The sequence below is a fragment of the Brachybacterium sp. genome (genome assembly GCF_052095815.1).
Lineage (GTDB): Bacteria > Actinomycetota > Actinomycetes > Actinomycetales > Dermabacteraceae > Brachybacterium.
In genome coordinates this window covers 1-57,671 of sequence record NZ_JBQDLF010000005.1, presented here as the reverse complement: position 1 = coordinate 57,671, position 57,671 = coordinate 1, and the positions used below count along the sequence as shown (strand labels likewise).

The following is a 57,671-nucleotide window of genomic DNA, read 5'->3' as shown; positions in this document are numbered from 1 at the left end:
CGGGCGCCTTGGGTCGACGTCGTCTTCGGCACCCACAACATCGGCTCGCTGCCGGTGCTGCTGGACCGCTCCCGACACAACGCCGAGGCGCAGGTGGAGATCCTCGAGTCGCTCGAGGTGTTCCCCTCCACCCTTCCCACCCGACGCGAATCCGCCTACGCCGCCTGGGTCTCGATCTCCGTGGGCTGCAACAACACCTGCACCTTCTGCATCGTGCCCTCGCTGCGGGGCAAGGAGAAGGACCGCCGCCCAGGGGAGATCCTCGCGGAGGTGCGCGATGTGGTCGACTCCGGTGCCATCGAGGTCACCCTGCTGGGGCAGAACGTGAACTCCTATGGCGTCGAGTTCGGTGACCGCGGCGCCTTCGCGAAGCTGCTGCGCGCGTGCGGTGAGATCGACGGGCTGGAGCGGGTGCGCTTCACCTCCCCGCACCCGGCGATGTTCACCGACGACGTGATCGACGCGATGGCAGAGACCCCGAACGTGATGCCGCAGCTGCACATGCCGCTGCAGTCCGGCAGCGATGATGTGCTGCGCCGGATGAAGCGGTCCTACCGCAGCAAGAAGTTCCTCGGCATCCTGGAGAAGGTCAGGGGACGTATCCCGGAGGCGGCGATCACCACCGACATCATCGTCGGCTTCCCGGGGGAGACCGAAGACGACTTCCAGCGCACCCTCGACGTCGTGGAGGCCTCCCGCTTCTCGAGCGCCTTCACCTTCCAGTACTCCATCCGCCCCGGCACCCCTGCGGCGACCATGGACGACCAGATCCCCAAGGAGATCGTCCAGGAGCGGTTCGAGCGCCTGACCGCGCTCCAGGACCGGCTCGCCCACGAGGAGAACCAGAAGCTCGGAGGGAGCACGGTCGAGATCCTGGTGGCCGAAGGGGAGGGCGGCCGCGATGCACAGACCCGGCGGCTCTCAGGCCGGGCCCGCGATCACCGGCTGGTCCACTTCTCGCTGCCCGAGGGGATCACGGACGCGGAGCGTCCCCGCCCCGGGGATCTGGTCACGGCGACCGTGACCCATGCCGCGCCCTTCTACCTCATCGCGGACAGCGCGCTGGTCGACGGCACGGCGGAGCAAGCTGCGCTCGGTCCGGAGCGGTTCTCCGTGCGACGCACCCGTTCGGGAGACGCCTGGGAGGCCGGCGTGCAGGGGCTCGATGCCGGAGGCTCCTGCGGGACCGGTGGCGGCACGACGGCGAATGGCCCGGTCACCCTCGGAATTCCGGGGCTGCGGCGCCCCTGAGCACTGCGGCCGGTGCGAGGGATCAGAGCGAGCACCGCGACCAGATCGAGCATCGCGACCGGATCGAGCACTGTGACCAGATGACGATGGCCGGCACCCCAGGGTGCCGGCCATCGTCATCTGGTCACAGTGAACCGGCGGCGCGTCAGCTGTCGAGCTCGTCGAGCTCGGGGCCGAGACGCTCCTCAAGGCTGTGGAAGAACGCGATCACGGTGCTCAGCCCGCACTTGATCGCGTTGTCGATCTGAGAATCCAGGGCACCGGCACGGAAATCCGCGGCGAGCTCGCCGTAGACGCCGAGCAGGCCCTCCGATTCGCGGCGGACGTAGACCTTGGGCCAGATCCGGTTCATGTTCCACTCGTTGCAGAGCTTGATCATCTCCACTTTGCGGGAGACATCCACGGAATGGCTCCACCGGCCTCGGGTCTGCAGCACGCCGTGCTCGTCCCCGGAGATCATGAACTGGAATCTGTAGTCGTCGAACCGGGCACGCACGATATCGGGATGCTCATCATCCTCGACGTAGGCGTAGCCATAGCGGGTGAGGCTGTCCTCGACCCGTGACAGGGACAGGGGCGCCAGACCTTCGGCAGAGTCCGTGTCCATGTGAACAGGGGACCCGTTCGGTGCAGTCACTTCCAACCTCAGGCGTTCGACGTAGGGATCAGAGCGATCCGAGGTCTCGGATCGCGGATCACCCTACTCCCTCCTCGTGGGAAGGTCCCGCCTCGCGGTGGTGATCCCGCTGACCATCGATGCAGGGCGCCGATAGGGTGCCTCCCATGGATGCCCACGCCGCTCAGCCCGGGACCGCTGCAGCGGCCTCCCGCAGCCCCTTGATCGCGGTGGTCGGCGCCACCGCCACCGGCAAGTCCGATCTCGCGATCGCGCTCGCAGAGCAGTTGGACGGCGAGGTCATCAACGCCGACGCGCTGCAGCTGTACCGGGGGATGGACATCGGCACGGCGAAGGTCACCGCGCAGGAGCGCCGCGGGGTCCGGCACCACCTGCTGGACGTCCTGGAGGTCACCCAGGAGGCGAGCGTGTCCGCCTACCAGCGCGATGCGCGCGCGGCTGCCGCAGAGATCCGCGACCGGGGGAGGGTGCCGATCCTGGTGGGCGGCTCCGGGCTGTACGTGCGCGCCGCCCTCGATGACATCGAGTTCCCGCCCACGGACCCAGCGGTCCGCTCCCGTCTCGAGGAGCGTGCGGCCCAGGAGGGGCCCGAGGCCCTGCACCGCGAGCTGGCCGGAACGGACCCGGAGGCGGCGCGCACGATCGGCCACCACGACACCCGGCGGATCGTCAGGGCGCTCGAGGTCGGGGAGCTGACCGGGCGTCCCTTCGCCGCGTTCCTCCCGCAGCCCCGCTACCTCGACCCCGGCACCATCCAGCTGGGCCTGCGCCTGGAGCGTCCGCTGCTGCATGCCCGGATCGCCGCCCGAGTGCAGCGGATGGTCGACCAGGGGCTCATGGAGGAGATCCGCGCGCTGTGCGACCGAGGGCTGGACCAGGGTCTCACCGCACGCCGGGCGATCGGCTATGAGCAGGGGCTCGCCGTGCTCGCCGGGACCATGAGCTGCCCCGACGCGATCGAAGGGACGATCACGGGCACCCGGCGTCTGGTGCGCAAGCAGGACACCTGGTTCCGTCGTGACCCGCGGGTGCATTGGCTCGATGCCGCGCTCGGGGCAGACCTGGTCGAGCATGCGCTGCGGCAGATCGAATCGTCCATCATCGCGCCGCAGCGCTCGCAGTCGTAGGGTCGGGGCGTCATCGGCACGGGCCATGGTCGTAGGCTCGGGGCATGGACGAGCGCATCGACTTCACCAAGGGGCACGCGACCGAGAACGACTTCGTGGTGCTGGATGATCCCGAGGGCGCGCTGGACCTGGACGCCGCCGCGGTCGCCGCGCTCGCCGATCGCCGCGCCGGCATCGGTGGCGACGGCGTGATCCGCGCCGTCCGCTCCCGCAGCGCCGGTCTCGAGATCCCGGCCGATGCCCCCGAGTGGTTCATGGACTACCGCAACGCCGACGGCTCGATCGCCGAAATGTGCGGCAACGGAGTCCGAGTGCTGGCCGCGCATCTGCAGCGCGCCGGGCATGTCCGCGAGGACAGCTTCGCGATCCTCACCCGCGCCGGGGTGCGTTCGGTGGAGATCCTCCACCGCCCCACCACCCCGGGCGCGCCCTGGAGCGTCCAGGTGGGCATGGGCACCTCGCGCATCAGCTCCGGGAACCGCGCCGTCGAGATCGCAGGCCGACGCCTCGAGGTGACCGACGTCGATATGGGAAACCCGCACGCGGTCGCCTTCCTCCCTGCCGACGTCGTGCTCGAGCAGCTCGACCTCGGCCACCGACCTGCCCTCGACCCCGAACCGGCCGGCGGCGCCAACATCGAGCTGGTCAGCGCGCGCGGTCCACGGCATATCGCGATGCGGGTCCACGAGCGCGGAGTGGGGGAGACCCGTTCCTGCGGGACCGGAGTCGCCGCGGCAGCAGTCGCTGCCGCCCACCGCGCCGGCGATGATTCCCGGGAGCCCTGGACCGTGGACGTCCCCGGCGGGCGCCTGCAGGTGGGCTGGACCGCGACCGGCGAGATCACGCTCACCGGCCCCGCCCAGCTGGTGGCCGACGGGAACACGCTGATCTGACCGGTCCGCGCCACACTCCGGAAGAACGGCGCGGCCGGGCTCAGGTGTTCGTCGGGCCGATCTCCAGGATCCGGAAGCCCTTCGCGCTTGCCACCTTCGCGACCGTCCGGTTCGGCAGCTGCTCGCCGAGCCAGCGCGCCAGCGGATCTGCTCCCAGGTTCTTGCCGACCACGAGCGCCGCCGTGCCCTGGGGACGCAGCCGGCCTGTCCACTCCAGCAGCAGGGTTCGCAGCGCCGGCTTGCCGATGCGGATCGGCGGATTCGACCAGATCGCATCCACAGCGAGATCCTCTGGAATCTCGTCCGGGGAGATCACCTGCACATTGCTCAGTCCCGCGCGGCGTGCGTTCTCGATGGTCAGCTCACGCGCTCGCTCGCTGACGTCGACCGCCCACACCTGCGCGTCCGGGTGTCGCATGGCGGCGGTCAAAGCGATCGGGCCCCAGCCGCAGCCGAGGTCGAGGATCGTCGCGGCAGGAGGCGGCTGGGTCACCTCGTCGAGTCGGCCCAGCAGCACTGCGGTGGCCTTGTCCAGGCCGTGCCCGCTGAAGACCGCGGTGCTCGAGACCAGGTCCAGCTCACGACCCGCCAGGCGCACCGGCAAGGGGAAGCGGCGATCTGCGGCCGCAGGGGAGGGGGTGAAGTAGTGCTCGTCCACCCCTGCAGGATACGGAGGCAGAGGAGGAGTGCCGAGCAGAAGCGTCATGGCCCACGCTCACGCCTGCTCCGCCCTGCGCAAAATCACTCGACCGGCGGGTGCGGACGTGGGACTCTGGGATCACTGCAGTTCCCCGACGCCAAGGAGTACCCCGACCGTGCCCATCGCCTTCCATCCCGAACCCGACTCCGACTCCGACGTCGACGGGACCAGCACGGGGAGGACCGGGGCCGCGGAGCACTCGAACAGCGCGGATGGCCCCGCAGAGTCCGCCCCGACGGCCTCGTCCCGTCCCCGTGACGCCCTCACCGAGCGGATCCTCTCGCGCGCGGACGCCTCGGTCTCCTCCGTCACCTTCAGCTCTGACGCCGACGGTGAGCAGTACGACCTCGCCGACCGGCAGGCTCTTCGACGCGTCGCGGGCCTGTCCACCGAGCTCGAGGACGTCACCGAGGTCGAGTACCGCCAGCTGCGCCTCGAGCGGGTGGTCCTCGCTGGCCTCTACACCTCGGGCAACGCTGAGGACGCGGAGGTCAGCCTGCAGGAACTGGCGGCGCTCGCCGAGACCGCCGGCTCCGAGGTGCTCGACGGCGTCCTGCAGCGCCGTGCACACCCCGACCCGGCGACCTTCCTGGGCAAGGGCAAGGCCGCAGAGCTCGCCGACCTGGTCGCCGCGAACGGAGCCGACACCGTGATCGCTGACGGTGAGCTCGGGCCGGGCCAGCGCCGCGCGCTCGAGGACATCGTCAAGGTGAAGGTCATCGACCGCACCGCCCTGATCCTGGACATCTTCGCCCAGCATGCCAAGTCCCGCGAGGGCAAGGCGCAGGTCGAGCTGGCGCAACTCGAGTACCTGCTGCCGCGACTGCGTGGCTGGGGCGAGTCGATGTCCCGGCAGGCCGGCGGCCAGGTGGGCGGTGCCGGAGCGGGCATGGGCTCGCGCGGTCCGGGTGAGACGAAGATCGAGCTGGACCGGCGACGCATCCGCGACCGCATGGCCAAGCTGCGCCGCGAGATCAAGGCGATGGCGCCGGGACGGGCTGCCCAGCGAGCGGATCGCGCGCGCCACCGAGTGCCGGCGGTCGCCATCGCCGGCTATACCAATGCAGGCAAGTCCTCCCTGCTGAACCGCCTCACCGGCGCAGGTGTGCTGGTCGAGAACGCGCTGTTCGCAACGCTGGACCCGACGGTGCGGCGAGCGACCACCCCGGACGGTCGCGAGTTCACCTACGCGGACACGGTCGGCTTCGTGCGGCATCTGCCCACGCAGCTGATCGAGGCCTTCCGCTCCACCCTCGAGGAGGTCGGAGGCTCGGACCTGCTGCTGCATGTGGTCGACGCCTCGCATCCGGACCCCGAGGGGCAGATCACCGCGGTGCGTGCTGTGCTCGGTGAGCTGGAGGGCTTCGACGTCCCCGAGATCGTGGTGCTGAACAAGGCCGATGTCGCGGAGCCGGAGACCATCGCGCGGCTGCGCAGCCAGGTCGGCACGAGCATCGTCGTCTCTGCCCGCACCGGGATGGGCATGGAGGAGCTGCGCGAGCTGATCGCTGAGCGCCTGCCCCGTCCTGCCGTGGAGATCGACCTGGTGGTGCCCTATTCCCGCGGAGATCTCATCTCCCGGGTCCACTCCACCGGCGAGGTTCTCGCCGAGGAGCACCTGATGGAGGGCACCAGGCTCCATGCCCGCGTGGAGGAGGCACTCGCCGCCGAGCTCCGGGGTGTGGCCTGAGCCGCAGCAGAGCGGCCTGTCGGGCAGAGCCTGAGACGGCGCGGGACCGGACGCGGATACCCTGACCGGATGACCGCCGCCACCGACCATCCCGCGTCCCCCGCGGCTGGTGAGATCCCCCTGTCCACCTTGATGGACGCCGCCGTGACAGCGATCGGCGGAGCGCCCCGTCCGGGCCAGCAGGCAATGGCGGAGTCCGTGGATCTGGCGATGTCCGGCGGCCGCCATCTGCTGGTGCAGGCAGGCACCGGCACCGGCAAGTCGCTCGCCTATCTGGTGCCGGCCCTGCGTCACGCACTGGTCAGCGGGCGTCCGGTCGTGATCTCCACCGCGACCATCGCGCTGCAGACCCAGATCGTCCGCAAGGACCTCCCGCGCCTGGTCGAGGCGGTGGCCCCGCATCTGTCGCGCACGCCCACCTATGCGCTGCTCAAGGGGCGGGCCAACTATCTGTGCAAGCACAAGATCGCCGGCGGCTATCCGGTCGACGTGGATCCGGGGGCGTTGTTCGCCGAGGCCTCCACCGATCCTGCCCGCACCGGGAGCGAGCGCCTGGGAGACCAGGTGCGGCGCCTGCGCGAGTGGTCGGAGGAGACGGACAGCGGGGACCGAGACTCGCTCCAGGATGCCGTCTCGGACCGCGCCTGGCGCCAGGTCTCCGTGACCGGCAATCAGTGCATCGGCAGCAGCTGCCCGATGGTGGAGGACTGCTTCGCCGAGCGCAGCCGAGAGCTCGCGCGCGAAGTCGACATCGTGGTCACCAACCATGCCCTGCTCGCGATCGATGCTTTCGACAACCACGGGATCATCCCCGACCACGATGTGGTCGTCTTCGACGAGGCGCACGATCTCTCCGCCCGGGTGACCAGCGCCGTCACCGATGTGCTCACCCCCGGCATGCTCCGAGGCACGGTGCGGGACCTGCGTGGCCTCGGGGTGGCCGGGACGGCGCTGGACGACGCCTCCGAAGAGCTGCGCGAAGCCCTCGAGCTGTCTCCCGACGGGCGCGTGATCGGTGATCTCCCGGCGCGGCTCGGGGACGCCGTCACCCAGCTCCGGGTCGAGGCCCGCACCGCCCACTCGGACGCGAAGGATGCGGGGGACGAATCCTCCGCCGGCGCGCGCAAGACGGTTCGCGCCAACCTCCAGGAGATCATCGACGTCTGCGAACGGCTCGCCGCTCCCGATGAGGATGACGTGGTCTCGATCTCGCATTCCCAGGCCACCGGGCGCTCGAGCATCCAGGTGGCTCCGCTGAGCGTCGCGGGTGCGATGCGCGGTGCGATCCTCGAGGACCGCACTGCCGTGCTCACCTCCGCCACCCTGGCCCTCGGGGGCCGCTTCGAACCCGCGGCCGGGGAGGTCGGGCTGGCTCGCGCCGCGCGGATGGACCCGGCGGAGCTGCCGCCGCGGGAGGACGCCAACGCCTGGGCCGCACTCGATGTGGGCAGCCCGTTCGAATATCGCCGGCAGGGGATCCTCTACACCGCTCGTCATCTTCCGCAGCCGGGGCGTGAGGGGCCCTCCACGGCAATGCTCGACCACCTCACGGAGCTGGTCGAGGCTTCTCAGGGCGGTGCGCTGTGCCTGTTCTCCTCGCGGCGGGGAGCTGAGCTCGCCGCCGAGCATGTGCGAGCTCGGCTCGACCTGACGATCGCGGTGCAGGGAGAGGACTCGATGGCGAACCTGGTGCGCACCTTCCGTGACGAGGAGGATGCGAGCCTGTTCGGAACCCTCACCCTGTGGCAGGGCGTGGATGTGTCCGGACGTTCGCTGCGCCTGGTCACCATCGACCGGATCCCCTTCCCCCGGCCTGATGATCCGCTCACCGCAGCCCGCCAGGAGCGGATCGGACAGCGGGGCGGGAACGGCTTCATGTCGATCTCGGCCCAGCATGCGGCCCTGCTGCTGGCACAGGGGGCCGGGCGGCTCATCCGCTCCACGGCGGACCGCGGGATGGTCGCGGTGCTGGATCCGCGTCTCTCGACCGCTCGCTACGGCGGCTATCTGCGGGAGTCGATGCCCCCGCTGTGGCCGACCACGGACCCGGAGGTCGCGCTCAGCGCGCTGCGTCGCCTCTCCGAGAGCTGACGCAGGGCGTCGCTGCAGCCCCGGCACCGGATCGAGCGGGGGCTCAGATCGCGCGCAGCACCGCCACGATCTTCCCGAGAATCTCGGCATGGTCGCCCAGGATCGGTGCGAAGGCCGGGTTGTGCGGCATCAGCCAGACGTGATCGTCGCGCTGCACGAACGTCTTGACGGTGGCCTCGCCATCGATCATCGCCGCGACGATCTCGCCCTTCTCCGCGGTGTTCTGCGAGCGGACGACCACCCAGTCGCCGTCACAGATGGCGGCGTCGATCATCGAATCCCCGACCACCTGGAGCAGGAAGAGGTCGCCGTCGCCCACCAGACGCTGGGGAAGGGTGAAGACATCCTCGATCTGCTCCTCGGCGGTGATCGGTACACCGGCGGCGATCCTCCCCAGCAGTGGCACCGTCACGGAGTTCGGGCTGAGCTCGGTCACCGGCAGGGGCGCGGGGGCGTCATCCGCCTCTGGCATCACGACCTCCATCGCCCGCGGGCGCTTGGGATCGCGGCGCAGGAAGCCCTTGCGTTCGAGCGACTGCAGCTGATGGGCCACCGACGAGGAGGAGGTCAGCCCCACGGCATCGCCGATCTCGCGCATGGTGGGCGGATAGCCGTGTGAGGCGACCGCCGCGTTGATCGTCTCCAGGATCAGCCTCTGCCGCCGGCTGAGCCCCTCGGTGCGCTCATCGGCGGGAGCCTCGCCGCGGGACCGGATCGGCTTGGGGGTGCTCGGCGTCATCGTGAGGCCTCCTGGCGTCGTCTGTCGGACCCTCGCGGTTCCGTATGTGGTGTGACCCAGCGTAGGGCGGCGTGAGGCAGAAGCCAAACATGTGTTCGATGTTTCCCTTGCGTGTCGCCGGAACGTCGGGCTACAGTCGCACATACATTCGATCGAACAGGAGTTCGGATATGAATACTGGAACCGCCACGGTCCTCTCTCTTCCGGCGCAGCGCGAGCAGCGCGTCGAGGGTGCAGATCGAGCACGCGTTCGACTCGTCCCCACCCGTCGGGGACGCTTCCTCCTCGCTGGCCTCGCCTTCCTGCTGGGACTGCTCGTGGCTGCCGCCGTGCTGCTGACGGTGGATCTTCCTGCGGCGCTGGCAGGGACCGACTCCCAGCAGCCCGTCACCATCACGGTCGAGGCGGGAGACACCCTCTGGGGCTATGCCGAGGAGTTCGCTCCGGAGGCCATGAGCGAGCAGGAGTTCGTCGCTGAGGTGCGTACCCTCAACCACCTGCCCACCGGCCGTGTGACCGCGGGCCAGCAGATCGAGCTGCCCGTCTCAGGGGATGCGATCCGCTGAGCGGATCCGATGCCGGTACCCTGAGTGGATGCACTGTCCGTTCTGTCGCCACTCCGATTCGCGTGTCGTCGACTCGCGCACGTCCGATGACGGTGCGACGATCCGTCGGCGCCGCCAGTGCCCCAACTGCTCGCGGCGCTTCTCCACCTCGGAGACCGCGTCGCTGTCGGTTCTCAAGCGCTCCGGGGTCAGCGAACCGTTCAGCCGGGCGAAGGTGATCTCCGGAGTACGGAAGGCATGCCAGGGGCGTCCGGTCAGCGACGGCCAGCTGGCCATGCTCGCCCAGCGGGTCGAGGAGAACATTCGCTCGAGCGGGCTCGCGGAGATCGATGCCCATCAGGTCGGCCTGTCGATCCTGCAGCCCCTCCAGGAACTGGATGTCGTGGCCTATCTGCGCTTCGCGAGCGTGTACCAGGCGTTCGACTCGCTCGAGGATTTCGAGGCCGCCATCGCACGTCTGCGTGCCGAGGGCCTGCATGGGGCGGGTGTCGAGGAGACCTCCGTCTGAGCCGAGCTGAGCGGGATCGCAGGGATGCATCCGCCGCCGGATCGTGCGGGTTTCGTAGATTTTGTGGATCTGGCGCTTGAGCACCTGTTCCTGTGCTTAAGATATCCCTCGTGCGCTCTTGCAGCGCACACCTGATCGGCGGTCGTGGAGGGGAAGCCACGGCCGCCGATCCTCGTCTGCTGGACGGTCAGCGGGTGAGCGGACGGGGTGGTCCTCAGCCGGCCATGCCGGCAGGAAGTGCGCGCGCATGGACCACTCCGAGATGCTGGGTGGATCGGCTCATCGCCACGTAGAGATCCCCGGCCCCGTGGGCGTCGATCAGCTCAGCGGGCTCCACCAGCACGACAGCATCGAACTCGAGCCCTTTGGCGTCCTGCGCCGACATGACGGCGATCTCGTCGTCCACGCCCGCGGATCCCACGCCCACCTTCGGCAGCCCACTGCGGGAGCGGAGCTCGGCGGCGATCGCGGAGATGCGCTCGTCGGCCACGATCACGGCGAGACGTCCCAGTCGCTCCTGGTGCACCGTCACCACCGCGTCAGCGGTCCGGGCGGTGAGCGAGGACTCCTCGGTGCGCTCGATGCGGGGATCACGATCTCCCTCGCGCACCGAGCTCACCTCTGTCACCGGCAGGTTGTGCGCGCGGGCCATCGCCACCGCACGGTCCATGATCCGGCTCGGGGTGCGGTAGTTGACCGTGAGGTGCTCGATCTGCAGGCGATCCTGGATATAGGGCGAGAGCGCGGCCGACCAGGAGTCGGTGCCGCCGGCGGAGGAAGTCTGCGCGACATCCCCGACCACCGTGAATGACTTCGTGGGCGCACGCCTCATGAGCGCGCGCCAGCTCATGGGCGAGTGCTCCTGGGCTTCGTCGACCACGACATGCCCGTACGTCCAGCTGCGCTCCGAGGAGGCGCGTTCGGCGAGGGTCCGCCCGTCTCTGACCTGACTGACCTGGTCTGCGAGGTCCTCGGCCCGGATCATCCCGGAGGTGTCGACGTTCTCGATGACCCTGCGGGCGTAGTCGACGTCGGCCTTGCGGCGCTCGGCATCGTCGCGGGCCCGCGCCTCGGCCGGTGCGGAGTCCTCTCCGAGGAGCTCCGCGACCTCGTCGAGCAGGGGGACGTCCTCGACGGTCCAGGGTGCATCCTTGGGCCGCACCAGGAGCTCGACCCGGTCTGCGAGGCTGTGGGGGGCGACCGCCCGCAGACGCTCGGGGCGGGAGAACAGGATCCGGAGGAATCCCTGCGGGGTGTAGGGGAGCCAGGCCAGGTTCAGCTGACGCTTGACCTCGGGGTCGTTGCGGAGATCTGCGAGCAGGTCCGCCCGATCTTCGGGGATCACGGTGTGGCCCTGGCTGCGGAGCGATTTCTCGTACTTGTCCACGAGCCGGTCCATCGCAGCGCGCACGAAGACGGCGCGCGCGGAGTTGTGCGGCTTGTGAGTGGCGCGAGCTTCCCTGCGCGCGGCGCGGATCACCTCTCGGGTCAGCGTGATGGGGGTGCCGTCGATGCGCAGCTGGACGTCCTCCTGAGGGACCACCTGACGCTGCTTGACCGCTCGCGAGAGCAGCTCGGCCATCGCGCTGTCGCCCTTGAGACGTGCCACCTCGTCGTCATCGTGCAGGAAGGTCTCCACCCCGGGGAACAGCTCGCCGGGGGTGAGCATCACCACCCCGGACTCGCCGAGGCTCGGCAGCACCCGCTCGATGTACCGCAGGAACCCCGGCGTCGGCGCCATGATCAGCACACCCGTGTGCTCCAGGCGGCGACGATGGGTGTAGAGCAGGTAGGCGGCGCGGTGCAGGGCGACCGCGGTCTTGCCGGTGCCGGGGCCGCCCTGGACCACCATCACCCCGCGGTTCTCGGAGCGGATGATCCGGTCCTGCTCGCCCTGGATGGTCGCGACGATGTCCCCCATGCGCCCGGTGCGCTTGCCGGAGACCGCGGCCAGCAGTGCGCCCTCGCCCTGGAGGACCACGTCGTGGTCGGGATCATCCAGGACGGTCTGGTCCAGGACGTCGTCCTCGAGACCGATCACGGTGCGACCACGATTGATCAGATGACGGCGCAGCCGCACCTCAAGCCGCTCGGTGCTGGTCGCGCGGTAGAACGCGGCCGCAGCCGGGGCGCGCCAGTCCACCAGCAGCTGCTCGCGCTCCGCCGTGAACAGACCGATGCGGCCGATGTAGTGGCGGGCGGTGTCATCCATGTCCAACCTTCCGAAGACCACGCTGCGGGCGACCGAGCGCAGCAGCGCCAGACGGTCCTCGTACAGCGCCATGAACGAGTCCCGTTCTGAGCGGTTCTGGTGGGTCGAGGCGTGCTGAGATCCCTGGATCTGATCCAGGTTGCTCTCGACCTGGAGCATCAGCTCGTCGAGTCGTGTGTAGAGCCGGTCGGCATACGCCTGCTCGCGCGCGATCTCCCGGGCGATCTGTCCCTCAGCGTCGTCCACAGCTCTGCCTCTCCACCTTTGCGTCCTCGCGCCGCGCCTTCACCGGGCGGACCCCGGGTCGGCGAAGCACGGTGGTCCATTATGGTGGACGGGCCTGGGTGCGCGTGCCATCAGGTCACCAGCATCCAGACGGCCGCGAGGGAGGAGACCGCGATGCGCGACCCCCGAGATCTCTACCGCTTCGAAGCCACCGAAGTGCTCGAGGCCGTTCCGCGATCGGGCCTCACCCTGGTCCACGCCCTGCCGGGGATGGTTGATGCGGGCAATGCCTGCCGCATCGCGGCGACCTATCTGCGTGACGAGCTGCGCCATCTGCGACTGGTGTCCTTCGACACTGATGAGCTGCTGGACTACCGAGGTGCCCGCCCCCGCGCGACCTTCGACGGCACTTCCTACGTGGATGTCGAGCTGCCTGAGCTGACGCTGTCGCTGATGTATGACGAACGTGATCGTCCCTTCCTCTTCCTCGACGGCCCGGAGCCGGATCTCCAGTGGCGCCGGCTGTCGGAGGCGTTGATCGATCTGGTCGAGTTCTTCGATGTGGAGCGGGTGGTGGGCATGCAGGCGGTGCCGATGGCGGTCCCGCACACCCGACCTATCGGTCTGTTCGCCCATGCGAACGACCCCGCGCTGTTGGGTCGGCCGAACACTCGCCCCACGCCAGCGCCCGGCACCGCTCCGGAGAGCGGGGACGAGGAGCCCGGCGAACTGATCATCCCGGCCGCGTTCAGCGCTCTGCTGGAGCACCGGCTGGGGCGGGCGGGCCATCCGGCGATGGGCTATGCGGCACAGGTGCCGCACTACCTCACGCGCACCGATTTCCCGGCTGGCGCGCTGGCGCTGCTGCGCCGTGTCAGCGAAGCGGCTGAGCTCGATCTTCCGCTGGTGCACCTCGGTGACCTCACCGATGCGGCCACGGTCGCGCTGCAGGGGACCCTCGCCCAGAACTCGGAGGTGCGCCAGATCGTCAGCGCCCTCGAGGAGCAGTACGACGCGATGAGCGAGAGCGACCAGTCGCCGCTCGCGACCACGATGGATCTCCCGACCGCGGAGGAGATCGGCGAGCATTTCGAGCGCTTCCTCGCCGACCACGACGGGAATTCCCCGGACGAGCCGTTCCCCGGCTGAGAGCCGCGTCCCGCGCGTAGCAGATGCCACCTCGTGACCCAGTTCGTTACGTCTTCGTGATCACGTCTTGCCCCAGTCCGTGTGAACCGGGCCACGGTCGTGACAGAATGGCGGCGTTGCGGTGATGCAGGTCCAGCAGGACAGTCCGACGACGGTGCCTCGGCACAGCAGTACGGCATGCACCAATGCGCCACCCGCTTCGGCGGGGGACGGCTTCACGCGGCACCGCGATCGCGTCGTGCGATCGATGAAGGACGACACAGAAGGTGACAGGTATGGCACAGGGCTCGGTCAAGTGGTTCAACGCCGAAAAGGGCTTCGGATTCATCGAGATCGACGGAGGCGGCGCAGACGTCTTCGTTCATCACAGCAAGATCGACATGGATGGCTACCGCGCGCTCGACGAAGGTCAGCGCGTGGAGTTCGAGGTCACTCAGGGAGACAAGGGCCCGCAGGCCGAGCAGGTCCGCCCGGTCTGACCGACGGCGTCCCCGCGAAACTCTCACGGACCGGGCAGGAGCATTGCGCTCCTGCCCGGTTCGCTGTCATCTGGGCGGGGCCGCACGCCTGCGGGCAGGTCAGGGCCCTGGGCGCCTCATCGGCCCCGAGTGCCTCCGGCAGTCGCGCGTACGTCGCGCAGCTCCGAGCGCGTCCGGCAGTCGCGCCTACGTCCGGCAGCTCCGCGTGCGTCAGGCGGCCCAGACCACGTCAGGCCGCCCCGAGCACCCGTCCGGCCCGGGCGAGGGCGTCGACCTGCGTCGAGCGGGCCAGACGCACCGAGACGGCATCGGAGCGCAGATCCCGGTCGATGGCCTCAGGAAGCGGCCGACGTGAGGCGAGCAGAACGCAGTTCCCCCGCCGCTTGCCCGAGAGGTGCGCCGGCTCGGCGATGACGCCGACATGCGGGAACACAGCGGACAGAGTGGCGACCTCGTCGGCCATCAGCCCGGTCCCGGGCGGGGCGGCGCAGTTGGCCAGGTAGATGCCGCCATTGCGGAGCACCCGGTCCGCGTGCTCTGCGGCCTGGACCGTGATGAGCTCCGGCGGCGTGAGCGAGCCGGAGAACACATCCCGCACCAGCACGTCGAAGCGGTCCTCGCGCCAGGAGGTCAGGGCGCTGAAGGCATCCTCGGTGCGCACTCGAAGCTGTGGGGAGCGGGGGAGGTCGAACCAGATCCGCACGTGCTGCGCGAGCAGCTCGTCGATCTCCACCACGATCTGGCGTGAGCGCGGATGCCGGGAGGCGATCGCCCGTGGCAGAGAGCAGCCGCCGCCGCCGAGATGCGCGAGCTGGATCGCTGGCCCGGTGCCTGCGCTCTCATGGCCCTCGAGATGTCGGTCGATCACCAGCAGCATCCACCGCATGTACTCGAAGACCAGGTGCTCGGGGTCCGGGTGGAGGTGCGAGGAGGGGACCCCGTTGACATCCAGCAGGACCGATCCATCGTTCTCGAGGGTCAACCGGGCGCTCCCGGTGGAGATGGGGATCAGGGCATCGAGCGGTCCGAGCTGCTCGAAGGCAGCGCGGCGCGAGCGGTCACGTCGGGACATCGCCCCACTCTAGGAGATCGTCGACCGTTCCTCCCCAGTGGCCGGTGGTCCACAGCAGCCCCGGCGCGGCGTCGAATGTCACACCCCGCCTCTAGCGTTCTCGGTACCAGGGCGATGCAGGAAGCGCCGTCCGCCGTGCACCAGGAGGAGGAGCCCGATGACACCGACGACATCCCGCCGCCGAGGAGCCGCAGTCCTCTCCGTCAGTGCACCCTCGCTGCGACTGCGCCTGGCCCGGCTCGACCAGGACCAGGCGGATCTCGAACGTGCACGGGACCTGCTGCAGCAGGCTCGGGCGGCGGTCCAGGAGGATCCGCGAGAGGCCTTCGAGCTCGCCCATCGCGCTGCGCTGCGCGGCGCCGGGGTGCTCGTGGCGCGAGCCAATCGGGAGCGCCGCCGGCCTCTGCCGCTGAACGTGTGGACCGCGCTCGCGCGGCTCGGCGGGGAGGACATCGAGCGTGCTGAGCGCCTGGCCCCGCTGGTCTCGGAGCGAACACGGCTGGATCGGGATCCTTCCGCTCAGCCGGACCCGGACCTGCTGGAGCGGCACCTCGAGGAGACCGCCTGCCACCTGACGCAGATCTCCCAGCGACTGCTCGAGGATCTTCCCGCGCACATCACAGATCTCACGGCTGCGGGCTGAGGGACCGAGCGGTCGTCTCCAGCCCCGGTACAGTGCGAGCTCGAGGGAGGTGCTGATGAACCTGCGCGCGGACGAGGATCCCGGACATGAGATCCCCGGGATCCTGCACCTGGACATGGACGCCTTCTTCGCCTCCGTCGAAGTGCGGGACGACCCGAGCCTGCGGGGCCTGCCCGTCGTGGTCGGCGGCGCCGGGGCCCGAGGCGTGGTGGCTGCAGCCAGCTATCCCGCACGCACCCGGGGGATCCGTTCGGCGATGCCGATGGCCTCGGCGCGGCGCCTGGCCCCGGACCTCGTCATCGTCCCTCCCCGCATCGACGTGTACCGCGAGATCTCCTCCGAGGTGATGGCGCTGCTGGGCAACGTCGTCGCGGATGTCGAGCAGATCAGCGTCGACGAGGCGTTCCTGGATGTGCGCGGAGCGCGCCGCCTCTTCGGGGAGCCGGAGCAGATCGCGGACCTGTTGCGGCGGAGGATCCGTGACGAGCTCGGTTTGCCCAGCTCGGTGGGTGGCTCGGTCTCCCGAGCGGTGGCGAAGATCGCCTCGGCCCAGGCGAAGCCCGACGGCATGCTCATCGTCCCTGCGGATGACACCGCAGCCTTTCTCGCCCCGCTTCCGGTGTCGGTGATCTCCGGGATCGGCCCCAAGGCGCAGTCCGCGCTCGAGCGGATCGGGGTGCGCACCGTGGGTCAGCTCCGAGATATCCCGTCCACCACTCTCACGCGAGCGTTAGGGCCACGCGCACGGGAGGTCGCGGCCCTGGCTGATGGCAGCGACCGCACGGGGCTCGGCCATCGGACGCGGGACCGCTCACTGGGCACGGAGCGCACCTGGGACGCGGACCTCACCGACGCGCAGGAGGTGCGCAGGCGCATCACCCAGATGGCGGACGACGTCGCGCGGCAACTGCGTCGCGGAGGATTCGTCGCCCGCACGGTGGTGCTGAAGCTCCGCGCCCCCGACGGCACCACGATCACACGCTCCTCGACCTTCGATCTGCCGACGGCGAGCGGGGAACGGCTGCGCGAACAGGTGGTCACCCTGTGGGACCGTGAACGCGATGCTCTGCCGCGGGTCCGCCTGGCGGGGGTGCGGGCGACCCACCTCGAGCCGGCTGCCGGGGTCCCGATGCAGGCGGAGCTGTCGGCACGGTCCGCCGGATGGCACGACCTCGAAGCTGCGATGGACCAGGCGATGGAGCGCTTCGGCGCCCACAGCCTCAGCCGCGGCTCGACCCTCGGTCCCGCGGAGGGCGGGTCGCAGCGCACCGCGTCAGGAGCTGAGGGCGCGGCGCCGGAGAAGGGCGCTCCGCACGGCTCGGGAGAGCCCAGTGATGGTCTGTTCTGAGACCTAACGGAGGGAAAGTTCCCATAACCCAGGAACACGCTCTAAACTGGGGAGACCGCCGATGAGGGCAATGCCTTCTCACACGGTGAACGGTGCGCCGACCGGCGCGAGAGGACGGGACAAGGAGCGGGATCATGCCGCTGTCTGAACACGAGCAGAAGATGCTCGACGAGATGGAGCGTCAGCTTTTCGCCGACGATCCGCGTCTCGCGCGAGCTTTCGCGCCAAAGCCGCCGCCGCGCCGCAGCGGGCGTCGGATCCTCATCGGGTTGGGAGCTGTCGTCGTAGGCCTGGGAGTGCTGGTGCTCGCCGTCAGCCTGCCAGCTGTCTGGCTCGGCGTGATCGCCTTCATCGGCATGCTGACCGGCGCGGTCTACGCGGTCACCGCTCCCGGTGGCTCCTCCGAGGGCAACGACTCGCCCGGCGGTGGGGGTGGAGGCTCCGGCCCGACCACCTCCGGTGGCGACGGCACCTTCATGCGCAAGCTGGAGGAGCGCTGGGAGAAGCGCGCGGGGGACGACCCCCGCCTCTGACCTCTCCCCACCACGGCACGGCACTGCTGTGCCCACAGATGTGCCCAAAGACTCCGATGCCCCGGCTCTCATGAGCCGGGGCATCGTCATGTCCGGAGCCGGGTGAAGTCCTGCCGGCACCGGCACCGGCGGTGCCGAGGCGTCCTCCAGTCTCGCCGCTGAGGCTGGTCGTACCTGCCGGTCGGGCTGCGCCTGACGATGATCTCCGCCCCATTCCCCACATCGCTCCACCGCGCACCTCCCTCTCCCTCCACAGGCCCCCACGACCACGCCCCTTGGCCGGTCGTGGCTCTCTGACCTGCCAGTTCTCTGCTGAGAGTGCTCGCAGTCTTGGCGACTGCACCCCGAGAAGACCGCCTGAGACGCGCCGCACGGGAAATTCCCCCCACCTCGCCCCACGGCTGTGACCTGCGGCGTTCGTGGAGAAGGGGAGGAGATCTCCCGCATATGTGGCATCTGGTGGGGGGTAGTGGGGTAAAGTGGAGCGTGTTGGAAGGAGATGGGTTCTGGATCGTGAGGCTCGGTGAGTGAAGGAGGGCGCTGATGTTCCTCGGCACCTTCACGCCCAAGCTGGACGAGAAAGGACGCCTGATCTTTCCGGCGAAGTTCCGGGACGAGCTCGCTTCGGGGCTGGTCATGACTCGTGGACAGGAGCACTGCATCGCCGTGTACCCGCTCATGGAGTTCCGCCAGAAGCTCGAGGAGGCCCGTCGGGTCCCCACCACCGATCAGCGCACCCGCGACTACCTGCGAGTGCTGCTGTCCGGCGCGGAGGACGTCATCCCGGACAAGCAGGGCCGCATCACCATCCCGGGCCATCTGCGCACCTATGCGGATCTGGACCGGGAATGCGCCGTCATCGGCGCGCTCGACCGCCTCGAGATCTGGTCGCTCCCGGCCTGGGACGCCTATCTCGAACAGAAGGAGCAGGGCTTCGCGGAGACCTCCGAAGAGGTGATCCCCGGCCTGTTCTGAGCTCGACCCGAGGGTTCTCCGTCCTGTGAGACCTCTCGTCGTTCCCGCCCCGACGCAACTTCCCCGGTGGCGGGTCGGGAACGACGAGGAATCTGGCAGGACGGCACCGCGAGCAGGATGCGGGTCGACAGGCAGGCAGGAAAGACAGACAGGGAGGACCCGCAGGGGTCCGCTCTTCACGAACAGCACGTACAGGACCCAGGGGAGAGGTGACATGGACGAGACACAGCGCGACCTGCCGGCAGAAGAACGGCACGTCCCCGTCCTGCTGGCCACCTCGGTCGAGCTCCTCACCCCGGCTCTCCAGGAGCCCGGCTCGGTGTACGTCGATGCCACGCTCGGCATGGCCGGCCACGCCACCGCCGTCCTCCACGCTGCTCCCCACGCACGACTCGTCGGCATCGATCGCGACCCCGAGGCTCTCGAGCTCGCACGGCGCCGGCTGGACCGTGAGGGGGTCGGGGACCGGGCCACGCTCGTCCACGCCACCTATGACGAGATCCCCGGGGTGCTCGAGGAGCTGGGCCTCCCCGGCGCGCATGGCGTGATGATGGATCTGGGCCTGTCGAGCTTTCAGATCGACACCACCGACCGCGGCTTCTCCTACTCGGTCGATGCCCCGCTGGACATGCGGATGGACACGGCCTCTGAGGGACCGACGGCCGCGGATCTGCTGCGCGATCTGCCCGAGGCCGAGATCTCCCGCATCCTCCACGACCTCGGCGACGAGCGCTTCGCCAAGCGGATCGCCCGTCGCATCGTCGAGCAGCGACAGATCGCTCCGCTGACCCGGAGCGGCGAACTCGTCGAGCTGCTGGACCGGGCGATCCCCGGCTCCTCGAAGGCCAGCGGCGGCCATCCCGCCAAGCGCACCTTCCAGGCATTGCGGATCGCGGTCAACGAGGAGCTCGAGATCCTCGCCTCCGCCATCGAGTCGGCGCTCGACTGCCTCCACGTCGGCGGCCGCATCGTCGTGGAGTCCTATCACTCCGGCGAGGACCGTCTGGTCAAAACGGCCTTCGCGCGACGCACCCGATCCTCGGCCCCTCCCGGACTGCCGGTGGAGCTCGAGGAGCACAAGCCGTCCTTCGTCCCGATCGTGCGCGGCGCACTCCAGGCTGATGACACCGAGCGCGGCAGCAACTCCCGTGCCGCCTCCGTCCGCCTCCGCGCACTGACCCGTACCCGACCCGCTGAGAGAGCACACTGAGATGGCAAGCACCACAGCCGTTCATGCGCCCGCGATCCGCCCGGTCCGCGGAGCGAAGCCGGCCTCCGCCCCGCGCCCGCGCCTCACGGTGGTCGCGACCCCGAAGGCTGCCGGCAGCTCGATGCCGTTCACGATGCTCTGCACGCTCATCGTCGCAGCGACCCTCGCAGCGCTGCTCTACCTCAACATCCAGATGTCGGACGCGAGCTACGAGATCAACCGCCTGCAGGGCCAGTCCCAGCGACTCAACGAGGAGAGCCAGGCGCTCGCGGAGACCAATGAACGCCTCGGCACGCCCCAGGAGCTCGAGCGTCAGGCGCGCGAGATCGGCATGGTCCCGGTGTCGGATCCGGCATATATCGACCTCGACACGGGCCAGATCATCGGAGAGACGTCTCCGACGGCGCAGACTGAGGCCAACCCTGAGCTCGCAGCGGTACCCGCAGAGGTCGCCGTGCCGCCGGCTCAGATCTACGACGAGCCCGACGCCTACCACGGCATGGGCAACGAAGGGGCCTGAGGATGACGTCACCGCGCAGGAACGGCAGGAAGAACACCCCCCGCTCCGCAGCGGGCTCCCGTCGTCCCCGATCCGGTGGCACCGCGCGAGCTCGGCTCCCGCAGGCTCGTCTGGGCGAGCCCTCCACCCGGCACCGCCTGCTGGTGTGCCTGATCATGGTCGCGGTGCTCGCCCTGTCCGGTCGCCTGATCTGGGTACAGGGTCTCGATGCGAGCGCACGCGCCGAGGAGGCAGTGCAGCAGCGCACCGTCACCCGCACCATCCCCGCCCTTCGCGGCGAGATCACCGACCGCAACGGGACCGCCCTGGCCAGCTCCGTGCAGCGCTACGACCTGTGGGTCAACCAGATGCAGGTGGACGAGTACCTCGCCACCTCGAAGACCGCGGATGTGACCGGAGTCGACGCCGCCGCCGCAGCGCTCGCCCCGGTGCTGGGATGGACGGTCTCGGAGACCGAGGAGGCGCTCACCGGCGACGCCGGATTCTCATACCTGCAGAAGAACGTCGACCCCGAGGTGCGGGACGCGGCTATGTCCCTGCGAATCCCTGGGATCGGCTCCACCCCGGTGGCTGATCGGATCTACCCGGCCGGATCGGTCGGCGGCAACGTCCTGGGCTTTGTCGGCGATGACGGCACGGCCCTGGCCGGCACCGAGCTCTCCTTCGATGAGGAGCTGCGGGGCACCGACGGCAAGACCACCTACGAGCGCGGCGCCCAGGGGCAGATCATCCCCACCGGGAAGCAGCAGACCACCCCGGCCGTCGACGGCAACGACGTGGTGCTCACCATCGACCGCGACCTGCAGTGGAAGGCGCAGCAGATCGTGGCCGGAGCTGTCCAGCAGTGGGGAGCCACCGGCGGCAGCGCCGTGGTCTACAACGCGAAGACCGGCGAGGTCCTCTCGCTCGCGGAGTACCCCAGCTACGACCCCAACAAGCCGGGAGACGCGGAGGAGCAGGACCGGGGCAACCGCTCCATCTCCAACGTCTTCGAGCCGGGCTCCACCGGCAAGCTGTTCACGATCGCGGCCGCGCTCGAAGAGGGGACCGTCACCCCCGAGACGCAGTACGACATCCCCTATGAGAAGTGGTTCGACGGCCACCGCATCAAGGATTCGCACCACCATCCGGACCAGCAGCTGACCCTCGCGGGCGTGCTCAAGAACAGCTCCAACGTCGGCACCGTGCAGATCTCCGAGACCCTCACCCCCGAGGTCCGTCACGACTACCTCAGGGCCTTCGGGCTGGGGGAGCGGACCGGCGTGGAGCTGCCCGGAGAGTCCGCAGGCCTCGTCCACCCGGCAGCGGAGTGGACCGGCCGCACCCGCTATACGACCGCCTTCGGCCAGGGATACAGCGTCAACGCCCTGCAGATGGTCTCCGCGGTGGGCACCTTCGCCAATGACGGGGTGCGGGTCCAGCCCTCGCTGATCGCTGGGATCCGCGAGGACGATGGCTCCGTACGCCCGCTCGGCGAGCCGGAGAGCACTCGCGTGGTCTCCAGCGAGACCGCGGACACCATGCAGCAGCTGATGGACAACTCGGTCGATGACGAGACCTCCAGCGCGGCGGTGCCCGGCTACGCAGTCGCGGGCAAGACCGGTACCGCGCAGGTCGGGGACAGCACCTATACCGCCTCCTTCATCGGCTTCGCCCCCGCCGATGACCCGGAGATCGTGGTCGGCGTGTTCATCTTCGGCCTGAACACCTTCATCTCCGGCAGTCGGGCCGCCGCACCCGCCTTCTCGGAGCTGACCACCTTCGCCCTGCAGAACCAGGGCATTGCGCCGACCGGCGTCACCGGCCGTGAGCTCGAGAACGAGTGGGGAGAGCAGTGATCGTGCCGGCAGAGCCCGTCCCCGAACCCGCCCGCCCGCGCCACCCTCACGGTGCGAGCGCGGCGGACCTTGCCCGCGCCCTCCACACCCTGGCGCCAGGCCACGATCTGACGCTGCGCGGGGTCACCCTCGACTCGCGCGCTGTGGAAGACGGGGATCTCTGGTGCGCCCTGCCCGGCGCCAACGCGCATGGCGCCGAATTCGCCGACCAGGCCGCCCTCCGGGGAGCTGCGATGGCGCTCACCGATGCCGCCGGGCGGGACCGGTGCGAAGCCGCGGGACTGCCGGCCCTGGTGGTCGAGGACCCCCGCGCGGCCACCGCCACCGCGGCGGCCCTCGTCCAGGGCCGTCCCGCCTCGAAGCTCGCCACCGTCGGTGTGACCGGGACCAATGGCAAGACCTCGATCACCACCGCGATCACCCGCACCCTGCTCGAGCTCGGGGTGCCGGCCGGCGCGATCGGCACCAGCGGCACCAGCTATCGCGATGCCCACCGCACGGATCACGAGATCGCGACCGTGCGCACCACCCCCGAGGCGCCGGAGCTGCACGGTCTCCTGGCCCGCATGGTCGAGGATGAGGTCGCGGTGGTCTCGATGGAGGTCTCCAGCCACGCCCTGGTGCTGCACCGTGCCGACGAGGTGGTCTACGACGTCGCCTGCTTCACCAATCTCACGCAGGACCACCTCGACTTCCACGGCACCATGGAGCACTACTACGAGGCCAAGCGCACCCTGTTCACCCCGGCCCATGCACGCCGCGGGATCATCTGCGTCGACGACGCCTGGGGTCAGCGGCTCGCCCGCGAGTCCGAGATTCCGGTGAGGACCTACACCACCCGGCCGGAGATCGACGCGGACCACCGCGCGCGGGACATCCGCGCGGACGGCTACGGCTCGACATTCGTCGTCGACGGGCCCGGGGGCACGAGGCAGCTGCACGCCGCACTGCCGGGACGCCATTACGTCGCCAACACCCTGGCGGCTGAACTGCTGCTGGCGGCGCTGGGGCACACCGGCCCTGACGTCGTGCGGGCGCTCGGCGAGGCCGGGACGGTTCCCGGCCGGATGGAGTCGGTGACCCAGGGCCCTGTCCGCGGGGTCGTGGACTACTCCCACACCCCTGACGCCCTCGAACAGGCCCTCGACACGCTGCGCGCGGTCCCCGGCACCAGGCGGCTGCTGGTCGTGATGGGGGCCGGTGGCGATCGCGATCGGACCAAGCGACCGGCGATGGGAGAGATCGCTGCACGCCTCGCGGACGTGGTGATCGTCACGGATGACAACCCGCGTACCGAGGACCCGGCCTCGATCCGCCGCGAGGTGCTCCAGGGCATCCCTGATGGCACGAACGCGCAGGTCCACGAGGTAGATGGGCGCGGGGAGGCGATCCTCCTGGCGGCGTCGCTGGCGGACGTGTCCGACACCATCCTCGTCGCCGGCAAGGGAGCCGAGACCGGACAGCAGATCGGCGGTATCGTCCAGCCGTTCGATGATCGCCTCCGACTGCGGGATGCACTGCGAGGTGCACCGACCACGCGCGGAGGCGCCGACGCCGACCACATGGATGAAGGACGCTGAGCATGCTCCAGATCACGGCACGGGACCTCGCCGCATTGACAGACGGCACCCTCGTGGGAGGCGCCACGGGTGATGAGCTGGTCACCGGCACCGCGCAGATCGACTCCCGGGATGTGACGCCCGGTGACCTCTTCGCCGCCTTCCACGGTGAGCACGTCGACGGCCACGACTATCTCGACGCCGCCCAGCGTGCCGGTGCTGCGCTCGCGCTCGTCACCGAGGACCGCGGCCTGCCCGCGGTGCAGGTCCAGGACGTGCGGTCCGCACTCACCGCACTCGCCCGCGTCCAGCTCGAACGAGCCCGCGAGGAGAACCCGGAGCTGGTGGTCCTCGCCGTCACGGGCAGCGCCGGCAAGACCGGGACCAAGGACCTGCTGGGCACGATCCTCTCCGCGCACGGGCCCACCGTGGCACCCGCCGGCAGCTTCAACAACGAGCTCGGGCTGCCCCTGACCGTGCTCCGCGTGACATCCGAGACCCGCTACCTGGTGCTCGAGATGGGTGCCCGCGGGATCGGCCACATCGCCGAGCTCACCGCGATAGCCCGGCCCGACATCGCGCTGGTCCTCAACGTCGGCTCCGCCCACATCGGCGAGTTCGGCAGCATCGACGCGATCGCCCAGGCCAAGGGCGAGCTGATCGAGGCGCTCGTCCCGAGTGGCCGCGCGATCCTCAACGCCGAGGACCGACTGGTCGCCGCCATGGCCCAGCGCTCCGCCGCCCCCGTCGTCAGCTGGGGATTCACCACCGGCGACGTCCGCGGTGCGGACCTCTCCCTGGACCAGCGCGCCCGCGTGCGCTTCGACCTGGTGGTCCCCGAGGGACTCACGACGCTGCGCGGCGAGCCCATCGCCGCCGGCCGGTACGCGGTGCACCCGGATCTGCTCGGCGAGCACCAGGGCGCGAACGTCCTCGCAGCGCTCACCGCCGCACTGTCCGCCGGGGTCGCCCCCGCCACGGCCGCCGAGGCGCTCGAGGGTGCCACCCTCGCCTCCGGTCAGCGGATGCAGGTGCTCGAAGCGGCCGGCGTCCTGATCATCGACGACGCCTACAACGCCAATCCCGACTCCATGCGGCAGGCGCTGAAGACCCTCGCCCACCTCGGCCGCAGCCACCGCACCATCGCCGTGCTCGGCGAGATGCTCGAGCTGGGCGCTGACACCGTGCGGCTGCACGACGAGATCGGCCGGCTCGCCGTGCGCCTGAACATCGGGCAGCTGTACTCGATCGGCGACGGCGCGGCCCCGATCCACCACGGGGCGAGCCTCGAAGGCAGCTTCGGCGGGGAGTCCGAGTACCTCGACACCGTCGACGAGGCGATCGCTGTGCTAGAACGTACGGTGCAGCCGGGCGATGCCGTGCTGCTGAAGTCCTCGCGTGATGCAGGACTGCGGCATATCGCCGCCCCCCTCGTCGAACGCCTCTCCCGGCGCGGCGACCTCGGTGGCCAGACGCAGAACGGAGACGACCAGTGATCGCGATCATCATCTCCGGCGCTATTGCCGGAACCCTCTCGATCCTGGGGACCCCGCTGTTCATCAAGGTGCTCGAGCGGCGCGGCTATGGCCAGTTCATCCGCGACGACGGCCCCACCTCGCATGCCACCAAGCGCGGGACGCCGACCATGGGCGGCGTCGCGATCATCCTCGCGGTTCTCGTGGCCTACTTCCTCACCCACCTGGTGCTCTGGACCCCACCCAGCGTCTCGGTGCTGCTGGTGCTCTTCCTCGCCGTGGGCCTGGGGGTGGTCGGCTTCCTCGACGACTACCTGAAGATCTCCCAGCAGGACAGCACCGGGCTGCGGCCGCGTTACAAGCTCCTCGGGCAGTTCGTGGTCGCGACCGCCTTCGCCGTGCTGGCACTGCTGTTCCCGGACGAGAACGGCGCCACCCCGGCCTCATCCCACATCTCCTTCGTGCGCGACATCCCCTGGCTGGACCTGGCCTTCCTGGGCAGCGTGGTCGGCTTCCTGCTCTTCGCGATCTGGGCGAACTTCCTGGTCGCCGCCTGGTCCAACGGCGTGAACCTCACCGACGGGCTCGACGGTCTGGCCAGCGGCGCCACGATCATCTTCACCGGTGCCTACCTGATCATCAGCTTCTGGCAGTGGCGTCAGGTCTGCAACATCGACCTCGACGCCGGGGGAGTGGTGCACTGCTACGAGGCCCGGGACCCGCTGGACACCGCGGTGCTGTGCGCGGCGATCATCGGCGCCTGCGTCGGCTTCCTGTGGTGGAACACCTCGCCCGCCAAGATCTTCATGGGCGACACCGGCTCGCTCGCCCTCGGCGGCGCGATCGCCGGCCTGACGATCGTCTCCCGCACCGAGGTCCTCGGCGCGATCATCGGCGGGCTGTTCGTGATCATCTCGCTCTCGGTCATCATCCAGGTCACCAGCTTCAAGCTCACCGGGAAGCGGGTGTTCCGGATGGCACCTCTGCAGCACCACTTCGAGCTCAAGGGCTGGAACGAGGTCACCATCGTGGTGCGCTTCTGGATCGTGGCCGGGATCCTCGCCGGCATCGGTCTGGGCATCTTCTACCTGGATGCCCTGCCCAGGCTCACGTCATGACCACCGGCGCCCCCGGCATCCCCGTGCTCGAGCGGTCCTGGCCGGGACTGGACGTCAGCGGACTGCGGATCCTGGTGACCGGCTTCGGGGTCTCCGGATACGCGATCGCGGACCAGACCATGCAGCGCGGCGCCCACGTGCTCGTGGTCGACGGCACCGACACCCCCGAGCTGCGCGAGCGTGCTCAGATCCTCGAGGTGCTCGGGGTGAAGTTCCGCCTGGGCCGGGAGCACACGCTCGAGCTGCCCCAGGACACCGAGATCGACCTGGTGGTCACCTCCCCGGGGTGGCGCCCTGATCAGCCCCTGCTGGCCGCGGCGCAGGCCGCCGGGATTCCGGTGTGGAGCGAGATCGAGCTGGCTCGTCGCATGCAGACGGCCGACGGCCCCGCCTGGCTCGGCATCACCGGCACCAACGGCAAGACCACCACCGTCACCATGCTCGAATCGATCCTGCAGCATGCCGGGCTGCGCGCCGTCGCCTGCGGCAACGTAGGACTGCCGGTGATCGAGGCCGCTCTGGACCCCGAGGGATATGACGTGCTCGCCCTCGAGCTCTCCAGCTTCCAGCTGCACTGGACCGAGCACCTGGACTGCGAGGCCGCAGTGGTGCTGAACGTCAGCGCCGATCACCTCGACTGGCACGGCGGCGCGGACTCCTACGCCGCGGCCAAGGGACGGATCTTCGAGGGCGTGCGCACCGCGTGCGTGTACAACGCCGCAGATCCGACCACCCTCTACCTGGTCGAGGAGGCGGACGTGGTCGACGGGGCACGCGCCGTGGGCCTCACACTCGGGCCGCCCGGGGTCTCCGAGCTGGGCGTGATCGACGGCGTGCTGGTGGACCGGGCCTTCCTCGCCGAACGACGCCACGCCGCCGCGGAGCTCGCCACCCTGGCCGATCTCGCTCACCTGGGCCCGCAGGGCGCCGGGCCCCATCTCGTGCTCGACGCCCTCGCCGCCGCGGCTCTCGCCCGCGCGCACGGCGTCGACCCCCGCGCGGTGCGGGACGGTCTGCGCGCCTATCGGATGGGCAGCCACCGCGCCCAGCACCTCACCACCATCGACGGCATCAGCTTCGTCGACGACACCAAGGCGACCAACCCCGCCGCGGCCGCCGCGTCACTGCGCTCCGCCGAGCGGGTGGTCTGGCTCGCCGGCGGCGACACCAAGGGCGCCGATCTCGACGCGCTGATCGCGGGAGCGCACGACCGCCTGGTCGGCGTGGTGCTCCTGGGCGCCGACGACGCTCCGTTCACCGCCGCCCTGACACGACACGCACCCGAGGTCCCCGTCCGGCGCATCGATCCGGGCGACACTGACGATGTCGCCGGGCGCACCCGGATGATGGACGACGCGGTGCAGGCCGCCCGCGCCCTCGCCTCCGCGGGGGACGTGGTGCTGCTGGCTCCCGCCGCCGCCTCCATCGACCAGTTCCGTGACTACGCGGAGCGGGGGGATCTGTTCGCGGCGGCCGTCGCCCGACTGCCAGGAGAGCGCGCATGACGATGGAGGAGACCCGACGGGAACCCCGCGGGGACGCCCGCCGCTCCGCCGGCGTGGTGCGCCCTGATGAGGAGCACCCGCTGGGGAACATCAGTGGCCGCGTCCGAGACGGCATCGGCAGTTGGCTGAAGTCCCCGGCACTGGACTTCTACGGACTCATCGTGGTCGGAGCGCTGCTGATCAGCGTGGGCCTGGTGATGGTGCTGTCCTCCAGCTCGGTCGGGAACATCTCCCGCGGCGACTCCGGCTTCGCCGGCCTGCTGCGCCAGGGCACCTTCGCCGGGATGGGCCTGGTAGCGCTGGTCACCGCGGCTCTGATGCCGCCCGGGTTCTACCGCAAGGCGGCCTGGATCCTGTTCGGTGTCGGCCTCCTGCTGCAGTGCCTGGTGCACGTCCCGGGCCTCGGCGTCGAGGCGTACGGCAACCGCAACTGGATCCAGATCGGCTCCCAGCGCCTCCAGCCCTCGGAGTTCCTCAAGCTCGCCCTCGCCGTCTGGATCGGTGCGCTGCTGGCGATGAAGCGCCCGCTCCTGCATCGACCCTTCCACCTCATCGTCCCGCTGGCCCCGGGCGTCGCAGCCGCTCTCGGGCTCGTCGTGCTCGGCCATGACCTCGGCACCACGCTGGTGATGTGCATGCTGGTCGCCGGCGCCGTCTGGGTCGCAGGAGTACCGCGCCGCTGGTTCATGGCCGCCGGAGCGGCGGGACTGGTCGGAGTCATCACGCTCACCGTCACCAGCGGGAACCGCATGGCGCGCATCAACAACTGGCTCCACGGCACCTGCCCGGGCGACTCCTGCCTGCAGTCGGAACAGGGCCTGATGGGGCTCGCCGAGGGCGGATGGTGGGGCGTGGGCCTCGGGCAGTCCCGCCAGAAGTGGGGACGCCTGCCCGCCGCCGAGGACGACTACATCTTCGCGATCATCGGCGAGGAGCTCGGGCTGATCGGCACCCTCGGCGTGCTGCTGCTGTTCACGGTCCTCGCCCTGCTGATGTTCCGCATGATCACCCGCCTGGATGACCACTTCATGCAGATCACCGTGGCCGGCATCAGCGCCTGGCTGCTCGGTCAGGCCTTCGTGAACATGATGGTGGTCACCGGGTTGCTGCCCGTGATCGGCGTGCCGCTGCCATTCATCTCCGCCGGTGGCTCCGCTCTGCTCGCTTCGATGACCGCACTGGGCGTGCTGCTCTCCTTCGCCCGGCGAGAGCCCGGCGCCGCAGAGGCGATCGGAGCCCGACTCAGCTCGGTGCGCCGTTCGATCAGCGTGCTGCCGGCGCCGCGTGAGCGCGCTGCATCCGGTGCACCCGCCGCGACCCGCCGCACCCCCCGGGGCGCGAAGAAGGCGACGAAGCGCGCCGCGCAGGCGAAGAGCGCAGCGACGACGAAGCGCGCGACGTCGGCCACGAAGAGCTCGAATGCGACGAAGGGCGCGACCACAGCGAAGGGCGCGACCACGACCAAGGGCGCGCCGGCGGCGAAGCCCGTCAAGCGATCCTCCTCCCGCTCGCGGCGCTCGGGCCGCGGCTCCGCTCCCTCTTCCCGGAAGTCATGATGTCCACCACCACGCCCCGCATTCTGCTGGCCGGGGGCGGCAGCGCCGGGCATGTCTCCCCGCTGCTGGCCACCGCCGCTCAGATCACCCGTCGCTGCCCCGAGGCGGAGGTGATCGTGCTCGGCACCCGGGAGGGGCTCGAGGCCGATCTGGTGCCCGCAGCCGGCTACGAGCTGGTCACGATCGACAAGGTGCCCTTCCCGCGCCGTCCGAACGGGGACGCGCTGCGATTCCCTGGCCGCTTCGGCGCGACCCTGGGCCGCGTCCGCACCCTGCTGCGGGAGCGGGAGATCGACGTGGTGGCTGGGTTCGGCGGCTACGTCTGCCCGCCCGCCTACCTCGCCGCGGCCTCGCTGCGACGCCCCCTGGTGGTCCACGAGGCGAACCGTCGGCCGGGCCTGGCCAACCGGCTCGGTGCCCGCCGCGCCGCCGCCGTGCTCACCGCCTTCGAGGGCTCGAGCCTGCCAGGTGCGCGCCGCATCGGGATGCCGATGCGAGAGGGGATCGCCCACCTAGACCGCGCAGCTCGCCGCGAACAGGCCGTGCGCGGATTCGGGCTGGACCCCGCCCGCCCGGTGCTGCTGGCCACCGGTGGCTCCCTCGGGGCCCTGCGCCTGAACACGGCGGTGGCCGACGCTGCTGCCGCTTTCATCGAGGACGGCGCGCAGATCCTGCACGTCACCGGTCGCGGCAAGGCCGAAGGGCTGCCCGAGCTCGAGGGCTACGAGGTGGTCGAGTACGTCAGCGCGATGGAGGATGCCTACGCCGCCGCGGATCTCGCACTGACCCGCTCCGGTGCCGGGACGGTCTGCGAGCTCACCGCCGTCGGCCTGCCCGCAGTGCTGGTGCCGCTGCCCATCGGCAACGGTGAGCAGGCGCTGAACGGCGAGCAGGTGGTCGCCGCAGGCGGCGCCCTGATGGTCGCCGATGGGGAGCTCGATGCGGCCCACCTCCGCCACCAGGTGCTGCCGCTGCTGCGCGACCGCGACCGGCTGTCCGCGATGGCGGCGGCCTCCCGCGCCTTCGGCATCACCGATGCCGCCGAGGTGATGGCCGACGTGGTGACCGGGGTCGCACGCCGAGCCTGACCCGGGACACCCGGCGAGCGGATTACGGTGACCTCATGACTTCTGGCCTCGAGAACGCTTCCTCCCCGCAGGCGACGCCCCGCACGATCCTGCGTGCCGGGGACGTCATCACCCGGCCGGACTGGCCCACCGATCTCGAGGTGCGCTCGGTGCATGTGGTGCGCATCGGCGGGGCAGGCATGAGCGCCGTCGCCCGTCTTGCCCTCGAGTCCGGGCTCGAGGTCAGCGGCTCCGACTCCCAGGACGGCCAGTTCATCGCTCCGCTGCGGGAGGCCGGGGCCCGCATCGGCATCGGCTTCGACGCCTCCCTGCTCGCTGCGGACCTCGACCTGGTGATCGTCTCCACCGCCGTGCGAGCCGACAACCCCGAGGTGCTGGCCGCCCGCGATCGCGGGATCCCCGTCATCCACCGCGCCGCCGCACTGGCCGGACTGCTCCGCGGGCATGACCTGGTCGCCGTCGCCGGCACCCACGGCAAGACGACCACCACCGGGATGGCCGTGTCCGCCCTGCGCGGTGCGGGAATCGACCCGGCCTGGGCGCTCGGAGCCGCGGTCCCCGATCTGGGACGCAACGCAGGACTCGGCGCGTCCCCGACCACGTCGTCCCCGCGCACCGGCCTCGCCGTCGTCGAGGCAGATGAGTCCGACGGCTCCTTCCTCGCCTTCACCCCGCGTTCCCTGGTGGTCACGAACCTCGAGCCCGACCATCTCGACTTCCACGGCGACGCCGCCACTCTGACCGCGGCCTTCGACGCCCTCACCGCGCAGCTCGCCCCTGGCGGCACGCTCGTGGTGTGCGCCGACGACCCGGGCGCCCGAGCGCTCGGCGCGCGTGCCCGGGCCCGCGGCATCACCGTGGTGCACTACGGCACGGAGACGGACGCCCAGTGGTCGCTGAGGGAGGAGCGCAGCGGCCCCCTCGGTGCCGAGGTCGAGATCGACACCCCCCATGGCCCGCTGACCATCCAGCTGTCGGTGACCGGCCACCACAACGTGCTCAATGCTCTGGGCGCCCTCGCCGCCACCGCAGCGGCCGCCCCGGACTCCTCCGCGGCCGCCCTCGCCGCAGGCCTCGCGACCTTCACCGGCGCCTCACGCCGCTTCGACGTGGCCGGGACCGTCGGGGGAGTGACCGTGGTGGACGACTACGCCCACCATCCCCGGGAGGTCGCCGCGACCATCGCCGCCGCCCGCGGCATCGTCGCCTCGCAGACGGCCCCGGGCCGCGTGCTCGTCGTGTTCCAGCCCCACTTGTTCTCCCGCACCCGCGACTTCGCGATCGACTTCGCCGCCGCACTGTCTGCCGCCGATCACGCCTGGGTGCTGCCCGTCTACGCGGCCCGCGAGGACCCGGACCCCACGGTCGACGCACGGACCCTCACCGACCTCGCCGCCGCGTCCGTGACGCCGGTCGCCGCGGGGACGGAGCTCATCGAACAGGTGGTCGCCGAGGCCCAGCCGGGGGACCTGCTCCTGATGCTCGGTGCCGGCGACATCGTGGAGATGACGCCCCCGCTGATGGCCGCTCTGCGCGAGCTCGAGGACGGCAGCTGATGGCGCGCCGCCCCACCGCCCCGAAGCCACGGCAGGGCGCCCGGCGCGCCGCCCCCGCGCCGACCCCGAGACCGAAGAAGCCCACCCCGCCGCCCGCGACCCCAGCGTCGTCCGCTCCGACGGGCCCTTCTGCCCCGTCGGCCCCGTCTGCGCCGTCTGTCCGCTCTGCACGCCCCGCGTCCGCTGCTCGCCAGTCGTCCTCGGCACGCTCGGGGCGTCCGTCGCCCTCGGCGCCCTCGGCGCGGTCTGCTCTCTCTGCCCCCTCGCCGGCACAGTCACCGGCATCAGCTCCGGCTCCTCGCGGGCGCACCGTCGGCCGCCCCCAGACCTCGGAGGTCCGCCCTCCGGAGCACTCCGCGCCCGCCGCGGGGTCGCCGGCTGCGGGGGCAGAGGGCGGCGGCCGGGTGGTGCAGGCCTCCGAACGATTCCGCGAGCTGGTGGCGGGAAGGCCCTGGAGGCGTCGCCGCCGCGCGATCATCGCCGGCGTCCTGATCACGGTGCTGGTGCTGGTCGCCGCGGGCGTCACCGCGATCTTCCTGCCCGCGCTGCAGGTGCAGAAGATCGCGGTCGAGGGGACCGGCTACGTGCAGGAGCAGGATGTCCAGGCCGCGGCCTCCGCGCGCGCCGACGGCAGCATGCTGCTGCTGGCCACCGGAGCGATCGCCGAGGACGTCTCCGAGATCCCCGGTGTCGACTCGGTCGAGGTCGAACGGGTCTGGCCGGACGGCGTGCGGGTCAGCATCACCGAAGCCGTCCCGATCGGACTGCTCACGAAGGCCGACGGCACCACCGCCGTGGTCGACGCCGGAGGGCAGGAGCTGCCGCCCGCCGCGGGCGAGGGGACCGCGCTGGTTCCACTCGTCGTCGCCGGAGGGTCCGCGGATCCCGAGGGTGCGGCCGCAGCGATGACCGATGTCATGGCAGGGATGCCCGAACCGCTGCGCGGAGCGGTCCAGGAGGTCACCGCCTCCAGCCTGAGCGACGTGACGGTGGTGCTCGCCCTTGAGGACGGCGGCACCAAGACGGTCGTCTGGGGAGATGCCCGCGACGCGGAGCTCAAGGCCGAGGTGGTCCAGGCGCTGCTCGGACAGCCCGGCACCATCATCGATGTCTCTTCCCCGGTGGCTCCGGTCACCCGCTGACGTAATTTGGGGTCGTGGCGGTGATCTCGCCCGCCCTCGGACGCCGACACGCGCACGTGGTGTTTGCGTGCAGGTGATTGCGTCCATAGCGTCAAGGGAAAGGAGAAGCGCCCCGAAGTCCGAACCTCAACTCGAGGTATAGGGTTTCGGAAGTCCACGACCAGGTGCGACGCAGGCCCCCTCCTCGGATGAACGACAAGAGCAAGGACCAACACGTGGCCGGAACCCAGATCTCACTCGCAGTCATCAAGGTCGTCGGCGTCGGCGGCGGAGGTGTCAACGCCGTCAACCGCATGATCGAGTCCGGCCTCAAGGGCGTCGAATTCATCGCGATCAACACCGACGCCCAGGCACTCCTGATGTCCGACGCGGACGTCAAGCTCGACGTCGGCAAGGAGATCACCCGCGGACTCGGCGCCGGCGCCGATCCCGAGGTCGGCAAGCGCGCCGCCGAGGACCACGCCGAGGAGATCGAAGAGGTCATCCGCGGCGCGGACATGGTCTTCGTGACCGCCGGAGAGGGCGGCGGCACCGGCACCGGCGGCGCCCCCGTCGTGGCCAAGATCGCCCGCAGCCTCGGCGCCCTCACCATCGGTGTGGTCACCCGCCCCTTCACCTTCGAGGGCCGTCGCCGCTCCACTCAGGCGGAGTCCGGCATCGCCGCACTCCAGGCCGAGGTCGACACCCTCATCGTGATCCCGAATGACCGCCTGCTCTCCATCGCGGACAAGCAGGTCTCCATGCTCGACGCCTTCAAGAGCGCGGACCAGGTCCTCCTCTCCGGTGTCCAAGGCATCACCGACCTCATCACCACCCCGGGTCTGATCAACCTGGACTTCGCCGACGTCAAGTCCGTCATGCAGGGCGCCGGCAGCGCCCTGATGGGCATCGGCTCGGCCCGCGGCGAGGACCGCGCCCTGCAGGCCGCCGAGCTCGCGGTGTCCAGCCCCCTGCTCGAAGCCTCGATCGACGGCGCCTATGGCGTGCTGCTCTCCATCCAGGGCGGCAGCGACCTCGGCCTGTACGAGGTCTCGGAAGCGGCCCGCCTGGTCCAGGAGGCCGCCCACCCCGATGCCAACATCATCTTCGGCTCCGTCATCGACGACGCCCTGGGCGATGAGGTGCGCGTGACGGTCATCGCGGCCGGCTTCGAGGGCGGCGGTCCGGCCCAGCGCCAGGACGTCACCCCGCAGCATCGCCCGGCACCCCGTGCCGAGCAGCCGCGCGCCGAGCAGCCCCGCGCAGCGGCACCGCGCGCTCCCCACCAGGAGCAGCGCACCGCCCACGGGGCCAGCGCCGGAGCGGCCGGTTCCGGTGCGCCCGGGGCCTGGGGACTGCCGCAGCAGGCCTTCTCCCCGTCGCGACCGAGCGCGACCGAGCCCGAGACCGAGGTGCTCGACGCGGCGGATACCGAGGGCGGGCAGTACTCGCAGCAGGAGCGGGTCGCGCCGCAGCCCGCACCGCGAGCCCCCGAGCGCGAGCCGGCACGCCCCCCGCACATCGAGGAGCCGCCGTCCGACGATGACGACCTCGATCTGCCGTCCTTCCTCAAGTGACCTCAGCACTTCCTGCACGGGCCTCGCGACTTCGCGGGGCCCGTGCCCTGTTCACGGGGCGTGAGGGCGGGGTCAGCACGGGTGAGCACGCCGGGTTGAACCTCGCGCGCCACGTCGGGGACGAGGAGCGATCCGTCACCCGCAACCGGGAGCTGCTCGAGACTGAGCTCGGAGTGCCGCTGATCTTCGTGGATCAGGTCCACTCCGCGGACGTCCACGTGCTTCCACCGACGGGAACCGCGCCGGTGGTCACCGCCGACGCCCTGGTCACCGATCGCCGGGATGTGGGGCTCGCGATCATGGTCGCGGACTGCCTGCCGGTGCTGCTGAGCGATCCCGTCTCCGGCACGATCGCTGCAGCCCATGCCGGGCGCGTGGGACTGCTGGCCGGAGTCCTGCAGCGGACCATCGAGGGGATGGCAGAGTTCGGGGCCCGCCCGGCGGATCTCACGGCGAGCATCGGGCCCGCGATCTGCGGTGCCTGCTACGAGGTGCCCGCGGCGATGCGGGAGGAGTCGGCACGGCTGCTGCCCGCCACCTGGGCAACCACCTCCTGGGGCACGCCCTCCGTGGATCTGCGCGCGGGCGCGATCGAGGTGCTCTCCGCGGCGGGTATCCCGCCCTCCGCCATCGACGCGGACCATCCGTGCACCCTGGAGGACGAACGCTTCTACTCCTACCGCCGCCAGGCAACCACCGGGCGCTTCGCCGGGATCCTGCGCCGCGAGTGACGCGCCCGCCCAGACACGCTCACGACACGCCGGGCACCTCCCGGGGTCGAGGAAATCCCTGCGGTAGTTTCAACGGGTAAGGGCTCCCGCGCACTCCCCGTGCTTCCCTGGAGCCCTGGTCAGCGTGAACAACAGACTGGGAGATCTGCGATGGGAACCTGGCGCAACGCCATGGTCGCACTCGGCCTCGCCAACGAGGTCGATGACGAGTACTACGAGGACGAACGGCTCCGCCATGACGAGGTTGCCGCACCGTCCCGCCGCACCGAGCGTGGCCCCGAGGCCGCACCAGAACGGGAGGCCCAGGTGACCCCGATCCGTCAGCATTCGAACGTGGTGGCCATGGCCCCGGCAGTGGAGGAGTCGATGCACCGCATCACCACGATCCATCCGCGGTCCTACAACGACGCCAAGGCGATCGGCGAGTCGTTCCGTGACGGCGTCCCCGTCATCATGAACCTCTCGGACATGCAGGACGGCGACGCCAAGCGCATGGTCGACTTCTCGGCCGGGCTGGTCTTCGGCCTGCGCGGCACCATCGAGCGCGTCACCTCGAAGGTGTTCCTGCTCTCCCCGGAGTTCGTCCAGGTCGACGGGGATACCTCGGCCGACGAGGGCAGCTTCTACAACCAGAGCTGAGCGTTCCCGTGCAGATCGTCGCAGGAGTGCTGTACCTCGCAGTGCTGGTGTATCTCCTCCTGCTCATCACTCGCCTCGTGCTCGAGTGGATCCAGTCCTATGCCAGGGAGTACCGGCCTTCGGGGCTGATGCTGGTCCTGTTCGAGGTCGTCTACACGCTGACCGACCCTCCTGTGCTGGGGCTGCGCCGCCTGATCCCGCCCTTGCGGATCGGCGCGGTGGCGCTCGACCTCAGCCTGATGATCCTGCTGGTCCTCGGATGGATCCTGCTGCGGGTGCTCGGCGGAATGGCGATGTGAGGAGGCTCCGGTCCAGGAACCTCTGCAGCATCCGCTAGGCTTGAACGCGCCGCGCCCACCGCGCATCTGAACTCCCGCACTAAGAAAAGGTGACCCATGGCTCTGATGCCCGAAGACCTACAGAATCAGCGGTTCACGCCGGTCCGGTTCTCCGAGGGCTACGACATGGACGAGGTCGACAACTTCCTCGACAACGACGTGGAACCTCGCCTGAAGGAACTCCTCGCTGAGAACGAGCGCCTGAAGAAGGAGCTCGAGGAGGCGCACAACCGCATCGCCGAGCTCGAGACCGGCACCAGTGCAGCGGCACCCGTCGGCGATGTCTCCGCGACCGGTGAGACGGACGCGATCATCGATACCACGCCCATCGGCGCCGACGATGAGGTCGAGATCGATGCCACCGCACCGCAGGCCGTGGTCGAGGACGAGGCCGTCGAGCAGCCCGCCCCCGTGGCCGCGCCGGCGCCGGAGAGCCCCGATCAGTCCGCCGCCGGCATCATCGCCCTGGCGAACCGTCTGCACGACGAGTACGTCAAGAACGGTGAGGACGAGCGCGATCGTCTGATCAGCGAGGCCAACGGCGAGCACATGCGCATCGTCGGCGAGGCCGAGGAGAAGTCCCGCACCACGCTCGCCGACCTCGAGACCAAGAAGGCAGAGCTCGACAAGACCATCGAAGGCCTGCGCAACTTCGAGCGCGACTACCGCAACCGTCTGCGCAACTACCTCGAGAACCAGCTCAGCGATCTCGACAGCAGCGAGACGCAGGACAAGCAGGCGAACTTCGGTCTGTGAACACCCCTGCTTCCACGCCGACGAGCGCCGGGCCCCAGGGGTCCGGCGCTCGTCGCCGTCTGAGCCGTGGAACAGTCCTCGGCACCATCGCCGGGATCGGCGCGGTCCTCGCCGTGATCGACCAGATCACCAAGAACTGGGCGGTGGAGTCGCTGCCCCTGCTGGATCCCCAGCCGTTCATCGGTGAGATCCTCCAGCTGACCCTGCTGTACAACAGCGGGGCGGCCTGGGGGATGGGCTCGGAGATCACCCCGGTGGTCACCTGCCTGCAGATCGCGATCGTGATCGGCGTGATCGTCTTCGCCGTCAAGGCGGTCCGCTCGCCCTGGTACACCGTCGCCCTCGGTCTGATCATGGGTGGCGCGCTGGGCAACATCCACGACCGCCTGCTGCGCGATCCGGGGCCCTTCCGCGGCGCCGTCGTCGACTTCCTCGAACTGCCCAACTGGCCGGTGTTCAACGTCGCCGACATGGCCGTGGTGGGCGGCGCGATCCTGATCGTCGCCCTGGGCCTGTTCGGGGTCGACGCGGATCCGGCACGTCGCGACGCCGCTGCCGATACCGCAGCTGCAGGTGGCGCGCCAGCTGGCGACGCCACCGCGCCAGCCGCTGGCGCCGCCGACGACACTGCGCCGGCTCATGACGACACCGAGCCGACTCACGATGACACCGTGCAGGAGAAGCAATGAGTTCCTCCCGCACGCTGATGGTGCCCGAGGGGCTCGCCGGGGAGCGGATCGATGTGGGCATCTCACGGATGCTGGGTCTCTCCCGCACCCGCGCCGCAGAGCTCGTGACGAACGGCGGCGTCCTTGTCGATGGCCAGGTCCCGGCCCGCTCCACCCGGCTCGAGCCCGGCGCGATGGTGTACGTCGAGCTGCCGGACGAGAAGCCCGCGGTCGAGGTCCGGCCGCAGATCGCCGACGGCATGAGCCTGATCCACCAGGATGACGACATCGTGGTGATCGACAAGCCCGTGGGAGTGGCGGCGCACCCGAGCGCCGGCTGGTCCGGCCCCACCGTGCTGGGCCATCTGGCCGCCGCGGGCGTGAGCATCCGCACCACCGGCGACGCGGAGCGGCAGGGCATCGTGAGCCGCCTGGACGTGGGCACCAGCGGGCTGATGGTGGTGGCACGCACCGAGCGCGCCTACACCACCCTCAAGGATGCCTTCCGTGCCCGCGAGGTCGGCAAGGTGTACCACGCGGTCTGCCAGGGCACCCCGGAGCAGCCGGCGGGCACCATCGAGGCCGCTATCGGGCGCTCCCCGCAGCACGACTACAAGTTCGCGGTGCGCAGCGACGGCAAGCACTCGGTGACCCACTACGAGACGCTCGAAGCCCTGCAGGGCGCGACCCTGCTGAAGGTAGGCCTCGAGACGGGACGCACCCATCAGATCCGGGTCCATATGGCCGCGCTGCATCACCCGCTGGTGGGCGACCCGCTGTACGGCGCGGACCCGCGTCTCGCCGAGCGGGTGGGCCTGATTCGCCAGTGGTTGCACGCGATGGAGCTGACCTTCATCCACCCCGCCACCGGCGAGGAGGTCAGGTTCGTCTCGCAGTACCCGGCAGATCTGCAGTCGGCGCTGGAGGCCTTGCGGGGTCATTGAGCCGGGCATGCTCCCGGCGGGTGATCCGGAACTGCTCATAGCGCCCGGTCCCCCCGAGGAACTCCTCCTGCTCTCCGCTGCCGGTGCTCCGCATCCCGATCCGCTGCAGGATCCGCAGCGATGCTGCATTCGCGGGCAGTGCCTCCGCCCACACCGACTCCAGGCCCAGCACGTCGAAGGCGTAGTGGAGAGCGGCCCCTGCGACCGCGGTGCCGAGCCCTTTCCCCCAGCAGGTGCTGGGGCCGATCGCATAGCCGAGCTCGCGCTCCCACGGTCCGACGCCGTGCAGGTCGACATAGCCGATCAGCACCTGATCCCGTACGGCGCCCAGGCGCAGCAGCTCAGGTGGCGGGGTGTTCACCAGACCGGTCCAGAACGCGCGCAGCTCGGAATCGGGGAGGCCGGGGCTCCACCCGGCGTGCTCGACGAAGCGTGGGTCTTGGCCCCAGGAAGAGAAGACCGGGACATCGGCCACATGCAGCGGGCGCAGGCGGATCACAGCGGTGGCGGGCACGCGCACAGTCTGGCAGGCGGTAGCGTCGAAGGATGAACGATGAGCAGATCTCCCGTGCGCTGACGCCCTCCCACGAGGCGGCGCTGGACCGTCCCGACTTCCCGTTCCTCCGGGTCGCCCGCCGCCTGGGCATCGATCCGGCCGGTGCCGAGGTCACGCTGCGCGATGCTGAGCGGGCCCGTGAGGCAGTCGCCGAGGCGGTGCGCACCTATCTCGCGGCTGATGACGACCGTCGCGCCGGCAAGGCGCCATCCACGCCGATGGCGCTGGACCCGGACTTCCCGACCGGCGTGGGCATGGCGCTGGTCGGCGCGGCGGTCCTCTGGGAAGCCAGGGATCTGGTCCCGCGGGTCGCGCTCCGGGTCGCCAAGGACCACTTCGAGGATGGGGCCGACGAGCTGGCCGCGAGCTATGCCGCCCTGGTGCAGGAATCCGTGGACCCGGGGGAGGACTCCCGGGACGATGCCGTGGCCTGGGCGGCGCAGTCGCTGTTGGTCTCGGTGCTGCAGCGTTCAGGGAGCCCGGCCCAGGCCGAGGAGGTCGCCCGTGATCTCGTCGCCCATGCGATCCCGATCGATCTGTGGCGCGTTGACGATCCCACGCTCCCGGATGATTCGATGGCCTGGCACGGCGGTGCCTTCGTCGGCGGCATCCCGCCGCGCCGCGATGAACGCTCGCTCAGCTTCGAGGACGTCCACGACTACCTGGACTCCCTGCTCCAGGAGACCCGGCGGGAGCAGCAGGCCGAGGGAGACGGCACCAGGAGCTGAGCGGCATGAGCGGCTCCTGAGACGCACGTGCCGAGCGCGAGACTCGAGACGCGAGAGCTGAGTGCGAGACGCTGGAGCATCCGGCACCGGAGCTCCCACCTCCGTAGGCTGTCCCCATGACCGAACCCCAGGGCGCCCTCCTCACGGGCAGCGTGAACTTCGATGATGCCGAGAAGACGATGCGCACGGTGGCGGAGATCCTCGGCCGCCATGTCCGGCGCATCCCCGACGGCGAGGTAGGGAAGAGATTCCACTGGATCATGTTCCAGCCGGACGTCCTCGGCCAGGCCGCAGGCATCGAACGCGTCGGCGAGCAGCCGATCCCCTTCGGCGCCGGCATCGATGCGCGGCCGCTGCGGCTGGCCGACGGCGTCGACCCCGCCGGGATCACGCTGCCGCCGCTCGGCTACGCCGCCGCGGCGAAGGACTCCTATCCGATCTTCGCCCGGCTGCGCGAGCAGGGCGTGATCGCGCAGGGGATCCGCTTCCAGGTCTCCCTGCCGACACCGGTCGCAGTGATCTCCTCCTTCTTCACCGGTGCGGACAGGGCCGCCATCGAGCCGATCTACACCGAAGCGCTGCTGCGCGAGCTCGAGGAGATCCTCGAGGCGATCCCGCACGAGGACCTCGCGATCCAGTGGGACGTGGCCAGCGAGCTGGGGATCCTCGAGGGTGCCTCCGGCTACGGCAGCCCTATGGAGGGCTGGTGGAGTGGGGATCTGCTGGCGGGCATCGTGACCCGGCTCGCGGCGCTGGTGGATGCGGTGCCGCTGGATGTCGAGGCCGGGGTGCACCTCTGCTACGGCGATGCGGGGGAGCGGCACTTCGTCGAACCGCGCGATGCCGCCACGCTGGTGCAGCTCGCCGACGCCCTGGTGGACAGCGCCGCCCGGCAGCTGACCTGGCTGCATCTGCCGGTGCCCATCGAGCGGGACGATGCGGCGTACTTCGCTCCGCTCGCGCAGCTGCCACGGCTGGACGAGCTGTACCTCGGGCTGGTGCACCGCGAGGACGGCTCCGAGGGGGCGCGGCGGCGCATCGCCGCAGCGTCCACCGCGCTGAACCAGCCCTTCGGGGTGGCCACCGAATGCGGGATCGGCCGTGCTCCGCAGGGCACCACCGAGGGGATCCTGCGCACCCACGCGGAGGTCTCCGCACCGCGGTGAGCCCCGGTGCGCGCCCGGCGCGCCCGGTGCGGGCCGGGCGACACGCCGGAGGTGCTGGGTGACCTCTCCGACCCCTCCCTGAATCCCTCGGTCGGAGGCTCCACGGCTACTCTGGTGGGTATGGCTTCCGCGGACTCTGATGACTTCGTGCATCTGCATGTGCACACCGATTACTCCCTGCTGGACGGTGCTGCGAAGATCGACAAACTCGTCGCCGAGACGAAGCGGCAGGGGCAGAGCGCGGTGGCGATCACCGACCACGGCTACCTCTTCGGCGCCTACGAGTTCTACAAGGCCGCGACCGATGCCGGCGTCAAGCCGATCATCGGGGTCGAGGCGTATGTGACCCCGGGGACCAGCCGCCATGACCGCACCCGCCAGCAGTGGGGCACCAAGGAGCAGCAGGCCGCCGGCGATGACGTCTCGGCCCGCGGCGCCTACACCCACATGACCCTGCTGTCGAAGTCGACCCCGGGCATGCACAACCTGTTCCGGCTCGCCTCCGAGGCGTCGCTCGACGGTCAGATGGGCAAGTGGCCGCGCATGGACCGCGAGATCCTCTCGAAGTACTCCGAGGGCCTGATCGCGACCACCGGCTGCCCCTCCGGCGAGGTCCAGACCCGCCTGCGCCTGGGGCAGTTCGACGAGGCGGTCAAGGCCGCTGGCGAGTTCCAGGACATGTTCGGCAAGGACAGCTACTTCATCGAGCTGATGGACCACGGCCTGGACATCGAGAAGCGGGTCACCAAGGACCTGCTGGAGGTGAGCAAGGCGATCGGCGCCCCGCTCGTGGCCACGAACGACCTCCACTACGTCACCGAGGACGATGCGCAGATCCAGGACGTGCTGCTGTGCATCAACTCCGGTTCGCGCCTGAACGACCCCAACCGCTTCAAATTCGGCGGCTCCGGCTACTTCCTGAAGTCGGCGCGGCAGATGCGCGAGCTGTTCCGCGAGTTCCCTGAGGCGTGCGACAACACCCTGACCATCGCCGAGATGTGCGAGGTCGAGTTCCGCACCACCGACGAGGGCGCGAACTACATGCCGAACTTCCCCACCCCGCCCGGGGAGGACGAGGAGTCCTGGTTCGTCAAGGAGGTCCAGCGGGGCCTGGAGTACCGCTACCCCTCCGGCATCCCCGATGATGTGCAGAAGCGCGCCGACTACGAGGTCTCCGTGATCCTGCAGATGGGCTTCCCGGGCTACTTCCTGGTGGTCTCGGACTACATCAAGTGGGCCAAGGAGCAGGACATCCGGGTGGGCCCGGGCCGTGGCTCCGGCGCCGGCTCGATGGTCGCCTACGCGATGCGCATCACCGACCTCGACCCGCTCGAGCACGGCCTGCTGTTCGAGCGGTTCCTGAACCCCGACCGCGTGTCCATGCCCGACTTCGATGTCGACTTCGATGATCGCCGCCGCGGCGAGGTGATCGAGTACGTCGAGCGCAAGTACGGCGATGACCGCATCGCCCAGGTCATCACCTACGGCGTGATGAAGACGAAGAACTCGCTCAAGGACGCCGCCCGCGTGCTCGACTACCCCTTCGCGATGGGCGACAAGCTCACCAAGACCCTCCCGCCCACCGTGATGGGCAAGGACATCTCGGTCAACGGGATCTTCGACCCCGAGGACAAGCGCTACGCCGAGGCGGGGGAGTTCCGCCGGCTGCATGACGAGGATCCCGACGTCCAGAAGGTCGTCGAGGTCGCCCGGGGCGTCGAGGGGCTGACCCGTGGCTGGGGCGTGCACGCCTGCGCCGTGATCATGTCCAGCCACCCGCTGAAGGACATCGTCCCGATGATGCGCCGCCCCTCGGACGGCCAGATCATCACCCAGTTCGAGTACCCCACGCTCGAGACCCTCGGCCTGCTGAAGATGGACTTCCTGGGGCTGCGGAACCTCACCGTGCTCTCCGACGCGATCGCGAATATGGAGCGCAACGGGAAGGTCCCGCCGGACCTGGAGACCCTGCCGTTCGACGACCAGAAGACCTACGAGCTGCTGCAGCGCGGCGACACCCTGGGCGTCTTCCAGCTGGACGGCTCCGGCATGCGCACCCTGCTGCGGCAGATGAAGCCCGACCAGTTCGGTGACATCACCGCGGTCTCGGCGCTGTACCGTCCGGGCCCGATGGGCATGAACTCCCACACCAACTACGCGCTGCGCAAGAACGGGCTGCAGGAGATCACCCCGATCCACCCGGAGCTCGAGGAGCCCCTCTCGGAGATCCTCGGCGAGACCTACGGCGTGCTGGTCTATCAGGAGCAGGTCATGCAGACGGCGCAGAAGGTCGCCGGCTACAGCCTCGGTCAGGCCGACATCCTCCGCCGCGCCATGGGCAAGAAGAAGAAGTCGGAGCTGGACAAGCAGTTCGCCTCCTTCGAGGCCGGTATGCAGGACAACGGGTACTCCAAGGCCGCCGTGACGGCGCTGTGGGAGACCCTCATGCCGTTCGCCGACTACGCCTTCAACAAGTCGCACTCCGCCGCCTACGGGGTGGTGTCCTACTGGACCGGCTACCTCAAGGCGAACCATCCCACCGAGTACATGGCCGCGCTGCTGACCTCCACCCAGGAGAACCGCGACCGGCTGGGCCTGTACCTGGGCGACTGCCGCCACCGCGGCATCACCGTGCTGCCGCCGGATGTGAACGAGTCCGATCTGTACTTCTCCGCCGTCGGCGAGGACATCCGCTTCGGGCTCTCGGCGATCCGCAACGTCGGTGCCCACGTGGTCGAGGAGATCATCCGCACCCGCGAGGAGAAGGGCGCCTTCACCTCCTTCACCGACTTCCTGGACAAGGTCCCGCTGTCGGTGTGCAACAAGCGCACCATCGAGTCCCTCATCAAGGGCGGTGCCTTCGACCAGCTCGGCGCGAACCGTCGCTCGCTGGTGCTGATCCATGAGGACGCCGTGGACTCCGTGGTCGATGTGAAGCGCAAGGAGGCTCAGGGCCAGTACGACCTGTTCGCCGATGTGTTCGGCGGCGGCGCGGACGACGGAGACATGACCACCGGCTCCGCAGCGACCATCACGATCCCGGATCTTCCCGAGTGGGACCGCAAGGAGAAGCTCGCGTTCGAACGGAACATGCTGGGCCTGTACGTCTCCGACCATCCGCTGTACGGGCTCGAGCATGTCGTCGCCCAGAACTCCTCGACCACGATCAGCGCCCTGGCCGATGACGGTGCCGTCGAGGACGGCGCCATGGTGACCATCGCCGGGCTGATCACGACCCTGCAGCGCAAGACCACCAAGAAGGGTGACATGTGGGCGATCGTCACCGTCGAGGACCTCGAGGGCTCGATCGACTGCCTGCTGTTCCCCTCCACCTATATGACGGTCGCCGGGGAGCTCGCTGAGGATCTCATCGTCTCGATGAAGGGGCGGGTGGACACCTCCAAGGGCATGCCGGAGCTGCGGGTGATGGAGATGACCGTCCCCGAGACCGGGGGAGGGGCCGACGGGCCCGTGGTCATCGCCCTGCCGGCGACCCGCGCGACCGAGCGTGTGGTCAGCGAGCTGCGCGGGGTGCTGGAGGACAATCCCGGCGCCAGCGAGGTGCGGCTGCGCCTGCAGGAGCCGGGCCGCACCACCCTGATGCAGCTGGACAAGCGGCTCTCGGTGAACCCCTCGGCCGCGCTGTACGCCTCGCTGAAGACGCTGCTGGGCCCCAGCTGCCTGCAGTGATGCGATGAGCACGTGGCGGGTGGCGACCTACAACATCCGCCACGGGCTCGGCGACGACGGCCGGGTGGATCTCGCGCGCACGGCCCGCGAGATCGCGGCGCTCGATGCCGAGGTGATCGGCCTGCAGGAGGTGGACCAGGGCTTCGGACCCCGCTCCGGGCACGAGGATCAGGCCGCACGACTCGGGGAGCTGCTGGGGATGCAGGTCTGCTTCGGTGCCGCTCTCGAGCTGCCGCCCGCCCGTGAGAGTGAGCCGCCCCGCCGCTACGGGCTCGCCCTGCTGACCCGCCACGAGATCCTCAGGCACTCCCTCGCCCTGCTGCCCGCCCACCCTGGCTGCGCGCCGCCGACGGAGCCCCGCGGCGTGCTCCATGCGCGGATCCGTGGGCCGGGGGAGCAGGAGCTCGACGTGCTGGTGACCCACCTCGACAATGCCGGCCGCGCGCACCGCACCGCCCAGGTGCAGGGCATTATCCGCCTCGCTGCGGACCTCACGGGTCCGGCGCTGCTGATGGGGGACATGAACGCCGATCCCTCCGCTCCGGAGCTGGCCGCTCTCGCCGCCACCGGATGGCGAGATGCTGCCCAGACCTTATGGCGAGATGCTGCCCAGGAGGCGGCTTCAGGAGACGGCGCGTCCACGGCTCGAGTCGTGGAGTCCGCTCGGAGGGTAGGCCCGCGTTCACAGATTCACGCTCAGCTCGACGTGGTCATGACGCCGCTGCGCAGCTTGAGGCTCGCGACCCATCCGGCCCGCTTTCCCGTGCGGCGCATTGACTCGCTCTGGGTGCGCGGCGAGATCGAGGTCAGCAGCGTCGAGGTGGGAACCCGACGCTCCTCGGACCATCGCCCCGTGGTCGCGACGGTGCGCATGACCGGCTGAGGTGCAGGTGCGTGAAGGGCTGAAGGGCGAACTGCTGGTGATTGAAGCTGCTGGGGGATGAGCTGCTGAGCGATCCGGGGTAGACATCGCGGGCGGTGCTGTCCGCGGCGCCCGACCGAGCGGTACGATGTGACGGCCGCAGGCAGGCGCCCGGACGGGGGGCCTCCGGGGATGCACTGCGGCGGGGGAGGAACACCGCAGTGAGCGCCAGGGCCGCAGCCGCACGTCGACGCCGCACAGCGGTTGCTTCGAGTGCCGTGATCACCCTGTTCGCCCTCGTGCTCACAGCGTTCGCGCTGCGCTATCCCGGACTGCAGTCCTCCGACATCGACGTCTCCAATGGCGGGGTCTGGGTCACCAATCGCTCTGAGGGGTTCGTCGGCCGCCTGAACGTGGACGCCGAGGAGCTCGACGCCCGCCTCTCGCTGAGGGGTGACGACCTCGACATCGTGCAGTCGGGCTACGTCGTCCTCGCCGTCGGTGCCCGTGGCTACAGCGTCCTGAACACCGCCTCCGTGCTGCGCGGCGGCGTCGTCGAGCTCCCACCGGAGTCCTCCCTCGCGCTCGGCGGGGACCGGGTGGCGATCGCTGCCGCCGATGGCAGGGTCTGGATCCTCACCCCGGAGCAGGCCGCCGCCTTCACCCCGGGAGGAGTCGAGCCCGTGCACGAGGCCAGCGGCTCCGCCGTGGAGGTCACCGTCACCACCTCCGGCACCGTGTTCGTGCTCGACGGCGACCAGCTCCACACCTTCCCACGCGGCGTGGACACCGCGAAACCCGAGACGCGGGACCCGATCACCGTCAGCGGGATCTCCACGAGGGAGGGCTCGGTCGCCCTGACCGCGGTCGCGGAGCAGCCCGTGGTGCTGGATCGGGAGCAGAGACTGCTGCGCCTCGGCACCGAGCTGCGCACCGTCGACCTCACCTCCAGCGGGGTCGCCGATGCCAGCGGCGTCGCCCTCCAGCAGCCGGGCGGTGACTCCGACCAGGTGGTGCTCGCGACCACGGACTCGCTGCTCCAGGTCCCGATGGACGGCGGCACACCGGTGGCGCACCCGGCGGGCGGGACCGGCACCCCGGCCGCACCCGCCCAGGTCGCCGGCTGCAGCTACGGTGCCTGGAACGGCTCACAGCGCTACCTCCGCCTCTGCGAGGGAGCGGAGCCGGCCTCCGGCGTGGTGCCGGAGGCGACGGCCTCCTCCGAGCTGGTGCTGCGGGTCAATCGCGACCTGGTGGTGCTCAACGACCACGTCGAAGGCTTCTCCTGGATGATCCGGGATGACATGACCATGGTCGATGACTGGGTGATCACGCAGGACATCCAGCAGAACGACAAGGAGAAGGAGACCGAGACGGTCACCTCCACCATCACCGACGTCGAGGCGGACCGCGACCAGGAGAACCGCCCCCCGACCGCGAACGACGACGAGTACGGGGTGCGCGCCGGAGCGAACGTGGTGCTGCCGGTGACCCGCAATGACAGCGACCCCGACGGGGACGTGCTGCTCGCCGAGCTCAGCGGCGAGCAGCCGGGCATCGGCACCGTTACCCCCATCCGGGGCGGCACGCAGCTGCAGATCGCGGTCGAGGACTCCGCGAGCGGCACCGCCACCTTCACCTATCAGGTCGAGGACGGCCGCGGCGGCACCGATACCGCCACCGTCACCCTCACCGTGCACCCACCCTCGCAGAACACTGCCCCGGTCCCCGCCGATCAGGCCATCCGGGTGCAGGTGCTCTCCGGCAGCACCGTCACCCTCAACGTGCTGCCCTACTGGGAGGACCCGGAGGGAGACGCCTTCTACCTCGCCGATGCGAGCATCGCCCCCGAGGACCTCCTCAGCTTTCGTGCCGATGGCACCGTCACCCTCGACGACGCCGGCCTGGTGATCGGCACCAAGCAGATCACCCTCACGTTCCGTGACGAGCATGGCAAGACCTCCGAGGACGTCCTCGAGGTGGAGTCGGTGACCGATACGGAGCTCGAGCCGATCACCACCACGGACCATGTGCAGGTGGTCGCCGGCCGCTCTGCGACCTTCGCGCCGATGGCCAACGACATCAACCCCGCAGGCGGCTCCCTCGAGCTCACCCATGTCGACGAGGTCGAGGGGCTCGAGATCGACGCGGACCTGGTCACCGGCTCCGTGAGCGTCAGCGGAGCGGAGGGGACCTATTACGTCGGCTACACGGTCTCCGCTCCGGCGGCCAGCTCGCGCGGTCTGATCCGGATCGACGTGGTCCCGCCGGGCCGCGATGCGATGCTGCCGGTCGCCGTGGATGACATGGGGCTGGTCACCACCGGGGGCGACACCCTGCTGGATCCGCTCGAGAACGATGTGGACCCCACCGGAGGGGTGCTGGTGCTGGGCTCGGTGGAGCTCCCCGAGGGCAGCGGGCTGAAGGCGACCGTGGTCGGCCACCACCTGGTGCGGGTCGAGGCATCCCCCGGGGCGGAGGTCACCGAGGAACCGGTGCCGCTGACCTACGAAGTCGCCAACTCCACCGGCAGCTCCACCGGCACCATCCGGGTGATGCTCGCCCGCACCGACACCCAGTTCGCCAACCCCGTCGGCGCCCCGGACGAGGCCGTGGTGCGCGCCGGTGACATGGTCCTGGTCGACGTGCTCGACAACGACCTCTCTCCCACGAACTCGGACCTTCACCTCGGCGACCTCACCGACATCGCGGGATCCGAGGACCTCGGCCAGGCCGAGCTCCATGATCAGCAGATCCGCTTCTCCGCCGCACCCGACGCGAGCGGCGAGGCGACCCTCACCTACGAGGTGGTGGATGAGACCGGACGCAGCGGCGCGGCCCGGCTGACCGTGCGCATCGTCCCGATCGATGCCTCCAACGCCCCGCCCCGCCCGGAGAACCTGGTCGCGCGTGCCGTGGCGGGCGCCCCGGTGCGGATCCCGGTCTCCACCACCGGCATCGACCCCGACGGCGACTCGGTGATGCTGATGGGCATCTCGGACCCCGTCCCCGAGCTCGGCGAGGTCACCAGCGCCACCGGTCACTGGATCGAGTATGTGCCCTTCGAGGGATCGGTGGGCACCGACCGCTTCCGCTACCAGGTGATGGATCGCTCCGGCGCCGTGGGCACCGCCGAGGTGCTCATCGGCACCGCCGCCCCGTCCGAGCAGAACCAGCCGCCCTACGCGGTGGACGACGTGATCGACGTCCGGCCCGAGCGCGAGGTCCAGGCCCAGGTGCTCGAGAACGATTCCGATCCGGAGGGCGACGCCCTGACGCTGCTGCATGAGACCGTCTCCGCCACCACCGACCTCGAGGTGGTTCCACAGGCAGAGGGTGAGCGCACGGACCTGATCACGGTGGTGACGCCTGCCGAGGCGGGAACCCATCCGGTGCTCCACGAGATCTCCGATGGGCAGCTCAGCAGCGCCGCCACCCTCACCGTGCGGGTGGATCCGAATGCACCGCTGCGGGCACCGGTCGCGATCGATGACTTCGTGGACCCCAGAGATGTCCTGGACCCCGAGATGACCGAGATCCAGGTCGATGTGTTGGCCAATGACCGCGATCCCGACGGCAGCATCAACGACCTCGAGGTCGAGCTGCTCGGCGACGGCGACGTCGGCGAGGGTAGCGAGGGCGGCGAGGACGCCGTACTGGACGAGTCGGGGATCCTGACCCTGGTGCCCTCCGCGCAGCAGCAGCGGCTGCGCTACCGCATCACCGACGTCGACGGGCAGTCCTCCACCGGCTATGTCTGGGTGCCTGGCACCTCGATGATCGCCCCGGTATGGGCCGGCGGCACCCTCGAGGTGGTCGCGGGCAGCGAGCTCAGCATCGACCTGAGCGACCCGCTGCTGGTGAGGGTGCGTCCTGGCGCTGCCGGCGCGCAGATCCTCGATGCGGCCACGGTCAGTGCGGAGCACACCGACGGGAGTCAGCTGGTCGTGGACCAGAGCACGCTGAGCTACCGGCCCGCCGAGGACTTCGCCGGCCGGGATTCGATCTCCCTGGAGGTCTCCGACGGGCCAGCCGGTGATGCCACCGCCGCGTCCGGTCAGCTGGTGATCCCGATCGAGGTGCTGCCGGGGGACACGAACCTTCCACCCACCTTCCGCGGTGCCTCGCTCGAGCTCGAGCAGGGCGGTGCGGCGACCACCTTCGATCTGACCGCCGCCGCGGAGGACCCGGACGGGGACGACCTCCGGTTCGCGCTCGCCGGGGCCGAGCTGCCCGTCGGGGTGAGCATCGCGGTCGACGGGAGCACCCTCACGGCAAGCGCCTCGGCGGAGGCGGTGCGCGGGGCCAGCGTGGAGGTCCCGGTGACGGTGACCGATGGCAGCACCGACCCGGTGTCTGCCGACTTCCAGCTCCTCGTCGGCGGGAGCAAGCGCCCCCTGCCCTCCGCAGTGCTGGACAACGCCGAGATCGACGCCGGCCGCACCGCCTCCCTGCCGGTGCTGGCCAACGACTCGAACCCCTTCCCCGGTGATCCGCTCACCCTGGTCTCGGCGCAGCTGATCAACGGCGAGGGATCGGTGGACATCAGCGGTGACCAGGTGGTGATCACCCCGGACGAGGACTTCGCCGGAGTGCTCAGCGCGTCCTACATCGTGGATGACCAGACCGGGGACCCGGAGCGCCGGGTCAGCGGCGAGATCCTCGCGACGGTGCGCGGCAAGCCCGCGGCCCCGTCGGTCCCGCGGATCGGCCAGGTCGGGGACGGGAGCGTCGAGCTGGTGTTCACCGCCGGGGACGACAACGGCGCCCCGATCACCGGATACACCGTCACCTCGGCCACCGGCCCGGCGGTGTCCCGGGAGTGCCCCTCGACCTCCTGCACCCTGACCGGCCTCGCCAACGGCAGCGAATACACCTTCCAGGTCATCGCGCACAACGAGGTCGGGGACTCACCGATCTCGGCGCCCTCGGCACCCGCCACCCCGGATGTGCGGCCGGAGCCGCCGGGAGCGCCCGCCGTCACCCGCGGCGATGGCGGTCTCACGGTCGACTGGCGCGCCCCGGTGAACAAGGGATCTGCGCTCCAGGAGTACACGCTCCAGATGCAGATCAGCGAGAGCGGAGCGCTCAAGGAGCGCACCGTGGACGCCGCGACGATGCAGGTGCTCTGGGAGCCCCTGCGCAACGGCGAGGTCCATCGCTTCCGGGTGCGCGCCAGCAACCTGTCCGAGCAGCCCTCGGAATGGTCCGACTGGTCAGTTCCGGAGCACCCGGCGGGCGTGCCCAAGAAGCTGCCGGGGAAGGTCACCGCGGAACGGGTCAACGATCCGCTCGGCGGCGGGATGAAGGTCAGCTGGCCGGCGGCGGATGACGACACCGCCAACGGCGAGGACATCACCTCGTACATCGTCACCAGCTCGGACGGGACCAGCGAGACGGCAGATGCAGATGCCACGTCGCACACCTTCCACCGCCTGGATCCCAACACCAGCTACAGCTTCACCGTGACCGCCGTGAATGTGGTGGGCCGCGGCGCGGTCTCCAGTTCTTCGAACGAAGTGGTCCCCTTCGCAGTGCCCGAGGCACCCACCCAGGTCACCGCCACCCTGCCCAGCGAAGGAGAGGGGGAGGGACCGAACGGCACCGCCGCGGTGTCCTGGGAGCACGCCGAGGACAACGGCACCCCGATCAAGGAGTACGTGATCCGCTGGGACGGCGGATCCAAGACGGTGGACGGCGAGATCGAAGCGGTGCGGATCACCGGACTGGACAACGGCACCGCGTATCGCTTCACCGTGCAGGCCCGCAACCGCTTCGCGGGCGGAGAGAGCGCCCCCTCCGCCCCCACGGCCTCCGTCACCCCGTACGCGAAGCCCGGCACGCCGGTGATCAAGGCCGACGACTCCGGGTTCATCTGTCACTCACCGGGGAACTGTCGGATCGCTGTCTACCTCACCAGACCGGCGGATTCCGGAGGTGTTCCGTTCAAGCACGTCGTGGTCGAGCCGCAGGGCCTGTCCTGCAATCGGACAGTCGTGAGCTCATCGAACATGAACACCACGTGCGAACCCGCCGAATCGACCACCTACACCGTCACGGCCTATGCGGTGAACGAGAAGGGCCTGAAGAGCGAGACCGTCACCCATACCTTCACCACCCCCGCCTGGGGCGATGTGCCGTACGAACCGATCAGCATCACGATCGAGAGAGGCGCCCCCTTCCAGACCGGGGACAGGATCATGCCTCAGCCCACGGACTTCGGGGCAGTGAACTATGAATGGCGCAGTACCGAGAAATACGCCTGGACCTCAATCGGAGGCACCGGCGCCTTCACCCTTCCCTACGATCCCACGGGTGAGGTGCAGTTCTTCATCCGGGGAGTGGACGCGGAGGGGAAGTACAGCGCGCTCGCCGTCGTCTGAGGGGCAGACGTCTTCAGCGCGGGTGCTCTAGCGTGGGGTCATGAACGCCTCTGACACCCCCGACGCCGCAGACCCCGCCCTCGCTCCTGACGCCTTCCTGCCGGACGCGCTGCTGGGCACCTTTCGCGAACGCGCGGTGACCCATGACCGGGAGAACACCTTCCCGGAGGACGACCTCGCGGATCTGCGGGCACGTGGCTATCTTCGCCTGCTGGTGCCCACTGAGCTCGGCGGGCTCGGTGCCTCCCTGCTGGAGGCCTCACGGATCCAGCGCCGCCTGGCCCAGGCGGCACCGGCCACGGCCCTGTCGATGAACATGCACCTGGTGGTCACCGGTGCGGCGCTGCATGCCCACCGGCTCGGCGTGGACTCCGTGCGCACCGTCCTCGAGGACGCCGCAGCGGAGAAGCTGTTCGCCTTCGGGATCTCCGAACCCGGCAACGACGCGATGCTCTTCGATTCCGCGACCCGCGCCGAGGTGCAGTCCGGCGGAGGTTTCCGCCTCTCCGGCACCAAGATCTTCACCTCCCTTGCCCCGGTCTGGGACCGGCTGGTGGTGCACGGCAGGGTCGCCGAGGCCACCGAAGCGGATCCGCGACTCGTCTTCGGCGTGATCGAGCGCAGCGACTCCGTCGAGGTGCTCGACGACTGGGACACCCACGGCATGCGCGCCTCACAGTCCCGCACCACCAGGCTTCACGCGGCGCCCGTCGGCGCGGACCGGGTGCTGACCACCACCCCCGTCGGCCCGAACCCCGATCTCTTCGTGATGGGGATCTTCGGCGCCTTCGAGCTGCTCATCGCCTCGGTGTACACCGGGATCGCCGAGCGTGCGCTCGCCGTCGGCACCCAGGTCGCCACCACCCGCCGCAACGCCACCAAGGGCATCGTCCACGCGGATGACCCCGATATCCGCTGGCGCCTGGCCGATGCCGCGATCGGGGTGGACGGCGTGATCCTGCAGATCGAGAAGGTGATGGCCGATCTCGACGCCCTCGGGACGGGGGTGCAGGGGCCGGGTCTCACGGACCACGGCCCGCGCTGGTTCCTGCACTTCTCCGGGGTGAAGTCCCGGGCCACCGAGACAGCGATCAGGGCGGTGGACCAGGTGCTCCGCGCCAGCGGCGGCGCCCAGTACTTCCGCCGCAGCGAGCTCGAGCGACTCTCCCGGGACGTGCGGGCCGGGATGTACCACCCCTCCGACGAGGAGTCCGTGCACGCCTCCTATGCCAAGGCACTGCTCGGCGAGATCGGTGCCGACCACACGCCGCTGCAGAGCTGAGCAGAGGGATGCGCATCGTCATCGCCGGCGGTTCCGGGACCCTGGGCCGCGCACTGAGCACAGCGCTCGCGGAGCGAGGCCATGACGTCGTAGTCCTCACCCGCTCACCGCACCCACCCGCCCAGCGCGGCGGGGTGCGCGAAGTGCCCTGGGACGGCCGCACCGTGGGCCCTTGGGTGCGCGAACTGGACGCCCCGGGAACCGCGGTGGTCAACCTGGCGGGCAAACTGGTGGATGCACGGCCCACGCCGGAGAACATCGCCGACCTCACCCGCTCCCGCGTCGAGGCGACCACCGCGCTCGTCGACGCCTCCCAGTAGCTCGAGCGACCGATCGAGCACTGGGTGCAAGCCTCCACGACAGCGATCTGGTCCGACGCCGGCGAGCAACGGCTGGACGAGTCGAGCCCCATACCTGTCGGGCTCCCGCAGATGACCGGAGTCGCCGAGCGGTGGGAGCGCGCTCTGGACGGAGCGCACTGCGACCACGTGGTGGTGATGCGCACCGGCATCGTGCTGGAGGCCGGAACCCCGGCACTCGAGCGGCTGCTGCTGCTGGCCCGCTGGGGTCTCGGCGGACCGGTCGGCACCGGGCGGCAATGGGTGAGCTGGATCCACGTCGAGGACTGGGTGCGGATCGTGCTCGCTGCACTCGGACTCGAACAGCCGGGGCTGCCCGCCGGGATCGTCATCGCCTCTGCCCCGCACCCGGTGCAGAACGCCGAGCTGATGCGCACCCTGCGCCGAGCCGTCGGCCGGCCGTTCGGCCTCCCCACCCCGGCGCCGCTGCTGCGGCTGGGCGCGGCGCTGCTGCGCACCGACCCCGCACTGGGGCTCACCGGACGCCACGCCACGTCGCGCGTGCTGGACGACGTCGGCTTCCAGTTCCGGTACCCCCACCTCGAGGACGCTGTGGCGGCGCTCCTGCGCTAGCCGAACAGCACCTCGGCTTCGCGCCAGCGGGGCTCCGGCACCCGCTTGACGCTGTCGATCGCCGCGGTGAGCGGGACGTTCACGATCTCGGTGCCGCGCAGCGCGACCATCCGACCGAAGCCGCCCTCATGGACGAGATCCACGGCAGCGGTGCCGAGCCGGGTGGCGAGCACCCGGTCATAGCCGGTCGGCTCGCCGCCGCGCTGGATGTGGCCCAGCACTGTGGCTCGGGACTCGATGCCGAGCCGCTCTTCGATCAGCGGGGCCATCACCTCGGCCACCCCGCCGAAGCGCGGCCGCCCGAACTCGTCGAGGTCGTATTTCATGAAGTCCTCGGGGGCATCCCGGGGGACGAATCCCTCCGCGACCACCACCAGCGGGGCTCGGCCACGGTCGAAGGCTGACTTCACATGCGCGCAGATCTCGTCGAGGGACAGGGGGAACTCCGGCAGGCAGATCACGTGCGCTCCCGCGGCCATCCCCGAGTGCAGGGCGATCCAGCCCACGCTGCGCCCCATCACCTCGGCGACCATGCAGCGATGGTGGGAGTCCCCGGTCACGCGCAGCCGGTCCAACGACTCGGTGGCGATCTCCACCGCCGTGTTGAAGCCGAAGGTGTAGTCGGTCGCGTCGAGGTCGTTGTCGACGGTCTTCGGCACCCCGACCACCGGGATGCCTGCCTCGAAGAGCCGGTTCGCGGTGAACAGGGTGCCATCGCCGCCGATCGCGATGATCGCGTCCATGTCATTCTCGTCCAGATGGCGGCGCACGAGCTCGGCGCCGTCCTCGCCGTCGGCGAAGGGGTTGGAACGCGAGGTCCCCAGGATGGTCCCGCCGATGCGCCCGATGCCGCGCACCCGCCGGCGGGGGAGCGTCATCCACTCGTTCTCGATCACGCCCCGCCAGCCGTCCTTGAACCCGATGAACTCGTCCTCGAAGTACTTGTCGCCCTTGATCACCGCGCCGCGGATGACGGCGTTCAGGCCGGGGCAGTCGCCGCCGGAGGTCAGGATTCCGATTTTCATGGGGGAGGGCCTCTTCTTGACTCGCGTGGGGCGGCGAACGGTGCGTACCGTCTCGCCAGATGGCTCCACCCTAGAGCTCCTCGAGGCGGCAGAGGAAGGACTACCGGCCTGCTGAGACCCCGGGAAACCTGGTGGTGAACAGCAGGTTGCGGAGCAGGGAGCTTCCCGGACAGCTAAGCGCCCGGAGCTGCCCGGACAGCAGAGCGCCCCGACCCCTCCGCGTGGAGGGACCGGGGCGCTCAGGAGAATCGCTCCGACGAATCAGGCCTTGCTGTCGGAGCCGGCGTCGGCGTCAGAGCCGGAGCCGGACTCAGCGTCCGTGCCAGCAGCGGCCGACGGGACGGTGCGCGAGGCGCCCTCCGTGTGCTCGGCCTGCTCACGCACCACGCGACCGCCGTCGGCGGCGCGCTTGAGGGTGTCCTGGAAGTCGACCCCGGTGGTGGACTTGACCATGTCGAGCACCTGGGCGAGGCCCACCGAGATGTTCTGTCCGATCTTCGCCTCGCCGTCGGTGGAGAACACCGACAGGTTGGAGATGTTCGAGTACGGGGCTGCCAGCTCGTTCGCGACGGCAGGCAGGACCTCGAGCACCTGGTTGAGCACCGCGGCGTCGTTGAACTGCTTGTAGGCCTCGGCGCGAGCACGAGTGGTCTCCGCCTCGGCGTCGCCCTTGGCGCGGATTGCCGCACCCTCGGCCTCGCCCTTGGCACGCAGGGCGTCGGCCTCTGCCTGGCCTTCGAGCCGAACAGCCTCGGCGTCCTTGGAGCGACGCTGCAGCTCGACCTCGGCCTCGGCGCGGCCGCGGGCCTCGATGGCGTGGGCTTCGGCGTCCGCGGTGACCTTGCGGGACTCGGCGCGGTTGCGCTCGTCGGTCAGCTGGGCCTCCGACTCGGCGATGCGCGTGTACTTCTTGGAGTCCGCATCCTGCTGCTCGGCGTAGCGCTTGGCCTCGGCCGGCTTGTGAACCTCGGCGACCAGCTGCTTCTCGCGCAGGTCGTTGTTGCGGACCGCGATCATCTCTTCCTGCTCGATGATCCGCTGCTGCTGGGCAGCACGGGCGAGCGGACCGGACGCATCGGCGACGGCCTGCCGAGCGTCGGTCTCCTCCTTGATCTCCGCATTGCGGAGGTCGAAGGCCTGCTTGGACTCGGCCTCCTGCTGGAGGTTGAGGTTGCTGGCCTGGGTCGACTCGCGGTTCGCGTCCGATTCGGCGATCGCGGCACGCTTGGCGACCAGTGCTGCCTCCGGGCGTCCCCAGTCCCGCAGGTAGGAGCCGTCATCTTCGATGGCGGAGATCTGGAAGGTGTCGATGACCAGACCCTGGTTGTTCATCGAGTGCTCGGACTCGGCCTGCACCTGGGAGGCGAAGGACGCACGGTCACGGATGATCTGCTCGACGCTCAGGGTGCCGACCACAGCGCGCAGGGTGCCGGAGAGGATCTCCTGGGTGTAGTGGTCGATCTGCTGCTGCTGGTCGAGGAAGCGCTGCGAAGCCTTGCGGACGTCGTCGATGTTGCCACCGACCTTGACCTGCGCCACCCCGCGCAGGCGCAGGAAGATGCCGTTCATCGAGTAGCCGTCGACCTCGACCGGGATCTGGCGCGAGCTCAGGCTCAGCACGAAGGCGCGGTCGAAGATCGGTCGCACGATCGCGCGGCCGCCGATGATCACCCGGGCGCTTCCGGATTCGAGGTCGATGTCGCCGGTCGGGCTGGTCTTGGCGTTGCGGCCGGTGATGATCAGCGCTTCGTTGGGCGCAGCGATCCGGTAGCTGCGCATCAGGACGATCAGCGCGATCAGCAGGACGACCGCCACGACGACGATGACGCCGACGACGGGTACGAGCAGCTCCATGAGTCCCCCTCAGGTAAGTACAGGCTTGCCGCAGAGATTCTTTCATTGAAACCGTGTTTCCGCTGGTCTGTCTTGAGAGTGGAGACCTTCTCGTGACCTCCGCTCCCGGTCGATCACTTCATTCCGGAGGCGGCGATGCCCTGGACGATCTGCTTC

47 protein-coding genes (1 of these 47 running past the window's edge) are annotated in these 57,671 nt (G+C 70.0%); 39 read left to right on the top strand and 8 right to left on the bottom strand.

Annotated features, from left to right (window positions below; all coding sequences use genetic code 11):
* On the top strand, positions 1 to 1,251 hold the 3' portion of the coding sequence (gene miaB / locus ACTH43_RS03500; RefSeq protein WP_441443540.1) for a tRNA (N6-isopentenyl adenosine(37)-C2)-methylthiotransferase MiaB. 360 nt of this gene lie to the left of the window's left edge; the window shows 1,251 of its 1,611 coding nt (coding positions 361-1,611); its start codon lies off the left edge, out of view; the stop codon is at positions 1,249 to 1,251.
* Between the two features lie 145 nt (positions 1,252 to 1,396).
* On the opposite strand, the gene ACTH43_RS03495 is transcribed toward miaB, so the two are convergent.
* A complete protein-coding gene (locus ACTH43_RS03495; protein ID WP_441443539.1) occupies positions 1,397 to 1,858 on the bottom strand; it encodes a YbjN domain-containing protein in 462 nt (153 codons plus the stop codon).
* Between the two features lie 176 nt (positions 1,859 to 2,034).
* Here ACTH43_RS03495 and miaA point away from each other — a divergent pair, with 176 nt between their 5' ends.
* Together miaA and dapF are read left to right on the top strand one after the other, a co-directional pair.
* Entirely contained in the window at positions 2,035 to 3,015 is a 981-nt protein-coding gene (gene miaA, locus ACTH43_RS03490; protein WP_441443538.1) for a tRNA (adenosine(37)-N6)-dimethylallyltransferase MiaA, read from the top strand.
* A gap of 44 nt (positions 3,016 to 3,059) precedes the next feature.
* Positions 3,060 to 3,908 (top strand): diaminopimelate epimerase, encoded by an 849-nt coding sequence (gene dapF / locus ACTH43_RS03485; RefSeq protein ID WP_441443537.1) that lies wholly within the window; start codon positions 3,060 to 3,062, stop codon positions 3,906 to 3,908.
* A 40-nt stretch (positions 3,909 to 3,948) separates the two neighbouring features.
* On the opposite strand, the gene ACTH43_RS03480 is transcribed toward dapF, so the two are convergent.
* Positions 3,949 to 4,566 (bottom strand): class I SAM-dependent methyltransferase, encoded by a 618-nt coding sequence (locus tag ACTH43_RS03480; RefSeq protein ID WP_441443536.1) that lies wholly within the window; start codon positions 4,564 to 4,566, stop codon positions 3,949 to 3,951.
* 157 nt (positions 4,567 to 4,723) lie between these two features.
* Here ACTH43_RS03480 and hflX point away from each other — a divergent pair, with 157 nt between their 5' ends.
* The gene (gene hflX, locus ACTH43_RS03475) at positions 4,724 to 6,298 is read left to right on the top strand and encodes a GTPase HflX (RefSeq protein ID WP_441443535.1); all 1,575 of its coding nucleotides are present in this window, start codon (positions 4,724 to 4,726) and stop codon (positions 6,296 to 6,298) included.
* A 69-nt stretch (positions 6,299 to 6,367) separates the two neighbouring features.
* A complete protein-coding gene (locus ACTH43_RS03470; RefSeq protein ID WP_441443534.1) occupies positions 6,368 to 8,389 on the top strand; it encodes an ATP-dependent DNA helicase in 2,022 nt (673 codons plus the stop codon).
* A gap of 43 nt (positions 8,390 to 8,432) precedes the next feature.
* Here ACTH43_RS03470 and lexA read toward each other — a convergent pair whose 3' ends face one another.
* Complete coding sequence (gene lexA / locus ACTH43_RS03465; protein ID WP_441443533.1) at positions 8,433 to 9,128, bottom strand: transcriptional repressor LexA; 696 nt, start codon at positions 9,126 to 9,128, stop codon at positions 8,433 to 8,435.
* Between the two features lie 170 nt (positions 9,129 to 9,298).
* On the opposite strand from lexA, the gene ACTH43_RS03460 reads away from it, so the two are divergent.
* Both ACTH43_RS03460 and nrdR read left to right on the top strand, forming a co-directional pair.
* On the top strand, positions 9,299 to 9,694 hold the full coding sequence (locus ACTH43_RS03460) for a peptidoglycan-binding protein LysM (RefSeq protein WP_441443532.1): 396 nt from the start codon (positions 9,299 to 9,301) through the stop codon (positions 9,692 to 9,694).
* 28 nt (positions 9,695 to 9,722) lie between these two features.
* Positions 9,723 to 10,202 carry a transcriptional regulator NrdR gene (nrdR, locus tag ACTH43_RS03455; RefSeq protein WP_441443531.1) on the top strand — a complete coding sequence of 160 codons (480 nt, stop codon included), beginning with the start codon at positions 9,723 to 9,725 and terminating at the stop codon, positions 10,200 to 10,202.
* Between the two features lie 214 nt (positions 10,203 to 10,416).
* Here the strand turns inward: nrdR and ACTH43_RS03450 are convergent, their stop codons facing one another.
* Positions 10,417 to 12,660 (bottom strand): HelD family protein, encoded by a 2,244-nt coding sequence (locus ACTH43_RS03450; RefSeq protein WP_441443530.1) that lies wholly within the window; start codon positions 12,658 to 12,660, stop codon positions 10,417 to 10,419.
* 153 nt (positions 12,661 to 12,813) lie between these two features.
* Between ACTH43_RS03450 and ACTH43_RS03445 the strand changes: the two genes are divergently transcribed.
* Both ACTH43_RS03445 and ACTH43_RS03440 read left to right on the top strand, forming a co-directional pair.
* Positions 12,814 to 13,788, top strand: a complete 975-nt coding sequence (locus ACTH43_RS03445; protein WP_441443529.1) for a proteasome assembly chaperone family protein — start codon at positions 12,814 to 12,816, stop codon at positions 13,786 to 13,788.
* 275 nt (positions 13,789 to 14,063) lie between these two features.
* On the top strand, positions 14,064 to 14,267 hold the full coding sequence (locus tag ACTH43_RS03440; RefSeq protein ID WP_193104230.1) for a cold-shock protein: 204 nt from the start codon (positions 14,064 to 14,066) through the stop codon (positions 14,265 to 14,267).
* 229 nt (positions 14,268 to 14,496) lie between these two features.
* Here ACTH43_RS03440 and ACTH43_RS03435 read toward each other — a convergent pair whose 3' ends face one another.
* Positions 14,497 to 15,339 carry a spermidine synthase gene (locus tag ACTH43_RS03435; protein WP_441443528.1) on the bottom strand — a complete coding sequence of 281 codons (843 nt, stop codon included), beginning with the start codon at positions 15,337 to 15,339 and terminating at the stop codon, positions 14,497 to 14,499.
* Positions 15,340 to 15,496: 157 nt separating this feature from the next.
* Between ACTH43_RS03435 and ACTH43_RS03430 the strand changes: the two genes are divergently transcribed.
* From ACTH43_RS03430 to ACTH43_RS03325, 22 genes are all read left to right on the top strand, one after another.
* Positions 15,497 to 15,982: an SAV_6107 family HEPN domain-containing protein gene (locus ACTH43_RS03430; RefSeq protein ID WP_441443527.1), complete on the top strand. Its 486-nt coding sequence runs from the start codon at positions 15,497 to 15,499 to the stop codon at positions 15,980 to 15,982.
* A 55-nt stretch (positions 15,983 to 16,037) separates the two neighbouring features.
* Positions 16,038 to 17,330, top strand: a complete 1,293-nt coding sequence (gene dinB, locus ACTH43_RS03425) for a DNA polymerase IV (protein ID WP_441443526.1) — start codon at positions 16,038 to 16,040, stop codon at positions 17,328 to 17,330.
* Between the two features lie 134 nt (positions 17,331 to 17,464).
* Positions 17,465 to 17,863: a DUF3040 domain-containing protein gene (locus tag ACTH43_RS03420; RefSeq protein ID WP_441443525.1), complete on the top strand. Its 399-nt coding sequence runs from the start codon at positions 17,465 to 17,467 to the stop codon at positions 17,861 to 17,863.
* A 543-nt stretch (positions 17,864 to 18,406) separates the two neighbouring features.
* Positions 18,407 to 18,838 carry a division/cell wall cluster transcriptional repressor MraZ gene (mraZ, locus tag ACTH43_RS03415; RefSeq protein WP_299299844.1) on the top strand — a complete coding sequence of 144 codons (432 nt, stop codon included), beginning with the start codon at positions 18,407 to 18,409 and terminating at the stop codon, positions 18,836 to 18,838.
* A 214-nt stretch (positions 18,839 to 19,052) separates the two neighbouring features.
* Complete coding sequence (rsmH, locus tag ACTH43_RS03410) at positions 19,053 to 20,048, top strand: 16S rRNA (cytosine(1402)-N(4))-methyltransferase RsmH (protein ID WP_441443524.1); 996 nt, start codon at positions 19,053 to 19,055, stop codon at positions 20,046 to 20,048.
* Position 20,049: 1 nt separating this feature from the next.
* Positions 20,050 to 20,568, top strand: coding sequence for a hypothetical protein (locus ACTH43_RS03405; protein WP_441443523.1), 519 nt, complete (start codon positions 20,050 to 20,052; stop codon positions 20,566 to 20,568).
* Positions 20,569 to 20,570: 2 nt separating this feature from the next.
* Positions 20,571 to 22,406, top strand: coding sequence for a peptidoglycan D,D-transpeptidase FtsI family protein (locus tag ACTH43_RS03400; protein ID WP_441443522.1), 1,836 nt, complete (start codon positions 20,571 to 20,573; stop codon positions 22,404 to 22,406).
* 2 nt (positions 22,407 to 22,408) lie between these two features.
* A complete protein-coding gene (locus ACTH43_RS03395; RefSeq protein ID WP_441443521.1) occupies positions 22,409 to 23,986 on the top strand; it encodes a UDP-N-acetylmuramoyl-L-alanyl-D-glutamate--2,6-diaminopimelate ligase in 1,578 nt (525 codons plus the stop codon).
* 2 nt (positions 23,987 to 23,988) lie between these two features.
* Positions 23,989 to 25,461 carry a UDP-N-acetylmuramoyl-tripeptide--D-alanyl-D-alanine ligase gene (locus ACTH43_RS03390; RefSeq protein ID WP_441443520.1) on the top strand — a complete coding sequence of 491 codons (1,473 nt, stop codon included), beginning with the start codon at positions 23,989 to 23,991 and terminating at the stop codon, positions 25,459 to 25,461.
* Positions 25,458 to 26,558, top strand: a complete 1,101-nt coding sequence (gene mraY, locus ACTH43_RS03385; protein ID WP_441443519.1) for a phospho-N-acetylmuramoyl-pentapeptide-transferase — start codon at positions 25,458 to 25,460, stop codon at positions 26,556 to 26,558. The genes ACTH43_RS03390 and mraY overlap by 4 nt, the downstream gene beginning before the upstream one ends.
* Positions 26,555 to 28,063: a UDP-N-acetylmuramoyl-L-alanine--D-glutamate ligase gene (murD, locus tag ACTH43_RS03380; protein ID WP_441443518.1), complete on the top strand. Its 1,509-nt coding sequence runs from the start codon at positions 26,555 to 26,557 to the stop codon at positions 28,061 to 28,063. The genes mraY and murD overlap by 4 nt, the downstream gene beginning before the upstream one ends.
* Positions 28,060 to 29,619 (top strand): putative lipid II flippase FtsW, encoded by a 1,560-nt coding sequence (ftsW, locus tag ACTH43_RS03375; protein WP_441443517.1) that lies wholly within the window; start codon positions 28,060 to 28,062, stop codon positions 29,617 to 29,619. Before murD ends, ftsW begins: the two co-directional genes overlap by 4 nt.
* Positions 29,619 to 30,707 (top strand): undecaprenyldiphospho-muramoylpentapeptide beta-N-acetylglucosaminyltransferase, encoded by a 1,089-nt coding sequence (gene murG / locus ACTH43_RS03370; protein ID WP_441443618.1) that lies wholly within the window; start codon positions 29,619 to 29,621, stop codon positions 30,705 to 30,707. The genes ftsW and murG overlap by 1 nt, the downstream gene beginning before the upstream one ends.
* A gap of 35 nt (positions 30,708 to 30,742) precedes the next feature.
* The gene (gene murC / locus ACTH43_RS03365; RefSeq protein WP_441443516.1) at positions 30,743 to 32,263 is read left to right on the top strand and encodes a UDP-N-acetylmuramate--L-alanine ligase; all 1,521 of its coding nucleotides are present in this window, start codon (positions 30,743 to 30,745) and stop codon (positions 32,261 to 32,263) included.
* Positions 32,264 to 32,667: 404 nt separating this feature from the next.
* On the top strand, positions 32,668 to 33,405 hold the full coding sequence (locus ACTH43_RS03360; protein WP_441443515.1) for a cell division protein FtsQ/DivIB: 738 nt from the start codon (positions 32,668 to 32,670) through the stop codon (positions 33,403 to 33,405).
* A gap of 215 nt (positions 33,406 to 33,620) precedes the next feature.
* A complete protein-coding gene (gene ftsZ, locus ACTH43_RS03355; RefSeq protein WP_441443617.1) occupies positions 33,621 to 34,961 on the top strand; it encodes a cell division protein FtsZ in 1,341 nt (446 codons plus the stop codon).
* A complete protein-coding gene (gene pgeF, locus ACTH43_RS03350; protein WP_441443514.1) occupies positions 34,958 to 35,692 on the top strand; it encodes a peptidoglycan editing factor PgeF in 735 nt (244 codons plus the stop codon). Before ftsZ ends, pgeF begins: the two co-directional genes overlap by 4 nt.
* 150 nt (positions 35,693 to 35,842) lie before the next feature.
* A complete protein-coding gene (locus tag ACTH43_RS03345; RefSeq protein ID WP_441443513.1) occupies positions 35,843 to 36,331 on the top strand; it encodes a cell division protein SepF in 489 nt (162 codons plus the stop codon).
* Between the two features lie 8 nt (positions 36,332 to 36,339).
* Complete coding sequence (locus ACTH43_RS03340; RefSeq protein ID WP_441443512.1) at positions 36,340 to 36,630, top strand: YggT family protein; 291 nt, start codon at positions 36,340 to 36,342, stop codon at positions 36,628 to 36,630.
* A 96-nt stretch (positions 36,631 to 36,726) separates the two neighbouring features.
* On the top strand, positions 36,727 to 37,425 hold the full coding sequence (locus ACTH43_RS03335; protein ID WP_441443511.1) for a DivIVA domain-containing protein: 699 nt from the start codon (positions 36,727 to 36,729) through the stop codon (positions 37,423 to 37,425).
* Positions 37,422 to 38,114, top strand: a complete 693-nt coding sequence (gene lspA, locus ACTH43_RS03330) for a signal peptidase II (protein ID WP_441443510.1) — start codon at positions 37,422 to 37,424, stop codon at positions 38,112 to 38,114. The genes ACTH43_RS03335 and lspA overlap by 4 nt, the downstream gene beginning before the upstream one ends.
* Positions 38,111 to 39,037 (top strand): RluA family pseudouridine synthase, encoded by a 927-nt coding sequence (locus ACTH43_RS03325; protein WP_441443509.1) that lies wholly within the window; start codon positions 38,111 to 38,113, stop codon positions 39,035 to 39,037. The genes lspA and ACTH43_RS03325 overlap by 4 nt, the downstream gene beginning before the upstream one ends.
* Here the strand turns inward: ACTH43_RS03325 and ACTH43_RS03320 are convergent.
* On the bottom strand, positions 38,973 to 39,551 hold the full coding sequence (locus ACTH43_RS03320; RefSeq protein WP_441443508.1) for a GNAT family N-acetyltransferase: 579 nt from the start codon (positions 39,549 to 39,551) through the stop codon (positions 38,973 to 38,975). The two genes, ACTH43_RS03325 and ACTH43_RS03320, sit on opposite strands and share 65 nt — an antisense overlap.
* Positions 39,552 to 39,583: 32 nt before the next feature.
* Between ACTH43_RS03320 and ACTH43_RS03315 the strand changes: the two genes are divergently transcribed.
* The 8 genes from ACTH43_RS03315 (at position 39,584) to ACTH43_RS03280 (ending at position 54,636) form a co-directional block, all read left to right on the top strand.
* Complete coding sequence (locus ACTH43_RS03315) at positions 39,584 to 40,321, top strand: hypothetical protein (RefSeq protein WP_441443507.1); 738 nt, start codon at positions 39,584 to 39,586, stop codon at positions 40,319 to 40,321.
* Between the two features lie 116 nt (positions 40,322 to 40,437).
* Complete coding sequence (locus ACTH43_RS03310; RefSeq protein WP_441443506.1) at positions 40,438 to 41,487, top strand: hypothetical protein; 1,050 nt, start codon at positions 40,438 to 40,440, stop codon at positions 41,485 to 41,487.
* Between the two features lie 120 nt (positions 41,488 to 41,607).
* Positions 41,608 to 45,177: a DNA polymerase III subunit alpha gene (gene dnaE / locus ACTH43_RS03305; protein ID WP_441443505.1), complete on the top strand. Its 3,570-nt coding sequence runs from the start codon at positions 41,608 to 41,610 to the stop codon at positions 45,175 to 45,177.
* A gap of 4 nt (positions 45,178 to 45,181) precedes the next feature.
* Positions 45,182 to 46,060: an endonuclease/exonuclease/phosphatase family protein gene (locus ACTH43_RS03300; RefSeq protein ID WP_441443504.1), complete on the top strand. Its 879-nt coding sequence runs from the start codon at positions 45,182 to 45,184 to the stop codon at positions 46,058 to 46,060.
* Between the two features lie 200 nt (positions 46,061 to 46,260).
* Complete coding sequence (locus tag ACTH43_RS03295) at positions 46,261 to 52,422, top strand: Ig-like domain-containing protein (RefSeq protein WP_441443503.1); 6,162 nt, start codon at positions 46,261 to 46,263, stop codon at positions 52,420 to 52,422.
* 40 nt (positions 52,423 to 52,462) lie between these two features.
* On the top strand, positions 52,463 to 53,704 hold the full coding sequence (locus ACTH43_RS03290) for an acyl-CoA dehydrogenase family protein (RefSeq protein WP_441443502.1): 1,242 nt from the start codon (positions 52,463 to 52,465) through the stop codon (positions 53,702 to 53,704).
* 8 nt (positions 53,705 to 53,712) lie between these two features.
* Complete coding sequence (locus ACTH43_RS03285) at positions 53,713 to 54,024, top strand: NAD-dependent epimerase/dehydratase family protein (protein WP_441443501.1); 312 nt, start codon at positions 53,713 to 53,715, stop codon at positions 54,022 to 54,024.
* Between the two features lie 24 nt (positions 54,025 to 54,048).
* Positions 54,049 to 54,636: a DUF1731 domain-containing protein gene (locus ACTH43_RS03280; protein WP_441443500.1), complete on the top strand. Its 588-nt coding sequence runs from the start codon at positions 54,049 to 54,051 to the stop codon at positions 54,634 to 54,636.
* Here ACTH43_RS03280 and ACTH43_RS03275 read toward each other — a convergent pair.
* Positions 54,633 to 55,661 (bottom strand): ATP-dependent 6-phosphofructokinase, encoded by a 1,029-nt coding sequence (locus tag ACTH43_RS03275; protein WP_441443499.1) that lies wholly within the window; start codon positions 55,659 to 55,661, stop codon positions 54,633 to 54,635. The two genes, ACTH43_RS03280 and ACTH43_RS03275, sit on opposite strands and share 4 nt — an antisense overlap.
* Before the next feature lie 261 nt (positions 55,662 to 55,922).
* A complete protein-coding gene (locus ACTH43_RS03270; protein WP_441443498.1) occupies positions 55,923 to 57,515 on the bottom strand; it encodes a flotillin family protein in 1,593 nt (530 codons plus the stop codon).
* Positions 57,516 to 57,671 lie beyond the last annotated feature (156 nt).

Bases quoted from the DNA above. Each gene is read 5' to 3' on its own strand.
- ACTH43_RS03495 (WP_441443539.1), bottom strand. From the start codon at position 1,858: ATGGACACGGACTCTGCCGAAGGTCTGGCGCCCCTGTCCCTGTCACGG.
- miaA (WP_441443538.1), top strand. From the start codon at position 2,035: ATGGATGCCCACGCCGCTCAGCCCGGGACCGCTGCAGCGGCCTCCCGC.
- dapF (WP_441443537.1), top strand. From the start codon at position 3,060: ATGGACGAGCGCATCGACTTCACCAAGGGGCACGCGACCGAGAACGAC.
- ACTH43_RS03470 (WP_441443534.1), top strand. From the start codon at position 6,368: ATGACCGCCGCCACCGACCATCCCGCGTCCCCCGCGGCTGGTGAGATC.
- lexA (WP_441443533.1), bottom strand. From the start codon at position 9,128: ATGACGCCGAGCACCCCCAAGCCGATCCGGTCCCGCGGCGAGGCTCCC.
- ACTH43_RS03460 (WP_441443532.1), top strand. From the start codon at position 9,299: ATGAATACTGGAACCGCCACGGTCCTCTCTCTTCCGGCGCAGCGCGAG.
- nrdR (WP_441443531.1), top strand. From the start codon at position 9,723: ATGCACTGTCCGTTCTGTCGCCACTCCGATTCGCGTGTCGTCGACTCG.
- ACTH43_RS03445 (WP_441443529.1), top strand. From the start codon at position 12,814: ATGCGCGACCCCCGAGATCTCTACCGCTTCGAAGCCACCGAAGTGCTC.
- ACTH43_RS03440 (WP_193104230.1), top strand. From the start codon at position 14,064: ATGGCACAGGGCTCGGTCAAGTGGTTCAACGCCGAAAAGGGCTTCGGA.
- ACTH43_RS03435 (WP_441443528.1), bottom strand. From the start codon at position 15,339: ATGTCCCGACGTGACCGCTCGCGCCGCGCTGCCTTCGAGCAGCTCGGA.
- ACTH43_RS03430 (WP_441443527.1), top strand. From the start codon at position 15,497: ATGACACCGACGACATCCCGCCGCCGAGGAGCCGCAGTCCTCTCCGTC.
- dinB (WP_441443526.1), top strand. From the start codon at position 16,038: ATGAACCTGCGCGCGGACGAGGATCCCGGACATGAGATCCCCGGGATC.
- ACTH43_RS03420 (WP_441443525.1), top strand. From the start codon at position 17,465: ATGCCGCTGTCTGAACACGAGCAGAAGATGCTCGACGAGATGGAGCGT.
- mraZ (WP_299299844.1), top strand. From the start codon at position 18,407: ATGTTCCTCGGCACCTTCACGCCCAAGCTGGACGAGAAAGGACGCCTG.
- rsmH (WP_441443524.1), top strand. From the start codon at position 19,053: ATGGACGAGACACAGCGCGACCTGCCGGCAGAAGAACGGCACGTCCCC.
- ACTH43_RS03405 (WP_441443523.1), top strand. From the start codon at position 20,050: ATGGCAAGCACCACAGCCGTTCATGCGCCCGCGATCCGCCCGGTCCGC.
- ACTH43_RS03400 (WP_441443522.1), top strand. From the start codon at position 20,571: ATGACGTCACCGCGCAGGAACGGCAGGAAGAACACCCCCCGCTCCGCA.
- ACTH43_RS03390 (WP_441443520.1), top strand. From the start codon at position 23,989: ATGCTCCAGATCACGGCACGGGACCTCGCCGCATTGACAGACGGCACC.
- murD (WP_441443518.1), top strand. From the start codon at position 26,555: ATGACCACCGGCGCCCCCGGCATCCCCGTGCTCGAGCGGTCCTGGCCG.
- ftsW (WP_441443517.1), top strand. From the start codon at position 28,060: ATGACGATGGAGGAGACCCGACGGGAACCCCGCGGGGACGCCCGCCGC.
- murG (WP_441443618.1), top strand. From the start codon at position 29,619: ATGTCCACCACCACGCCCCGCATTCTGCTGGCCGGGGGCGGCAGCGCC.
- murC (WP_441443516.1), top strand. From the start codon at position 30,743: ATGACTTCTGGCCTCGAGAACGCTTCCTCCCCGCAGGCGACGCCCCGC.
- ACTH43_RS03345 (WP_441443513.1), top strand. From the start codon at position 35,843: ATGGGAACCTGGCGCAACGCCATGGTCGCACTCGGCCTCGCCAACGAG.
- ACTH43_RS03335 (WP_441443511.1), top strand. From the start codon at position 36,727: ATGGCTCTGATGCCCGAAGACCTACAGAATCAGCGGTTCACGCCGGTC.
- ACTH43_RS03325 (WP_441443509.1), top strand. From the start codon at position 38,111: ATGAGTTCCTCCCGCACGCTGATGGTGCCCGAGGGGCTCGCCGGGGAG.
- ACTH43_RS03315 (WP_441443507.1), top strand. From the start codon at position 39,584: ATGAACGATGAGCAGATCTCCCGTGCGCTGACGCCCTCCCACGAGGCG.
- ACTH43_RS03310 (WP_441443506.1), top strand. From the start codon at position 40,438: ATGACCGAACCCCAGGGCGCCCTCCTCACGGGCAGCGTGAACTTCGAT.
- dnaE (WP_441443505.1), top strand. From the start codon at position 41,608: ATGGCTTCCGCGGACTCTGATGACTTCGTGCATCTGCATGTGCACACC.
- ACTH43_RS03300 (WP_441443504.1), top strand. From the start codon at position 45,182: ATGAGCACGTGGCGGGTGGCGACCTACAACATCCGCCACGGGCTCGGC.
- ACTH43_RS03290 (WP_441443502.1), top strand. From the start codon at position 52,463: ATGAACGCCTCTGACACCCCCGACGCCGCAGACCCCGCCCTCGCTCCT.
- ACTH43_RS03285 (WP_441443501.1), top strand. From the start codon at position 53,713: ATGCGCATCGTCATCGCCGGCGGTTCCGGGACCCTGGGCCGCGCACTG.
- ACTH43_RS03275 (WP_441443499.1), bottom strand. From the start codon at position 55,661: ATGAAAATCGGAATCCTGACCTCCGGCGGCGACTGCCCCGGCCTGAAC.
- ACTH43_RS03270 (WP_441443498.1), bottom strand. From the start codon at position 57,515: ATGGAGCTGCTCGTACCCGTCGTCGGCGTCATCGTCGTCGTGGCGGTC.